Source organism: Deinococcus fonticola (genome assembly GCF_004634215.1).
Classification (GTDB): Bacteria; Deinococcota; Deinococci; order Deinococcales; family Deinococcaceae; genus Deinococcus; species Deinococcus fonticola.
In genome coordinates this window covers 1-54,182 of sequence record NZ_SMMH01000025.1, presented here as the reverse complement: position 1 = coordinate 54,182, position 54,182 = coordinate 1, and the positions used below count along the sequence as shown (strand labels likewise).

Here is a 54,182-nt window from a genome sequence, read left to right as displayed (position 1 = left end):
CAATCAGACCATCAACCCAGTCCTGGCCGATGAATTCACGGTCGCCATAGAGGGTGAAGATGTCCTGGCAATGCAGAATCTCGAGTGCGTCCTCAAGAATGAGCAGCCGGGTCGCCGCGTTGCTGTTGCCACTGTGGTCAAGGAACTCAAACAAGAGGGGAATGGCGACGCCTCGCCAGATGACGGCGAGAACGAGAATATTGACGTCTTGACCGCCCAACTTCCAGTTGGTGCGGTCAATGATGAATTCGCGCTGCTTGGGGTCAGGGAGAAGCTGGAGGAGAAAGCGGGCCACGTCTGCTGGACACAGGGGATGCTGGTCGAAGAAGCGTTCAAGGCGTCGGATGACAGAGTCTGTTTTGGCATCGCCTGGGAAGCGCTCTGCGAGCGCTGCGTGACGCACATCCTTGGCCTTGATCAGGGCAAAAACGACGAGCGAGAGAAGCTCGACCTGGCTCTTCCGGTACTCAGGAAAGTGGCAGGCGAAATTCAGACTGAGAGCAACGAGTTCAGCGTTTGGCGCGCTCTATAGGGCACCAGATAGGGTGTCCATTGCAAGTGGGAAGCTGAAAACTCGGTTTTCAGCTTCCCGCACAGCGCTTCTCGAAACTGTCGGGTACTGAGGGGCAGATGACACCATCTTTCCAAAACGCCATCGCAAAGCTGGTCATCAGCACCTCCTATGCACCTAGCTCAATCCCAGAAGAAATTTAGCTGATGGCAGATTTAATTTCATTATCGTAAAGGGGTACGACGTTCTCTGCTCAAGCCCCCGCTTTGGCTCCCTTTTGGGGGCGGCGGGGGCTTGGGCCGAACGGCAACTTGTACCGGGTGGACTGGAGTGACCTGCGCGTGTCTGTTATGTTAGGAGCGGAATGGCGACGGTTCAGGAGTTACGCGAGCGACTGCGGCGGCCTCTCGCGGCTGAACTGGCCGGAGGGTGCCAGAACCGCGTGGTGGCGGGCGGCGTGGAGAAGCTGCTGGCCTCGGCGCTGGCCAACCCCTTCCCGAAAGTGCGTGAACGCCTGAGCGGGTACGCCGACTGGAACGAAACCGAACGCGCCGGGGCGTTGCAAGACGCCCTGAAGCTGCTGGGGGACACGGAAAAGCCCAAAGCGGCGGCCTCGCGTGCCGCGCGCCCCGCGCCGCCTGCCGCCGCCCCCGGTGAACGCCTCGCGCCGGACACGCCGGTGGCGCAGCTGGACACCGGGCCGGGCGGCCCGCGCAAACTGAGCAGCCTGGGCCTGCACAACCTGCGCGACGTGCTGCACGCCTACCCGCACCGTCACGAGGACAGACGTGCCCTGCCTGACCTGGCGAACGTGGAGGAGGGGCAGAAGGTCACGGTGGAGGGCGTGGTGGTGAACAAGCACCGCCGCACGCCTAAACCGAACATGCTGATCATCGAGATCACGCTGGAAACGCCGTCGGGCGGGCGGGTGAAAGCCAGCTGGTTCAACCAGCCGTGGGTGGAGCGGCAACTGCGCGAGGGCGCACGGCTGATCCTGACCGGGCGGGTGAAGAAGTTCGGGAACCGCGTGCAGTTGAGCGTGGAGCACATCGAGAAGATGGAGGTCGCGCAGGACAGCCTCAGCACCGGGCGGATCGTGGGCGTGTACGACAGCAAGGACGGCATCAGCCAGGAGTTTCTGCGCAAGGCGGCCTTCAAGGCGCTTCAGGCCGTGCCGCTCGACGATTACCTGCCGGCCCACTGGCGCCAGAAGTACGCGGTGACCGACCTGGCCGACGCGCTGTGGGGCATTCACTTTCCCCGCGACGAGGAACACCTGTCGCGCGCCAACCAGCGCCTGCGCTTCGACGAGTACCTGTTTCTGGAGCTGCGGATGTTGCTTCAGGGCGAGGACGCGGTATTGCAGGGCAAACGCTTTCAGGCGACGGGCGACGACATCGGCAAATTTGAAGCGGCCCTGCCCTTCCGCTTCACCAACGCCCAGCGGCGCGTGCTGCTGGAAATCACCGACGACATGCGCAGTGACCGGCAAATGGCGCGGCTGGTGCAGGGTGACGTGGGCAGCGGCAAGACGGCGGTGGCGGCCTGCGCCCTGTATCTGGCGGTGCGCGACGGGTATCAGGGCGCGCTGATGGCCCCGACGGAAATCCTGGCGCGGCAGCACTTCAAGAACCTCGAAGGTTACCTGGGCCAGCTGGACGTGCGCGTGGGCCTCCTCATCGGCGCCATGACGCCCCGGCAGAAACTGGAGATGCAGACCCGCATTGCCGAGGGGGACGTGGACGTGGTGGTGGGCACCCAGGCGCTGATTCAGGAGAACGTGCAGTGGGGCAACCTGGGCCTGGCGGTGGTGGACGAGGAGCACCGCTTCGGCGTGCAGCAACGCCGCAAGCTGCTGCAAAGCCGCCCGGACGTGCTGGTCATGTCGGCCACGCCCATTCCGCGCAGCCTGGCGCTGACCGCTTACGGCGACCTGGAACTGAGCATCATCGACGAGTTGCCGCCGGGGCGCACGCCCATCGAGACGAAGCTGATTCAGGACAATTACCGCACCCAGGCCTACGGCTTCGTGATGAAGCAGATCCGCGAGGGAAGGCAGGCTTACGTGGTCACCAGCCTCATCGAGGAAAACGAGAACCTGGAGTTGCTGGCCGCCACACAACTGGCCGACGACCTCAAAACCATCCTGCCCGAGGCGCGAATCGACCTGCTACACGGCAAGATGGCGGCCGCCGAGAAGGATTATGTGATGGAACGCTTCCGGCGCAGGGAATTCGACATTCTGGTGTCCACCACGGTTATCGAGGTGGGCGTGGACGTACCGAACGCCACCGTGATGGTCATCGAGAACGCCGAACGCTTCGGGCTGGCGCAGTTGCACCAGTTGCGCGGGCGGGTCGGGCGTGGCAGCGCCCAGAGCTACTGCGTCCTGATCGCCGGGGAACACAGCCAGAAAACCCGCAAGCGCCTGAAGATCATCGAGGGCAGCACCGACGGGTTCGTGATTGCCGAGGCCGACCTGAAACTGCGCGGCCCCGGCGAACTGCGCGGCACGCGGCAAAGCGGGATTCCCGATCTGCGGCTGGCCGACCTGGCGAACGACACGGGCATCATCGAGCAGGCGCGGGAACTGGCGAAACACATCCTGGCGCACGACCCGAAACTGGAGCACCCCCGTCTGCAATACCTGCGTTCAGAACTGCAAAACCGCAGCCAGAGCGTGGCGTTCAGGGAAGTGATCTGAATGGCAGAACAGGTCGTTTACGTCGATGTGGATGAAACACTGGTACGGAACTCTGGTCGCTCCCGCATTCCTATTCCGGCTGTCATTGCTTACGTCCGCCAGTTGTTCGGGAACGGCGCGGAGTTGTTCTGCCGGAGTTCCGGCGGGGCCGCTTACGCCCGCGAAAGTGCGCGTGAAGTGGGGTTGGAACACTGTTTCACCGCGTTCCTGCCAAAACCGCACGTGATGATTGACGACCAGCCCGTCAGTAATTGGCGCAGGCTTGTTTACGTCCATCCAAACGGTGTCGGGAATTCCGAACACTGAATCAAAAATCTTCCCGGCACACCTGGGCGCACCGGGAAGGCATTCCGCTCAGTGGTCTTACACTTGCCCGATGGCGCGGCGCACGGCAAAGCGCACGCGGCCCAGGCTGGCAACCTCGTCGAAGGCCACCAGCATGATCTGGTCACGGACGTTCACGGGGGTCAGCAGCATGGGGCCACGGTCGAGGTCGAGCAGCAGGTCGTTCCAGGTGCTGGCCCCCATGGCGCTTTTCAGGCTGCCCAGCATGGCGCGGGCGGTGCTCACGACTTCCACGTCGGCGCTGCCTTCACCGACATGCAGGACGACCTGTCCGGCGTTGTCGACCAGGGAGGCGTAGCGCACGCCGCGAACTTCAAGGAGGCTGTCGATCATGCTTCACCGGCGGGCAGGTCGACGATTTCCAGGGCGAGGCGGGCCAGGGCCTGCTGGGCGGGGCGCGTGTCGATGCCGCGCTGAATGGCGCTGCCCAGTACGTAATCGCCACTGGCCATGGCGACGATTTCCATGCGTTCACTCGTGAAGGCCAGGCGGGTGACGCGGCCCGCGCCCATGCGGTCGCTCACGCGGGCGATGCTGGTGCGCAGGCTGGCCAGCTCGGCGGCCAGGGCTTCGCTGCCCTCCCCGATGCATTCGATGGTCAGGCCGTCCTCACCGACCAGCACGGCTGCCACGAGGCCAGGCACCTGACGAAGGGAATCGAGTTTCACAGGAAACCTCCCAGGTTGCGGGCGGCTTCGCGCATGTACAGGCGGGCCTGGCCCAGGTTGCTGCGTCCGTCCAGGGCGACCAGCAGGAAGAATTCGTCGTTGATGGGTTGCAGGTACACGCTGAGCTGTTCGCCGCGCACATAGAATTCACGGGTTTTTCCGCCGTTCACCGTTTGGGTATACACGCTGTTGGCTGCCCGCAGCAGTCCCGCGTGCTCGGCAACGAGCAGGTTCAGGTCGGTGGCGGTGGGGGTGTAGCCTTCCACGAGCAGGCCGTCGAGGCCACCGATGGCGGCGCCCCAGGCTCCATCGACATCGGTTACGAGTTTGGTGAGGTTTGCCAGCATGTCGGCATTATGATAAAGCCCTTTCGTCACATGGTTCTGACGGATTGACGAGGTGAGCGTTCAGGGCGTTTCAGGGGCACGGATGAGCCACACCGCCCTGAAGTCGTGCGGCCAGTGCCGCCTGCTCCTCCCGGCTGAAGCCGTGGGCTTCGAGGTACTTCCCTGCGCCTTCCCATTCGCTGTCGAGGTACGCGAGGGGGCGCCGCATGTCGTCCGGACAGCAGGGCTGGAAGGGTTCTAGTTTTGCCCACTGTGCAGGCGTCTTTCGCGCTTGCATGGCGGCGAAGAAGTCCACGAGTTCCGGGCCGGTAAGAACGTGATCGGTGGCGACCTCTTCCCTGCTTTTTCCAGCCAGTTCCAGGCACAGCGCCACGATCAGTCCGGTGCGGTCTTTTCCGGCGTGACAGTGAACGAGGACGGGGCCGGACGGGGCATCCAGAATTGCACCGAGGATGGTGACGATCTGGTTGGCGGCATGTTGAAGAATAGCTACCGCGTAGTCACCGTTATCTTTTGCCTCTGCGCTGGCCGTGTTCAGGGCGCGGTTGCGGTATGGGAAGAGCGAGAGGTTGAGGTACTCGGCGCGCCCCAGAAATGGAGGCGGGTCAAGCTGCCGTTCTGCACGGGTTCGGAGATCGATGATTCGCGTGATGCCCAAATTCAGTAATTCGGTCTGTTCCTGCTGGCTGAGGGAACTGAGGTTGCCACTGCGGTACAGGCCGGGCAGGGGCTGGCGGAAGTTCATGGCCTGATGTGGACGCTGGGTCATGGAGATCCGATTTTGATGGTCTGCGCGTCCTTTTTTTGCAGGCTGAGTTGCTGTTCTGGCCGTAAAAATCGGGTACAATAGGTGACGTTGAGGGAGCCATATCTATTACGTTAATAACAGAATGTGCTAGAATGGTTCCATTCCCGGACGATAACCGGGCCTCTATCAAAAAGTGCCGCACTCGGTGAGACCTCTCCGCCGAAGGCGGCCCGAATGGAGCCACATGACTGGAATTCAACCTGTAGACATTACCAGCGAAGTCAAGTCCAACTTTATCAACTACGCCATGAACGTGATCGTCGACCGCGCCCTGCCAGATGTGCGCGACGGCATGAAACCCGTGCAGCGGCGAATCATGTACGCCATGCTGCAAGAAGGGCTGGTCAGCAACCACAAGCACGCCAAGTCCGCCTCGGTGGTCGGCGAGGTCATGAAGAAGTACCACCCGCACGGCGACAGCGCCATCTACGACGCCATGGTGCGCCTGGGGCAGTGGTGGAACCTGCGTTACACCCTGGTCGACCCGCAGGGCAACTTCGGTTCGATGGACGGCGATATGGCCGCCGCCATGCGTTACACCGAAGCCCGCATGACCAAGGTGGCCGAGGAAATCCTGGCCGACCTGGAAAAAGAAACCGTCGACCTGAAACCCAACTACGACGAGACGACAGTGGAACCCACGGTGCTGCCCTCGGCGGTGCCGAACCTGCTGATCAACGGCGCATCGGGCATCGCGGTGGGCATGGCGACGAACATCCCGCCGCACAACCTCACCGAAATCTGCAACGGCCTGCTGGCGCTGATCGACAAGCCGAATATCACGCTCGACGAGATGATGACGCACGTGAAGGGGCCGGACTTCCCCACCGGCGGCCGCATCAGCGCCCAGGGCATCCGCGAAGCCTACGCCACCGGGCACGCCGGGCTGAAGATTCGTGGTAAGGCCCGCATCGAGGAAAGCAAGAACGGCCGCACCCAGATCATCATCAGCGAGATTCCGTATCAGCTCAACAAGACGAACCTGCTTCAGACCATCAGCCAGATGTACAAAGCCGGGAAAATCCCCGATATTTCCGCCCTGCGCGACGAGTCCGACCGCAAGGAGCCGGTGCGCATCGTCATTGAACTCAAGCGCAGCGCCGCCGGCATGGGCACGCTGGTGCTGAACCAGCTCTACAAGTACACGCAACTCCAGAGCACGTACACGGTCATCAACCTCAGCATCGTGAACGGCGAACCGCGCGTGCTGCCGCTGATCGACACCATGGGGTACTTCCTGAAGCACCGTCAGGAAGTGGTGACGCGCCGCACCCAGTACGACCTGAAGAAAGCGCAGGCCCGCGCCCACATCCTGGAAGGTCTGCTGAAAGCCCTTGACCATATCGACGCGGTCATTGAACTGATCCGTGCCAGCAAGACCGCTGCCGAGGCCCGTGACGGCCTGATGGTGCGCTTCGAGCTGTCCGAGGAGCAGGCCCAGGCCATTCTGGACATGCGTCTGCAACGCCTGGTGGGCCTGGAGCGCGAGCGTCTGCAAGGCGAGTACGACGAACTTCAGAAGACGATTGCTTTCCTGCAAAGCATCCTGGGCGACCAGGGCATCCTGTGGCGCGAGATCAAGAAGGAAATCCGTGACATCCGTGACCGTTACGGCGACGAGCGCCGCAGCATCATCACCGTGCTGGAAGAGGACATCAACAAGGAAGACCTGATCGCCGTCGAGGACATGGTCATTACCATGACGAAAGCCGGGTACCTGAAGCGCACCAACCTGGACGCCTACCGCGCCCAGAGCCGCGGCGGACGCGGCAGCAGTGGCGGCAAACTCCGCGAGGAAGACGCGAACACCAACGTGTTCGTGGGCAGCACGCACGATTACCTGCTGATCTTCACCGATCAGGGACGCGTGTTCCGCGAGAAAATTTACGACCTGCCCGAAGCAGGCCGCGACGCCAAGGGCACGCACATCCGCAACCTGCTACCCGGGTTGCGCGAGGAGGAAAACATTGCCAGTGTCCTGAGCGTGAAGGACTTCAGCCAGCCCGGTTACTTCCTGTTTGCCACCGAGAGCGGCATGGTGAAAAAGACCCTGATCACCGAGTACGGCAACATCACGGCGGCGGGATTGATCGCCATCAACCTGCAGGACAACGACGAACTGATCGGTGTACGCATCGCTCAGGACGGCGACGACGTGGTGCTGGCGACCCATAACGGCAAGGCCATGCGCTTCAAGGCCGAGGAAGTCCGCGCCACCGGCCGAGCCACCCAGGGCGTGATCGGCATTCGCCTGCGCGAGAACGAGCAGGACGCGGTGGTCAGCATGGCCCTGGTGCCTGGAGGCGACGAGAACAGCGAACTGCTGGTCGTGAGCGAGTGCGGCCTGGGCAAGCGCACGCCCGTAAGCGATTACCCCGCCAAGGGGCGCGGCGGCATGGGCGTCATCACGCTGGACGTGACCGACAAGACCGGCAAGCTGGTGGCCCTGACCCGCGTGGCCGGCGGCGAGGAACTGATGGTGCTGACTGAGAAGGGCACCGTGATTCGCACCCGCGTGGAGGAAGTCCGCGTGACTGGCCGCAACGCGCAGGGCGTGAAGATCATCAATGTCGGGAACGGTGACAGCGTCATCAGCGCCTTCCCTATCCGCAAGGAAGAAGAACTTTAACCCGACCTGACAACCTTTCGCGCCTGCCCTGGAAACTTATTTTCTTCGGGGCAGGCGCTTTTCTCTTTCCTATTGCATTGACCAAAAAGAGGTGTGCTTGCTGGGCGAGTGAATGAAGGCGAGCAGGGCGATTGGCCTACAGGCGCCTTGCTCAAGGCCGGTACTTAAGGCCTTTTCTGTTCGACCAGGGGGGCGGGGGTCGTCCACGGCCCGCTGCTGGACACGCTGGGAGCGGCGATGATGGTGTTTTTCGTGGTGATGACAGGCGCGGTGCCGGAGCGGGCCGCCATGACGACCGGGACGCCGGAGTCGGTGCCGCCCATGATGGCCGCGACGTAACCGCGCGTTTCCCGGAAGGGCGGAATGCCGCGGTACTTCGTGACGTTGCCCGGCCCGGCGTTGTAGGCGGCCAGAGCCAGCGGCCAGGAGTTGAAGGTGGTGAACTGCTGATTCAGGTAGCGGGCGGCGCCCCGGATGCTGTCCACAGGGTTCCAGGGGTTGACCTTCAATAGCCGGGCGGTGCCGGGCATCATCTGCGCCAGGCCCATCGCGCCCACACGGCTGCGGGCACCCGGGCAGAACTGACTTTCTTTCTTGATCAGGTTGTACAGCAGGTTCTGCGGCATACCATAGCGGACTTCCTCGGCGCGGATGGCCTCGATCCAGTTGGCTTGGGGAACGCAGCCTGCGGAGGCATATCCGCTGGCAAGCACGGCAAAGATAAAGAGAGGCTTCATAGCTGACTCACGGATTCTGCCACGCTTCAGGCCCTTGTACGCCTCTTAATGAAGCCCTTGACCGTCCGGTCAGTGAGGAGAAGGAAAATTTTTGCTGCTTCAGAAGACCTCCACACTTTTCTGAGGCGAAACAGTCAGGTGAGGAAAATGGCAGTTTGAGGTGTGTTTCTCATTGCCGGAAGGGATGTCATTACGGATTAAAGAAAAAGCCTTACCTGTGTTGAATGAACAGTCTCCTGAGCACCAAGAGGGCAGCGGCATCTCTGAGCATTTCCGTGTTAAATCGCCGTCTAGGACTCTATTTTTCCCAACCCTAAGCAACCAACACTGGCATTCTGACCGCAGGTTCATTTAGTGACCTAAAGCTCTGTTAAACAAACAAAATTGTTTACAAAAATGTGATTGTAGGTTACACTGTAACCAGCGTTAGGAATGGCGCTCGCAGCACTCCCCACCACATCTATCCACAACAAACGCCTAAGGAGGCGACCACAATGACCCAGATTCAACCCCAGACCAGCACCCGTACCTTTGTAGACACTGTGACCTACCGTCCCGGTGCCGTGATTCTGTACCCCGGAAAAAGCGATATGCTGTACCGCGTTTCCAGTGGCCTGGTGCGCGTCCATACCATGGACGACGACGGCAATGGCCTGACCCTGCGCTACGTGAAGCCCGGCGAATACTTCGGCGAGGAAGCCCTGGCCGGCGTGAACCGCGCCTACTTTGCTGAGGCCGTTACCGACAGCAGCATCGACGTGATCAACCCCGCCCTGATGAGCGCTGAGGACAACCTGGTCGTGACCACCCACCTGGTGCGCACGCTGGAACGCGCTTACGAAAGCATCTACCGCCTGGTCGGCAAGCGCCTGCGTGCCCGCATTGCCGGTGAGCTGCTGGAACTCCGGGAAACCGCGCTGGCCACCCAACTCGACAGCGGCGAAACCATGATCTACGCCACGCACGACGAACTGGCCGCCGCCGTGGGCAGCGTGCGCGAAACCGTCACCAAGGTCGTCGGCGAACTCACCCGCGAAGGCGTGATTACCGCCGGGTACGGCAAGATCACCCTCAAGAAAGAAGACGCGCTCAAAGAAATTGCCGCTTCCTGATCCACAACTGGACTCAGCCGCTCCCCTCCAAGGGAGCGGTTTTCAGTTGCTTTGCAGGAGCCAGCGGAACAGGCCGGCCCAGCAGCGGCGAGGTGGCCCAGTCATCCGAACAGCGGGGACAACAGCAAGGGGGCAAACTCGCTACACTGCCTGCCATGACCCTTCCGTATACCCCCGAACGGCCCCTGCGCGTGGCCGTGATCGGCAGCGGCCCCAGCGGTATCTACACGGCCGAGTCCCTACTAAAACAGACCAACCTGCCCGTATCGGTGGATGTGTACGACCGCCTGCCCACCCCCTACGGCCTGGTGCGCTACGGCGTGGCCCCGGACCACCTGACCATCAAAAGCGTGACCAAGGGCTTCGAGAAGACCCTCGGCGACCCGCGCGTGCGGTTCCTGGGCAACGTCGAGTTCGGCAGGGACATCACCCTGGCCGAACTCAAGGCGCATTACGACGCGGTGGTGTATACCGTGGGGGCCAGCAGTGACCGCCGCCTGGGCATCCCCGGCGAAGACCTGAAAGGCAGCCTGAGCGCCACCGAATTCGTCGCCTGGTACAACGGTCACCCGGACGCCGCCACGCGCGACCTGCTGCTGAACGCCACCGGGGTGGCCGTGGTGGGCGTGGGGAATGTGGCGCTGGACGTGGCGCGTATCCTGGTCAAGACCACCCGGGAACTGCACGAGTCCGACATCGCCCCGCACGCCCTGCCGGTGCTGGAGAAAAGTGACGTGAAGGACGTGTGGATTCTGGGCCGCCGTGGCCCGGCGCAGGCGGCCTTTACCACCAAGGAACTGCGCGAGTTCGGCGAACTGGAAGTCACGGAACCCATCGTGAACCCCGACGAGATCGCCCTGACGGAAGCCGAGGAAACGGCCATCACCGACAACGTGAAGAAGAAGAACGTGGAGGTGCTGCGCGACTTCGCGGCCCGCACGCCGGAAGGCAAGGACAGGCGCGTTCACCTGCGTTTCCTGGTCTCCCCTGTGGAAATCCTGAGTGACGGTCAGGGCAACGTGGCGGGCCTGAAAGTCGAGAAGAACCGCCTGGACGAAAACGGGAACGCCGTGGGCACGGGCGTGTACGAGACGCTGCCGGTGCAGCTGGTGCTGCGTTCGGTGGGTTACCGGGGCGTGGCGCTGCCGGACGTGCCTTTCGACGAGAAACGCGGCGTGATTCCCAACGACGAAGGGCGGGTGCAGGGCCGCGGCGGCGAGTACACCGCCGGGTGGATCAAACGCGGCCCGAGTGGCGTGGTCGGCACCAACCGCAAGTGCGCCGCCGACACCGTGGCCCTGCTGCTGGCAGACGCCGGCAGCGGCCACCTGCCCGCCGCGCCGAACGCCAGCCCCGCCGACGTGGACGCCTTGCTGAGCGGCAAGGGCGTGGACGTGTACTCGTTTGCGGACTGGCAGGCGCTGGACGCTCAGGAACTCGCGCAGGGGCAGGCCGCCGGACGCCCACGCCACAAGATCGTTCACCGTGAGGAGATGCTCAAACACCGCAAGGCCTGAAGTTCCTGCGGTTCGCTGGCCCGTTTGCGTTCTTGCAGGCGGGCCGGCTGTTTTACCCTGCGGAATGAATCCGTTCGTCATCCCCTGAAGCAGCGGGCTTACGAGGAGTATCACGCCCGCTACGAGAGCAATCCATGTCCAGAACACTTTTTTTGCTTCTTCTTCCAGTCGGGTTGAGCAATTATGCCAACTGTTCAACCGGAATTTATGTAAGCAAAAAACCCCCGGCGTTCACCGGGGGCTTGAAATCTGTAGACGCTCAGGCGCTGACGCTGGCGCGGGGTTCCAGGGCGTAGAAGGCGACCACGGCCACCAGTGCCCCCACCCAGCCGGGCGCACTGCCCAGTTGCAGGTCGAAGGTGCGGCCCAGTACGGTGCTGCCCAGTTGCCCGGTCAGGTGTTCGCCCTGCTGCTGCGCCACGATGTTCCAGCCCACGATGGGTTCGCCCATGAAGCCGGTCACGCGATCCACGCCGCGCAGCGTGACTTTCTGGCTGCCCACGTTGCCTTTCAGTTCGCCGTCGGCCAGTTCGATGCGCACGCTTTCGCTGCCCACGCTGCCCTGCACGCCCGACTCGGTGATTTCCAGTTCAATGTCCTTGCCGTGCAGCTTACCGCCCGCACGACCCACGATTTTGTCGCCGTCGATGGCGCAGCGGATATCGTACCCGTCCGCTCCACCCAGGCGTCCCTTGATGAGGTCTTCCATGACACAGGAGTATAGCGGAAGGAAAGCAGAAGGCGGACGGCAGGCTGGCGGGAAAAGGAGCGGAGAACCTGAAAAAACAGGGGTGGGAAGTGGTCGACCCTCCTCCCTCAGCGGATCAGGCCGACGCGCTCGAAGTATGCGCGGCGTCTCAGCAGGCGCCCAGACTCTCCCAGTTGAACTTTGCCGACGTTCCAGCGCTCGAACAGAATGCGCAGGGCACCGCCCAGCAGGGCCGAGGCGTACCAGGTGGGCGCGGGGCCAGAGAAGCGCAGGGTGGCTCCGTCCCAGGCCAGGTGAGGGCAGCTTTCGTCGTTGGCGGCCCAGAACATGCCGCCCCCGGAACCTGGGGGGCCGTCTCCCAGATGCTGGGCACGGACGGTGAGGGGCGGTTCACGCACCTGATCGTCCCATTGCGGCGCGGCGAAGGCCCCGGCGTACAGGCCGTACAGGCGCTGCTGAACGTGGTAAAGCTGCGCGCGCAGGCGGGCTTCCTCGCGGCCCGTCAGGCGACCGGGGGGGCCGTCCAGCACGGTCTGAATCTGGGCAAGTTGGTTCTCGAGCGGTACGATTTGCTGCCGGGCGGACGGTTCCGGCGGTGGGGGGGGCGGGTCACTGTCCAGCCGGCGGGCGGGGTCGGTGTACTCGCGGCTGCCCCAGCCCTGTACTTCGCGCAGCCTGGCGTCCTCGATGACCCACAGCCGATTCGCCACCTCGCGGGCGAAACGCCGGTCGTGGGTAACGATGACCACCGCGCCGCCGTAAGCGTGAACGGCGTCCTCCAGCGCTTGCAGGGCTTCCACGTCCAGGTGGTTGGTGGGTTCGTCCAGCAGCAGCAGGTCGGCCCGCAGGCTGCTGACCAGCGCCAGCCCGGCGCGGGCACGTTCGCCGCCCGACAGCATTTCCGGGGTTTTGGGCCAGTCGGCGGCCGTGAAGCCGGCGCGGCCCAGGATGGCGTTCGTCTGCCCACCGAAGCGCCGCTCGAACTGCCCGTGCAGGGTCTCGGCAGGATTCAGGCCGTGCCACGTCTGGTCCAGGCTGGCGACCGTGACGCCGCCCGCCACGCGCAGCACCGGCGGCGGGGTGGTGTCGTCCGGGAAGGTGTCCCCGGCAAGTAAACGCATCAGGGTGGTTTTGCCGGTGCCGTTCGCGCCCATGAGGGCCACCCGGTCTCCCTGGCGCAGGCGGAACGCTGCGTCCTGCAAGACCACCTGCGACCCGTAACTCCGGGTGAGGTGCTCACCCCACGCCACCAGTGGGGCGTGAGCCGTGCCGGCCAGCAGACGCATTCTGATCTGCCGCTCGGGCAGCGGCGCTTCCAGCACGTCCACGCGGCCCACGCGCGTTTTCAGGGCACCCGAGCGCCGTCCACGCCTGTCCAGCCACGCCACGCTGTCTTCCAGCCGCGCCCGTTCCTGCCCGGAGAGCTTCGCGGCTTTCGCCCGCGTGCGGCGCTCCAGTTCGCGCTGCGCCCAGGCGCGGGAATACCCGCCCGCGTACCCGCTGGCCTCGCCGTGCTGGAGCCACACGCTGCGGGTCGCCACCGCATCCAGAAAATCGCGGTCGTGACTGGTCAGGATCACGCCCCCCCGGAAGTCGCGCAGCCAGCTTTCGAGCCATTCACGCATGCGGATGTCCAGGTGGTTGGTGGGTTCGTCCAGCAGCAGAATATCCGGTTCGCGGGCCAGTGCCAGCGCCAGCGCCAGCCGCGTGCGCTCCCCGCCGGACAGCGTGGCGGCCTCACGCTGCTGGAAACGCGTCAGGTCCAGCCGGCCCAGAATGCGCCGCACACGCGAAGGCCAGGCGTACGCCTGCGCCGCCTCCAGGTGGGCGTGCAAATCCGTCCACGCCTGCAACACGTCCGGGTCGCCCAGGTTCGCTTCCAGCCCCAGCAGCCGCGCTTCGGCCTCGCGGTACGGGTGCGCGGCGTGAAGAAGGTCGCGCACCGACACGCCCGCCGGGTGCGCGTGATGCTGCGCCAGCACCGCGGTTCGCAGGCCGTCCGCGTGCCACACAGTGCCCTCGTCGGGGTGACGTTCGCCGCTCAGCAGGCGCAGCAACGTGGTTTTACCTGCACCGTTGCGGCCCAGCAGCGCCACCCTCTCCCCCGCCGCCACACTCATGGACACGCTCGCGAGCACGGCCCGGTCACCGTACACCACGGTCACCTCCTGGGCCGTCACCAGCGTGCTCATCGCCATGAAGAGTAGCGGAAAAGACAGCCAGGAGTATTGGCCAAAGCCTTCACGCCCGGTGCTACCCTGCCGGACATGACGACCCCTTCTCATGACCCTCCTCGTACCCCTATCGACCGCGCGGCCGTTCACGAGAAACTGGGGGTCGAGGCGTACAGCGACCACGAGGTCGACGTGATGTGCACCGTGCTACACGAACTGTATCCCGGGAGAACTCTGGTGGACATTCCCGAAAACGAGTGGCTCAGGGCTTACGGCCTGATGCACCAGCGCAAGAAGACCGGCTGGATGGACGACGCCACCCTGGCCGAGAAATCCCGCGCAAACGACGAAAGGGGTGAATAAGCGTCAGGTCAAGACCGGTCGCGCTCAGCGCCCGGGGAACGCCGCCTAGTATGGGGCCTATGCCCAGCGCACCCCACGAAGCTCGCCTCTTGGACGCCATTTTTCAGCGTCGAACCACCAACGGGCCTTTTAAACCTGACCCCGTGCCGCGCGACGTTCAGCACCTGCTGCTCAGCGCGGCGGGCGCGGCCCCCAGTCACTTCAATTCTCAGCCGTGGCGCTTCGTGCTGATCGAGAATCGCCAGACCATCGAGCAGGTCGCTGAAATTTCCGGGCAGAGCATGAGCGCGCTGATCGAGCAGGGCCTTTTTTTCAACCGCTACAAGAAGTACTTCCGCTTTACCGAGGCCGAGATGGAGACGCGGCGCGACGGCCTTCACCTCGATCACCTGCCCGGCCCGCTGCGCCCCTTCACGCCGCACGTCTTCAGCGACACGGGACTGGCCCTGATGAAGAAACTGGGCGTGCCGGGCAAATTGGGCGAGGACAACCGCAAACTGGTGGCGGGCAGTCCCCTTCTGCTGGCGGTGCTGCTCGACAAAGAAGAGTACCGCCCCGGCGAACTGTCGGGGTTTTACAGTGTGTTCGGCATGGGGGCCGCCATGGAGAACATCTGGCTGGCGGTGGGGCCGCTGGGGCTGGGAATTCAGTTCATCAGTACGCCCATGGAGTTGCCGGAGCAGTGGGAGAAAATGAAGACCCTGCTGCGCGTGCCACCGGACCTGGAACTGATGGCGGTGTACCGCCTGGGGTACGTACCGGACTCCGACAGACGGCCCAGCATCGACTGGTCGAGCCGGCACCGCAAGCACCTGTCGCAGTACGTCTACCGTGAGAACTGCACCGTGCCTGAAGAGACCGTGCCTGAAGAGACCGCGCCTGGGGAAGCGTCTTGATTCCTTTGCAGGCCCACGTCAGGGGCATGGCGCTGGCTTTCCCGGAGTTCACCGTGACGCAGGACATGGCGCTGGAGGTCGCGGCCATGCTGGCCCCGCGCTGGGCCGCCCGGCCATCACTGCGTAACGTGTACCTCAACGCCCGCATCGACCAGCGGCACGTGGTGCTGCCCCCCGAAGCGTACCGCGAACGCCTGAGCGCCGGGCAGAAAGCGGCGCTGTTCAAGCAGCACAGCCGCGAACTGGCGACGCAGGCCAGCCGCGCCGCGCTGACGCGGGCGAAGTTGAGCGCCGATGAGATCGATGCCGTGGTGGTCGTCACCACGTCCGGGTTCGTGACGCCCTCGCTGGCGGTGGCGGTGGCCCTTGACCTGAACCTGAAACCCGAAGCCGCGCAGGTGCCGCTGGTCGGGTACGGCTGCGCGGGCGGGGTGCTGGGCCTGGCCCGCGCCGCCGAACTGGTCAACGCCGGGTACCGCAACGTGTTGCTGGTCAACGTGGAACTCTGCACCCTGAACGCCCTGCACGGCGACGACACGAAAAGCAACGTGGTCGCCATTGCGCTGTTCAGTGACGGAGCGAGCGCCGCGATCATCTCGCGTGACGGCCCCGGCCCCCGTGTCTTGCACCACCACAACACGCTGCTGCACGACACGGAGAACATCATGGGGTGGAACACCACCGACGACGGCCTGCAAGTCATCTTCGACGTAGCCGTGCCCGACGTGGTGCTGGCGCACTTGCCCGGCTCGCTGGAACGCGCCTTCCAGACCTTCGGCGTCACCCGGGACGATATTCAGCATTTTCTGCCGCATCCGGGTGGGGTCAAAGTCCTGAACGCCATCAACGAGGTAATCGCGCCGCACCAGGTGGCGCCGGAATCATGGGAGACGCTGCGCACCAAAGGCAACATGTCCAGCGTGTCGGTGATGGCCGTGCTGCACGACGCGATTGAGAACGGCAAGCACGGCCTGTCCCTGCTGACCGCCATGGGGCCGGGTTTCAACATCGGTCACCTCCTGGTGAAGCTGTGAAGGCCCGCGCTTTCACGCCGCTGCTGGTAGGCGCCCTGGTCACGCAGCGCCTGCTGGAACTGCGGCACGCCCGGCAAAACGAGCGGCTGGCCCGGCAGGCAGGAGCCACCGAACACGGCCGGGGCCATTACCCCGCCATCGTGCTGCTGCACGCGGCCTGGCTGGCCGGGCTGCTGCTGGAAGGCCGGCAGTCCAGCCAGCCCATCAACAAACCCGCGCTGGCCACCGCGCTGGCCCTTCAGGTTTTGCGCTACAAGGTCATGAATGACCTGGGCGTGTACTGGAACACCCGCATCCTGATCTGGCCCGGCGCGAAGCGGGTCGAGAAGGGCACGTACAAGTTCATCAGACACCCGAACTACTGGGTGGTCATGGCTGAACTGTATGTGGTGCCGCAGATCGTGCAGGCGCACAAGACCTCACTGATCGGCGGCACCCTGAACCTGCTGCTGCTCCACTTCATTCGTATTCCGGCCGAGGAAAAGGCGCTGAGAAACTACGACCAGCAGGCTTAAAAATTGCCCATGAAAAAAGCGGCCCCGTCAGGCCGCCTTATTTGCTTCAGTGTTCAGTCGGCTGCTTCTGCGGGGTACACCTCGATAATGCCGGCGGCGCCCATGCCCCCGCCGATGCACATGGTGATCAGCGCCTTGCCACCGCCCCGACGTTGCAGCTCGTAAATGGCGGTGGTCGTCAGCTTCGCGCCGCTGCATCCCAGCGGGTGGCCCAGCGCAATCGCGCCGCCGTTCACGTTCAGCTTCGTTTCGTCCAGGCCCAGTTCGCGCACCACGGCGAGGGACTGCGCGGCAAACGCCTCGTTCAGCTCGATCAGGTCAATGTCGTCCAGCGTCAGTCCGGTCTGCTTCAGGACTTTCGGCACGGCGGCCACCGGGCCGATGCCCATGATTTCCGGCGCGACGCCCGCCACCGCGAAGCCCAGGAATTTCGCCAGGGGTTTCACGCCCAGTTCCTGCGCCTTCTCGCCGCTCATCAGCAGCACGGCCGCTGCGCCGTCGCTGAAGGGGCTGGAGTTGGCGGCACTCACGCTGCCGGTCGCCTTGAAGGCCGGGCGCACCTTCGCCATGTCGTCCAGGTTGGCATCCCGGCGAATGAGTTCGTCCTTATCGAAGCTCAGCGTTTCGGACTTCAGTTTCGTGCCCTTCAGTTTGTCTACACGCACCGGCACCGGCACGATTTCCGCGTCGAACTTGCCGGCGTCCTGCGCCGCCGCCGCCTTCTGGTGGCTTAAGAGCGCAAATTTGTCCTGATCCTCGCGGGTCACGCCGTACTTGGCCGCCACGTTTTCTGCCGTCAGGCCCATGCCGATGTAAGCGCCGGGACGGCTGTCCACCAGTTCCGGGTTGGGGCTAGGGTTATGGCCGCTCATAGGCACGAACGACATGCTTTCCACGCCGCCCGCCAGCATCACGTCCGCCTGCCCGGTCTGAATGGCCGCCGCCGCCATGGCGATGGTCTGGAGGCCACTGGAGCAGAAGCGGTTCACCGTCACGCCGCCCACGCTGTCCGGCATCCCCGCACGCAGCGCCGCCAGACGGGCCACGTTCAGGCCCTGCTCGGCTTCGGGCATGGCGCACCCCAGGTAAACGTCCTCCACCACGTCGGCGCTCACGCCAGCGCGTTTAACAGCTTCATTCAGCACCAGCGCGGCGAGGTCATCGGGGCGAGTATTGGCGAGGGTGCCTTTCACACCACGCCCAACGGGGGTACGAACAGCAGAAACGATAACAGCATCACGCATTTTGGTTACTCCTTGAGAAAGGTCTAAACGTCAAAACGTCTAAACGCGAGAGGTTTAAAATCCAGTACAGCTGAGGGGTCACCCCTCTTGAGGCTTGAGCTTCCTGTTTCATCCCGTTCCTCCCGCTTTCAATCGCCGTTGATTCAGGTCTATGCAGTGGGAATAGTACAGGTCGGGCAGTTTGCCGAATAAGTCGCGGTTCACCGTGCGCGGGCTGAGGGCCACACTGATGATCGTGTGCCGCACGCGCCTCTCTCCCGTGTCATCTGTGCCCAGGTGCTCGTTCCACTCGAACCGCGCCACCTGGCCTACACCGAGGCGCAGGCGTGGAGCGACGTTCGGAATACCCAGGAGGGGCGTGGGAACGAGTTCCACACTTTCCACCGTGTTGCCCGCCGTCACCTGCATTTCGCTCGGCTGGAAACCCGTGAAGGTCTCGAAGGGCTGCACGGTTTCGGCGGCGTGTAGAAAGCCGTCCTCGTCCGTCCAGGTCACGTTCTGCGCCACGGTCACCACGCCCGCAGGCACCAGCGAAAGCAGCAGCGGGTAGCTTTTCGGCAACTCCCGCCGCCGGGCCGTCAAGAGTGCAGACTGACCTTTCCTTCCCCACTCGACCGCAAGGCGCTGGAAAATGACGATGAATTCGCTCACTTCCCTACCTCTGGCAAAACCTTCCTGATGAAGTTCAAGACGGCTTCGTCATACTTCCTGGGGCTGATGTTCCAGCAGCGGATGTGCTTGGCTCCTTCCACGCGGTGGTACTCCACGAGGTCCGGGCGAAGCTGGGCCAGCTGGTCGCTCTGACGAATCGGAATGGTTCTGTCCCGCGTGCCGTGAAACAGCAGCATGGGCAGGGTAAAGCGGGTGGCGGCGGCAAGCTGGTCGACGGTGTCGAAGTTCTGGCCGCTGCGGCGGGTCACGATCAGTTCGGTCAGCCTGGCGACGGGGCCGGCGAGGAACCTGGGCAGGCCGTAGCGTTCGCCCTGGCTGTACATCACGTCCCGCCATTCCAGTGCGGGGCAGTCGAGAATGACGCCTGTAACGGGAATGGGCCAGCGATCCTGTCTCTGCGCGGCGCACAGGGCAATGTTGCCGCCCATGGAAAAGCCGTACAGAATAGCGCGCTTGAACCCGCGTTCCTTGGCCCAGTCCAGCGCGTGCAGCACGTCGTCCGCTTCCTGATCGCCCAGGGTCAGGTAGCCCTTGCCTATGCGCGGCGCGCCGTAAGCGTTGCGGAAGGTCACGAACAGGCTGGCCACGCCGGATTCCATCAGGGTCGGCAGCATCCGCAGGGCCTGCGCCCGTTGCCCCCCGTGACCGTGAATGACGATGGCAATGGCGTCTTTCCCTTCAGCGGCAGCAGCGCCGTGCAGCTGCGGAATGAACCACGCGGGCATGTCCCCCACGTCGGTGGGAACACTGGTGTTCTCGAACTCCACGCCCAGCTGGGAGGGCGTGCCGTTGTAGACGAAGGTGGAGGCCCACGCCACGGAACCGTCCGGAATCCGGCCCCGTTCGCGCAGAATCTCGCGCCGAACCAGTGTTCCCACCACTTTCGCCTCGCCCAGCAGCGCGTGGCCCCGGTTCGGCCTGATAGGCACCATCCCGATGACACCCCGGCTGAGGGTCTCCGGCGAGGCAGGAAGGAACACCGAATTTCCCCGCCGCCCCACCGGAACGAACGTGCCCTTTACCCACCGCGTCTTGGAACGCAGGGCAATTTCCGCCCCCAGGAACGCCCCCCCAATCACGACAGCCACGTACCCCACAGCGGCCCACCTGGCGATTTTTCGCTTGGGCAAGGCATGGAGGCGCTCAAGAATGGAAGGACGTTCTTTCATGGGGTCAATTCTCGCTGAGGCAATTCTGGCTGAGGTCGGTGAGGAAGCTGGCGACTGTTTCGCCTGTGCTCAATTCCGCAAAGGTTTGCCGGTCTTGAGCATGTGGTCTATGCGCTGCTGCGTGCCTTTTTTACCGAGGAGGGTCAGGAAGGCTTCGCGCTCCAGGTCCAGCAGGTGCTGTTCGCTGACCCTGGCGGTGCGGTTGTTGCCGGTGCCGCCGCTGAGCACCTTGCCGAGCTGTTCACTGACGACGAGGTCGTAGTCGGTGATGAAACCGCCTTCGTGCATGCCGTACAGGGCGCTTTTCAGGGCGGCGATGGCAGCGTCGCCCATCACGGGAATGTCCTGGCGCGGGGTGGGCTGCACGTAGTCGGGCGCGAGGGCCAGCACGGTGCGTTTGGCCTCGTCGATGACGTGGTTCCTGTTCATGACGATCAGGTCGTGGTCGCGCAGCAGGCCGAGGTTGCGGGCTTCGAGGGCGCTGGTGCTGACCTTGGCCGTGCCGATAAGTTCAAAGGCGCGTTGTACGGCGGGCAGCAGGGCCGTGCCGATCTGCTGGCCCGGGTGCAGCTGATCCGTGAAGCGCAGCAGCATTTCCTTGGTGCCGCCGCCGCCGGGGATCAGGCCCACGCCGACCTCGACGAGGCCCATGTACAGTTCGGCGCTGGCGACCACCCGGTCGGCGTGCAGGCTGAATTCGCAGCCGCCGCCGAGGGTCATGCCGAAGGGGGCGGCCACGGTGGGGTGGGGGCTGAAGCGCAGGCTGGTGGTGGTCTGCTGGAACTGCCCCACCATGTCATCCAGTTCGTCCCACTCGTCGGCCTGCGCCTGGGCAAGGATCAGCGGGAGGTTGGCGCCCGCGCTGAAGTGCTCGCCCTGGTTGCCGACCACCAGGCCGGCGTAGCCCATGTCCTGCACGAGTTTGTGGGCGTCCTGCACGGCGCGCAGTTGATCTTCGCCCAGGGCGTTCATCTTGGCGTGCCATTCGACCAGCAGCACCCCGTCCCCGAGGTCGAGAATGCTGGCGCCAGGGCGTTTCTTGACGACCTTGCTGGCATCTTTTTTCAGGTCGCTGAGCAGGAAGTACGGCGCCTGGTACGGCGTGGCATCCCCAGCGGGCGTCACCGTTTCGCCCGTGCCATCAGGAGCGGCGTCGTAGAACCTGTCGCGGCCCGTTTCCTTCATTTTGGCCAGCAGGGGCGGCAGGGAGCGCCCTTCAGCTTCCAGGTTGTTAATGACCTGCTGCACCCCGATGGTGTCCATGGTCTCGAACGGCCCCTGTTCCCAGCCGAAGCCCCATTTCAGGGCGTTGTCGATGTCCTGAAGGCGGTTGGACACGTTGCCGGCCATCTTGGCGGCGTACCAGAACCCGTCGTTCATGCTGCCGCGCAGGAACTCGCCTTCCTTCCCTTCGGCGTTGTACAGGGCCTTCACGCGCTCGGCGATGGGCTTGCCTTTCACGGCTTCCACGGCGGCCACCTTCACTTTGCCGGCGTCCTCGTACTCCAGCGTGTCGAGGTTCAGGTTCAGGATCTTGGTCTTGCCTTTCTCGTCCCTGGTCTTCTTGTAAAAGCCGCTGCCGGTCTTGTCGCCCAGCAGGCCCTTTTGCGTGATGCCCAGGAAGCGGTCGGTGAGGGTAAAGTCCTCGTCTTCGGGCGTGGCTTTACCCAGGTCTTCGGCGACTTTCCCGATGATGTCCAGCCCCGAAAGGTCAGCCGTGCGGAAGGTGGCCGACGAAGCGCGTCCCAGCGCCGGGCCGGTCAGTTGATCCACCTCGGCGGGCGTCAGGCCGTGCTTGTCCATGTGCTGCATGGCACGGACGATGCCGTACACGCCGATGCGGTTCGCCACGAACCCCGGCACGTCATTGGCGATGACCACGCCTTTGCCCAGGGTGTGCTCCGCGAACTCGCTGATGTCCTTCAGCACCTGCGGGTCAGTTTTGGGCGTCGGAATGATTTCCAGCAGGTGCAGGTAACGCGGCGGGTTGAAGAAGTGGGCGCCCACGAAGCGTTTCTGGAAGTCCTCGCTGCGCCCTTCGACCTGCAGGTGCATCGGAATGCCGCTGCTGTTGCTGGAGATGATGGCGGTTTTCTTGGCGACCTTCTCGACGCGTTCCCACAGGTCTTTTTTCGCGTCCAGCTTCTCGATGATGGCTTCCAGCACCCAGTCGCAGTCCTTCAGTTTCTTCAGGTCGTCTTCCAGGTTGCCCACTTCAATGAGCCCCGCGCGATCTTTGTCCATGAACGCGGCGGGGCGGGCCTTCAGGGCGCGTTCAAGGCCGGCCTTCGCCAGAAAATTCCGGTCTGGTTTATCTGCGCTCGGTTTATCTGGCAGCACGATGTCGAGCAGCAGCACGGGGATGCCGGCGTTCGCCAGCTGGGCGGCAATGGCGGCTCCCATCACTCCCGCGCCGATTACGGCAGCTTTCTTGATCTTCATGTGACCTCCTTGTGGCCTACAGGTGGCTTGGGCACCACTGATTATGGTCTTTCGCCTGGTGCTTGGGAAAGGAAAACTTCCGAACCCGTGTCGGAAAGCCGGGAAAAGGCGGTCTGAGCGCGTGCTGCGGAAGTTGATCCCCCACGTCGTGGGGCAAAATATTGAACTCGGTTCAAGTTTAAGGGATCAGGGGTGTAAAGTCCACCGCCTTTTTACAAAGCATTTCTTTACCGCCGGTGCAGCATCTTTACCGTCCAGAGGCGCCGTCCAGACGGTACGCTGCTGACATGCCCATTGTCTTCATTCACGGTGTAGCGGTGCGGCGCGAGGGTGATCCCGGCTGGGAGCAGGTGGCGCACGCCACGCGGGGTGTCGACTGGCAGAACATTCACGGGTTCCTGCGCGAGCACGTCGCGCCTGTTCTGAACCCGGCACACCCCGGGGACGTGCCTATCAGTGAACTCTACTGGGGTGATCTGGGCGCGTCGTACGGGCTTGGCGGGCGCTCGCTGGCGTCGGGCCAGGCGGCAGCTGGGCAGGCAGCGGGTACAGACCACAGCAACAGCGAACTGAACTGGGCGCCGGAGGCGCTTGGGGAGCGGCTGGAGGAAGATTTCTGCCGGGCTTTCCCCACTTCGCTGTGGCCGGAGGTGATGGCGGCGGCGTGGAGCGTGGCGCGGGACACCAACCTGCTGGACATCGCCCGTTCCCTGGCGCCGGAGCGGCAACTGGCATTTCTGCGGGCGGCGGTGGAAAGCCGGCTGGATCTCCCGCGTCAGGACCTGCGGGAGATGCTGGAGGCCCCGCGTCTGCCGCGCCGGTTGGTGCTGGAACGCCGCAGGAACCTGAAACTGACGTTCTCCACGGTGCGGCGGCCCATCGAAGATTTCGTGCCGCTGTTTCTGGGCGACGTGCTGAGTTACCTGGGCGGGCGCGGGCTGCCTGCACAACCGGGCGTGGTGATGCGCCGCGTCCTGGGCGGGTTGAAGGCGGCGCGGCTGGACAGTGACCCGGCGGAACCGCTGGTGGTGTTGACGCACAGCATGGGCGGGCAACTCCTGTACGACGCCCTCACCAGTTTCCTGCCGGCCGATCCGGACGCGCCGGGGGTCAGGGTGGATTTCTGGTGCGCGTGCGGGTCGCAGGTGGGCCTTTTCCGCGAGCTGGGGCAGTTTCTGGAGCGCGGGCCGCTGCCCACCCCGGCCCTGCTGAATTCCCCGCACCTGGGGTACTTCTGGAACGTGTGGAGCTTCAGCGATTTCCTGAGTTTCCGGGCCGAGGGCATCATTCAGGGCGCCCACGATACGGCCTTTCCTTTTCTGGGGAACGTGCGTTCGGATCACCTGTCTTACCTGACGCACGCAAATTTTTACCGGGCACTGGCGGCGAAGGTCAAGATTCACACCGAAGTTTCTTCACGCAGCACACGGCCTCCATCCCTAGACTTCCGGCATGACGAAACGTGACTACGCCAAACCCAGCGACGCCGAGCTGCGCGAGAAACTCACGCCCATGCAGTACCAGGTGACGCAGCACGAGGGCACGGAGCGCGCCTTTAGCGGCGAGTACTGGGACACCACCGACGACGGCCTTTACGTGGACATCGTGTCCGGCGAACCGCTGTTCTCCAGCCGTGACAAGTACGACGCCGGGTGCGGCTGGCCCAGCTTCACGCGCCCGCTGAAGGACGTGCAGCTCACCGAGAACACCGATTACAAGATCGGGTATGCCCGCACCGAAGTCCGTTCCGGCGGCGCCGACTCGCACCTGGGCCACGTGTTCCCGGACGGCCCGCGCGAGCACGGCGGGCTGCGCTACTGCATCAACTCGGCGTCGTTGCGCTTTGTTCCCAGAGATCAACTGGAAGCCGAAGGCTACGGCGAGTACGCGGCCTTATTTCAGTAAATTTCCTCTGACGTTCTCGAAAAAGTCGGGCAGCAGTGGCTTCTTCCACTGCCCAGTCCTCACTTCCCCCTGACCCTGTGACGTTCACCTGTCCTGATGACTTGCGTTGAACTGTAATGGGCTTCCAGGCGTCGTTTAACTTCGGGCGTCTAGACTTCATTTGTGCGTCGGACTTCTCCGTGGTTACCTGTGCTGTTGACTCTGGCCCTGGCAGCTTACCTGCTGCCCGACTGGCGGGGGAGCACGGTAACTGTGCCCGACACAGCGACTGCGCCTGATTTGACCGCGCCCGCTTCACCTCCCAGCACGGCACAGCCGGGAGGGTCTCCGCCCGCAGCGGCGCAGTCTAATAAACCAGCGCTGCCCAACGAACTGCCGCCCGAAACACTGGCGCTGTTCAAGCAGTCGCGCCCGGCCACCGTGCAGGTGAAATCGCTGAACCCGGCCAGCAACACAGGAGGCCTCGGCACCGGCTTTTTCATCAATGACGCGGGGGATGTCCTGACGGCGTACCACGTGGTCAGTGACGGGCAGCTCTTTGAGGTCTCCACGCTGGAGGGCCGTTCCTTGCAGGCCCGCGTCAAGGCGTTCGATGCCGCGCGCGACGTAGCCCTGCTGGAAGTGCGCGGCAAAGGGCCTTTTCCCTTTCTGAAGCTGACCACCCGCGCGCCGCGCGTGGGCGAGACGGTGCTGGCCATCGGCAACAGCAACGGCGATTACCTGCAACCGCGCCGGGGGCAACTGCTGGCCCTGGGGGTCGCGGCCGGCCGGGCCGACTTTCCGCAGGGAACGCTGGAAATGACGGCGCCGCTGGAACCAGGTGACAGTGGCGGCCCCATCATCGACGGCAACGGTCAGGCAATCGGCGTGGTGAGTTACATCCGCCAGAACCTGAACGGCACCACCCGCAGCAGTTACGCCGTGCCCGTGGTGGAAGGCAATGACCTGATCCAGGCCCTGCGGGCGGGCGAGAAGCGTGATACGCCGGTGGTGGGCCTGGTGCTCGACCCGACGCACAGCGGTCAGACCGAGCCGCCCGGCGCGGTGGTACTGCGCGTCGCCCGCAACAGCCCTGGCGAACGCGCCGGGCTGCGCGGCTGCCTGGCCGATGAGAGCGGCGAGCTCACCCGGTTGGGCGACGTGGTGATCAGCGTACAGGGCGTCAGCACCCCCGACGCCAACGCTTTCATTCAGCAGGTGCAGCGTTACAGGATCGGGCAGACCATCTCTCTGAAATACCTGCGGGGCGGGCAACAGCGCGAGACGACCCTGACCCTGGCCGCCAAACGCCAGGTGACCGACCTGAACAATGACTCAATACAGAGTCCGTGCGACTCACGCTGAACAAAGGGCTGCGGCGCAGAATGGGGGGATGTCAAGAGCTTTCGTCAAGGAAGAGGCCGGCGAACGCTGGACGCCCCCAGCCCAGGCGCGCGAGTACCGCATCGTGATCGATGGTGAGGTCGTGCGCGAAACCGACGACCTGCTGGACGCCCTCAGCTGGATGGGGAAAAGGCCCGCAACCGGCTTTGAACTGCGTTCCCGTGAGGGCCATTTGCTGGCCGTGGCCTGAGCAAGAGTCCGCACCTCAGTGGATGAGCAGCGTAAAGGGAGAACCAGTGGAGGAAAAACCGTCCCAATCATGGGGTAAGCCTCCTATGATCTTCCGGGGAAATTACCTATCAAATTGGGTTGCTTATCAGGCCGGGGCTTCAGCGCGACTGCCTTGGATGAATAGGCCGATCTTGACCGACGGCATAGAGCCTAGAAGACCATAGGAAAGTAGGCAAATATCCTTCCCAAGGCTCGCAGTCAGAGAATGTCTTCAGCGCTCTAAGACGAAACTGAAACAATCCCGGCTGCTTATTCTTGCCGCTTAACACAGCGTTTTCAGACTCCTGAGACGCTTGCTCGGCGTTCCCGGTGATGATCTCAGCGCAGGGCCGCACTCCTGCTCAGACCTCGCCGGGCCAGCGCGACCCCTCGCGCTCCCAGGCGGCCTCAATCTGGGTCAGGACATCGAGGGGCAGCGGGCCTTCCTCCACGACGCGGACGTTGCTCTCCAGATTGTCGATGCTGGCCGTCCCCACGATGGCGCTGTGAACGTTCGGGTGAAAGGCCGTGAAGCGCAGGGCCAGCGAAGTCCAGTCCAGGCCGGCCTGTTCCCGAATCCCGTTCAGTTCGAGGTGTTGCAGGCGTTCCCAGTACGTTTCGGCGTACTGCCCGGCCGGACGTTCCCTGAATTGCCAGGCCGCGTTCAGGATGGGCCGCTTGGCGATGACGCCCAGGCCGCGTTCGCGGGCGTCCGGCAGCACCCTGTGGGCGCTCCACTGATCCGCCAGGTTGACGCTGGTCTCGATGCTCCCGAAACGCCCGGAGTCCACCGCCCAGGCCAGCGCCTCGTTCTCACCGCTGTATGCGGCCACGCGAATCAGGCCGGCCTGGCGGGCATCGTCCAGGGCCGCCAGCAGGTCGTCACGGCGCAGCACCTCCAGCGGGCAGGAGTGCAGGTGAAAAACGTCGATCCAGTCCACCCGCATCCGGGTGAGTGCCTGCTCGATGCCGCGCCGGATGGCCGGCGGCGTCCAGTCCTCGGCCCCCTGTGCGCCGTACCCGCCCTTGCTGCTCAGGATGAAGTCGTGGCGGCGGTACGACAGGTGCCGCCCGATGCGTTCCTCACTGAGGCCGTACCCGCGCGCCGTGTCCACCAGGGTGATGCCCCGGTCAATGGCGCGGTTCAGCAGCGTGCCCGCCTGGTCTTCCGACAGGTGCTGCGCGCCCACCTGCCCCGCCCCGAACCCCAGGACGCTGACTTTCAAGCCCGTGTTGCCGAAGTCCCGCTGCTGCATATGCGGTTCATTTTGCCACGTGCCGGAAAGCGGACGGTTCAGACAGATCGAAAAAAGAGAGGATGAATCATCTGCTCTCTTTCAAAGTCGTCTCAGGCTGCTTTTACTTCAGTTCACCTTGCAGGAACGTCATGAGGCCCCGGATATGCTCGCGGTCGAAACGGAAGTCCACCCCGGCCGCGCGGTATAGATCGGGCACGGGCGAGGCGTTTCCGAGGCGCATGGCCTCCTTGTAGCAGGTCAGGGCCTGGGCGGGATTCTCGCGCGAGTTGCGCCAGATGCCCACGGCGGCCAGGTAACACATGGCGTACTCGATGTAGTAGTAAGGCGCCTGGAAAATGTGATAGTACTGCCAGCCTTTGGCGCGGATGCTTTCGTCCAGCCCATCCCAGTTCAAGAAGGGGTGGAAGGTCTGGTCCAGCTCCAGCCATTTCGCGTCCAGATCGGCAATGGTCAGGTGTTCGGGCGCGGAGGCGTACAGCCAGTGCTGAAAAGCGTCCATCTGCGCCGCCCAGGGCAGGAATACCACGACACCCTCCAGTTGCTTCTGGCGGTAACGGGCCAGCTCGCTCTCGTTGAACACGTGTCCCAGGTGATCGAGGGTCAGGAATTCCATGGCCATGCTAGGAATTTCCACGAACTCGATGGGACTCCAGCGGTTCCACACCAGCGGCTGGTGGTCGCCGCTGTAAAACCCGTGGAAGGCGTGCCCAACTTCGTGGAACAGCACGCGAACATCCTCGGCGGTGCCGACCACGTTCATCAACACGAAGGGTTCGTTCTTGACCGGGAAGTACTGACAGTAAGCGTGGGTCATCTTGCCAGGGCGGGACTCCAGGTCGAGCAGACCATTTTCGCGCATGTGGGTAAACCGGGCGGCCAGGTCGGCGTCCAGGCCCTGGTAGGCCTTGAGCGCCAGTTCCTCCAGTTCATGTCCGGTCGTGAAGGGCTTCAGGCTCTCGCGCCCCTGCGGATCCAGGAGGTTGTTGCGGTTGTAATCCCAGGGGCGCACGCTGTCCAGACCAAGTTGACCGGCGATGTCCTTCACGATCCGGCTGGCGAGGGGAACCACCTCGTCCCGCACCGCTTCATGAAAGGCCACGCAGTCGGCGGGCGTGTAATCCACGCGGTGCAGTTCCTTCCAGCGGTAAGCGCGGTAATCCGGTTCATCGGCGTTGCGGGCCAGCTGGCGGCGCGTCTGGATCAGGTCGAGCATCACCGCGTCCAGCTCGGGGGCCACCGCCCGGTTGCTTTCGGCCAGTGCCCGCCACGCCACTTCCCGCACGGCACGGTTCGGGCTGTCCAGGCGCTGTTTGGCCTGCGGGATGGTCAGTTCCTCGCCGTCCAGACTGACTTTCTGGTTCCCGGTAATGACGCTGTGGCGGTTCTTCTGCTGCTCGTGCGTGACGCCCAGGGCCACGTTCGCCTCGCGGAACAGGGCGGCGGCCTCCCTGAAGCGGCGGTAACCCAGCGCAAAATCAGGCGCGGGCGTATACCCCGGCACCGCCAGGAGTTTTTCCGTGAGGGCCTGACCCATGCGGGCCGAGGGCGGCATCACTTCCGCCACGAACGTCTGAAAGCGCGACTGGATGGCCTCATCATCGGTGTGCAGGTCGGCGTGCGTGGAGAGCTTGGAGGCCGCCTCGCCGAGTTCGGCGTCCAGCGCACTCTAGCGGCCCAGCCACGTCGGAACCCCTGCGGCGTTCAGTTCCTCGTCCAGCAGCGCCTGGTAACGGGGCGCGTAGGTTTCCCAGTCCGACGCAGCGGCAGGAACGTGTAATTGATTCTCGACAGCTTCGGACGATTTGAGTGGTGCAGTCACCCGGCGAGTTTACGCTGTTCCACGGCGCAGGAAGCTAATTAGCCGGAGCGTTCCGCGCGAACTCCGGTCAACTTCTTCAACGGCGTCAGCCAGTTTCCTGATCGCGCACGACCATGACCGCGAAGCGGTAGACCGCCGCCTGCTCGTCCGGAGCCTGCTCGAATTCCTGAGTCATCGCAATCAACTGCCGTTTGAATTCGGTGGCCCTGGTGCGTGACACCCGGACCTGCCCAAGCGTGAAGACCACGGGCTCCTGGCCTTCCCAGAGGTCTTGCGCGGCCCCATTCACGTCCCCGAGGCTGAGGTTGCCGTCCGACAGCCAGAACCCCTGCTGTTCGCTGCGGCGCTGCCTGAACACCTGCAGGATTTCGCGCACCAGCTTCTCTATGCGGGGTTGAACCTGCGCGTTCACGAAGGCTTCCAGTGACTCGGCACTCGTCGACTCTAAGGGAATGAACCAGTGGGGCGGTACGCGGTACACCTTCACGGGTGGGCCGCTGCGGCGACGTTCCGCGGCCACTTCGGCCACCCCGGCTTTCAGGAGTTTCCCCATGAGGTAATGGGTACGCTGAACGTTCATGCCGAGGGCAACGGCCGCCTCGGTCACCGTGCGCGGTTCACGCATCAGCAGGTTCAGCAGGGGCCGCAACTCCACCGCGAGCAGCAGTTTGGCCTGTGGGGCCGTGGCGACGTGAGCGGTAGACACGCCGTTCAGGTTAGCCGCTCATGGCATAGGGTGGGAATGACTTTGCAGGATGCACTGACAGGCACAGCTCCAATTTCGGGGTGGTTTTTCAAGTCGTTGCCCAACCACACTACCAGCGTGTCGATGCCGCTCAAAGTTGCTCTTGGCAGTGGGGCGCTGCTGGGGTTGTTCCTGACTGCGTGTGTGCGGGAACAGCTGTTCAGGCCTTGTCCTTTCGGGTTGCCGAGGGGTGCCGTTCGGGCCTGCGGCAAAATCCAGGTGTCAAAGCAGTATGCCCAGCCGCAAGGGGCCACCCTCCCGCTGGCCTTCGCGGTTTTACCGGGCCGTTCAAAGTCAGCGGTGGCGACCGTCGTGATTCCGGGCGGGCCGGGGGGCCGGACAGGCGGGTGGCCGCGCCGCCTGGAAAAGCTTTTCAGGGAAAGCGGCAGGCGGCCGCTGCACGACCTCATTTTCTACGATCAACGGGGCGTCGGGGAAAGCCGCGAGGGGCCGCAGACCACGTGCCACATTCGCCTGTTGACCGCCGAGTTGGCCCCGCAGGAATTCGAGGGGCAGGTGCGGGACTGCCTGAACGCCATGAAAGCCAACGGAAACGCCCCCGCGACCCTGAACACGCGCAGCAATGCGGAGGACATCGTCTCGCTGGCGCGTGCCCTGGGGTATCAGCAGGTCAACCTGTACGGCCTGAGCTACGGCACGCGCACCGCTCAGGAAGTCGTGAAGCGCCACCCGGAGTTTGTGCGGAGTCTGGTGCTCGACGGTGTGGTCGACCCCGCCGTGAACCCGTTCGTCACGCAGCCGCAGCACTTCCAGAAGACCTTGAGCAGCTTCGGACAGGTCTGTGCAGCGGCCGGCCACTGCCCCGACGGTGACTACCCCACCCGAATTCAGCAGGCGGCGAACGAACTGGGCGCCCTGAACCTGACTTTTCCCGGTGAGGTGCTCGGGGTTCAGCGACCCTTGCCCCTGAAGGGCAGCGTGCTGCTCTCGGCCCTCTGGGACACCGGCTATTCACCGCGAGACATGCAGGCCATAGACGAAATGCTGCGCAGCGGGCCAGCGAAAGACCGCACAACACTCGACTCTCTCGTGAAAAGCGCTGCGAACGAAGGCGGCAATACCGTCGATCCGGGTGTGTACGCCGCCGTGAGCTGCCAGGATACCCGGCTTCCCGAGCAGGGAATTCAGTCCGGGCTGCTGCCTGTTTTTCAACACCGGGCAGCAGCCACCGTGGCCATGTACAGGCTGTGCCGTGACCTCGGGCTGGGCGCTCCGGCAGACGCTCAGGCGCCTATCCGGGCCAAGGTGCCCACCCTGCTGTTGTCGGGCCGTTACGACTCGGTGACGCCACCCGAAACGGCGCAGGCGGTCGCAGCCCGCTTCTCTCCCTCGACCCACGTGATTTTTGAGCAGGGTGGGCACATGAATGGCAAAAGCGAGTGCGGCCTACAGCTGCTCCTCGGTTTCCTCGATGACCCGTCCAGGCCGCCAGAAACGCAGTGCGCGGCCCGCCCTTATTCCTTTCAATGAAGGTGGTGCAAAGATGTCGAATCCACGCTGGTCAATCCGGTCTTTCGTCCTGCTGGCTGCCCTGAGCACCGCACTCCTGCTGAGCGCATGGGCCAGGCCACCCCAGCAGCTGGCCCAGCAGCAGTTGGACGTGGAGCGCGGTCTGCGGCCCGCCCCGCGCTCATGGTGGAAGCCCAGCCAGCAGGCGAAGCTGTCCTTGACGGACAGAATGGCCTTCTACCACGTGCCGGGAGTCAGCCTGGCCGTCATAGACGGGGGACGCGTCGCGTGGGCCAGGGGGTACGGTTTCCTGCACGCCGGCAATGACGCCCGAGTGAGCACCGAGACGCTGTTTCAGGCGGCGTCCATCAGCAAGGCCGTGACCGCCACCGCCGCCATGACCTTCGTGCAGGATGGCCGACTTTCGCTCGACAGGCCCGTCAACGACACCCTGCGCTCCTGGAAAGTCCCGGCAGCTTCGCCCGACCTGTCCGCTGACGTTACCCTGCGGCAACTGCTGTCTCACACGGCCGGGATTGGCGTTCCCGGTTACCTCGGCTATCCGGCAGGTCAGCCTGTTCCCACGCTCCTTGACGTTCTGCGGGGCGCGGCGCCGGCGACCTCCCCGGCCGTCAGGGTCGAACACCCCGCCGGACGCGCCTACGCCTACTCGGGCGGTGGCTACGAGGTGCTGCAACTCCTTTTGCAGGAAACGGGCGGCGAACCCTTCCCGAACCTGATGCAGCGCCGACTGTTGCAACCGCTGGGCATGACGCACAGTACGTTCACGTCCCCCCTGCCGGAGGCCTGGCGTCAGCGAGCCGCCGAGGCGCACAGCGCCGCCGGCCAGCCACTGCCGGGCCGCTGGCACACCTACCCGGAACTGGCCGCAGCGGGCCTGTGGTCCACGCCCAGTGATCTGGCCCGCTGGCTGCTGGCCCTCTCCGGCTCGGCCAACGCGGCGAACAATGCGCTGCTGAACCAGGCGACCATGCGTGAAATGCTGACCGACCACACGCCCGGCCTGGCCCGCTGGTACTCCGGCCACGCCTATGGCCTGGGCCTGAAGTTGCGCGGGCGTGGACAGGCGTTTTCCTTCGGTCACACCGGTATCAATCAGGGCTACCGGGCCGTGGCTGTCATATATCCCCGCACCGGACAGGGCGCCGTGGTCATGACCAACGGCGAGAACGGTGAGGCCCTGACGCAGGAGATCCTGCGCAGTGTCGCCGCGGCCTACCACTGGCCAGATGAGCCGCCTGGGCGCGGAGCGGAGCTGATCTGGTTGCCGGTCGCGTCGCTGGTGCTGCTCGGCCTGCGGCGCGCGTACTCGCCGAGGAAAAGAGGCCGCCACAGCCTGAAGTCCTCTTCCGGTTGAACGGCGCGGCTCTTCGCCACTCTTCAGGAACCGACTGGCAGCGCCAGGCTTTCCCGCCTTCCTGCATGGCAGGATTTTTCTGGTAAACTCTTCGTTTGGGTGCCCCCGTGAAGGCGGCCCCGCACGCTCAAGCGTCGTGCGGTGGCCCGACTGAAAGCTGATAGACGGCGTGTAGGTTGGCGCGTGGAAGGCAAACTTTTTCCCACATCAACGCTAAGGAGCAGTCATGTCCTACATCAGCATGAAGCAGTTGCTGGAAGCCGGAGTGCACTTCGGTCACGAAACGAAACGCTGGAACCCCAAGTTCAAGCGCTTCATCTTCGCCGAGCGTAACGGCATTTTCATCATCGACCTCCAGAAGACCCTGAAGCAGGTGGACCGCAGCTTCGACTACATCAAGGATCTGGCCGAGCGTGGCGGCACCATCCTGTTCGTCGGCACCAAGAAGCAGGCGCAGGAGATCGTGGAACTCGAAGCCCGCCGCACCGGCATGCCCTACGTGACCAGCCGCTGGCTGGGCGGAATGCTCACCAACTTCAAGACCATTCGTGGCCGCGTGGATCGCCTGAATGAGCTCGATGACCTGTTCGAGACCGGCCGCATCAACGACCGTCCCAAGGCCGAGCGCATCGAGCTGGGCTCCGAGCGCGAGCGCCTCCTGCGCTTCGTGGGCGGCATCCGCAAGATGAACCGCCTGCCCGACGCTATTTTCGTGGTCGACCCCACCAAGGAAGTCATCGCGGTGCAGGAAGCCAACAAGCTGGGCATCCCCGTGATTGCCCTGGCCGACACCGACAGCGATCCCGATGTCATCGACTACATCGTGCCGGGCAACGACGACGCCATTCGCAGCATCCAGCTGATCACGCACCGCATCGGTGATCTGCTGGTCGAGGCGCGTGGCGGCCAGGAAGAAGTCAGTAGCCAGGCTGCCGAGCAGGGCGAAGCCGATGAAGAGGGTGTCCAGGCCGAAACCGCCGATGTGACCAGCACGCAGGGCCGCAGCTAAGCGAAAAGTCGCGTAACTCGGTGGGGCGTGTCAGCGGGAAGCAGTTGGCCGCCCCACTTGCCGGAAATCAGGGAAACACAATCAGGGAAACACTTCACCACACTGGAGGAAACGAACATGATGGAATCGATCAAGAAACTGCGCGAAATGACTGGCGCGGGCATGATGGACGTGAAAAAGGCCCTGGCCGACGCCGAGGGCAACGAGGAAAAGGCCGTGGCGCTGCTGCGTGAACGCGGCATCGCCAAGGCCGTGAAGAAAGGCGACCGCGAAGCCAAGGAAGGCATCGTGCGTTTCGCGGTGGACGGCAACCGCGGCGCCATCGTGGAAGTGAACAGCGAGACGGACTTCGTGGCCCGCAACAGCGACTTCCAGGCCCTGGTCGAGAAGCTGGCGCAGGCCGCGCTGAGCGCCAAGACCAGCGATCTGGAGACCTTCAAGGACTTCAGCTTCGAGGGCGAGAAGGTGGGCGAGCTGGTGGCCGCCGCCGCCGGCAAGATCGGTGAGAACATCGTGCTCAGCCGCGTGGAGTACGTGGAAGGCCACCAGCTGGCCGGCTACATTCACAGCAACGGCAAGATTGGCGTGCTGGTCGACCTGGAAGGGGGCGACGAGGCCAAGGCGAAGGACGTGGCGCTGCACGTGGCTGCCGAGCGTCCCCAGTTCCTGACCCGTGACGAAGTGGAAACGGGCGACATCGACAAGGAACGCGAAATCCTGACCAACAAGGCCCTGGCCGAAGGCAAACCGCAGCAGATCGTCGAGAAGATCGTGGAAGGTCAGATCGGCAAGTTCTACCAGGAGCGCGTGCTGCCCGAACAGACCTTCGTGAAGGACAACAGCCTGACCGTCAGCAAGTACCTGGGCGACGCCAAGGTCAAGAAGTTCGTCCGCTTCGAAGTCGGCGCGTAATACCACAGGCGGCGTCAAGGCCGCCTTTTTTACGGGCCTGCATTTCCCTTTCCCACCCGGTGGCCCGCGCTGCCGGGAATTTTTATTGGGTGTCGGTTGTGGAATGGATCATGCCCATAACCCACACCACACCGCCTGAGGTGAAACATGTTCAAACGAGTGCTGCTGAAACTGTCGGGGGAATTCCTGGCGAACGAGAACGGGTTCGGCATTAACCCGGAAACCACTGCGCAACTGGCCCGGCGTATCGTGCGGGCGCTGGACGGTTCGGACGTGGAACTGGCAGTGGTGATCGGCGGCGGGAACCTGTGGCGCGGCGCTCGCAACGGGCAGGGCATGGACGCGGCCACAGCGGACTACATCGGCATGCTGGGCACCGTCATGAACGCCATGGCCCTGCAGGACGCCATGGAAACCGCCGGGAAACCCACCCGCGTGATGACCGCCATTCAGATGGCCGCGGTGGCCGAGCCGTACATTCGCCGGCGCGCCATGCGCCACCTGGAAAAAGGCCGCGTGGTCATCCTGGGGGGCGGCAACGGCGCGCCGTTTTTCACCACTGACACCACCAGCACCCTGCGCGCCCTGGAACTCGGGGCCGACGTGGTATTGATGGCGAAGAACAAGGTGGACGGCGTGTACGACAGCGACCCGCGCAAGAATCCGGACGCCAGGCTGATCAAGGACATCACTCACCTGCAAGTCGTGGAGCAGCGCCTGGAAGTCATGGACGCCACCGCCCTGACCCTGTGCATGGACAAGAACCTGCCGATCGTGGTGTTCGACATCTTCCAGGAAGGCAACCTGGAACGCCTGTTCCGGGGCGAGCGCGTGGGGACGCTGATCAAGAGCTAGGAGTGGGCAGCGGCGAGTGGGGGCAAAGGCAAGGGCCCCGACCCCTGCCCGGTTTTTCCACTGTCCCCGTCCCCTTACTTCCTACGGCTGAGCGCGCCACACGCTAGAATGCCCCCGATTCCCTTTTAAGGAGGCCCGTCATGGCCGATATGAAACACATTCAGAGTGATGCCCGCGCGAAGATGGGCAAAGCGATCGAGTCCCTGGAAAGTAACCTGGGCGTGCTGCGCACCGGGCGCGCCAACCCCGGCATCCTGAAAAAGATCGTGGTGGACTACTACGGCAGCACCATGCCCATCGATCAGGTGGCCAGCATCACCACGCCGGACGCCCGCACGCTGGTGATCACGCCGTGGGACCGAGGGGCGCTGAACCCCATCGAGAAGGCCATCCGCGACAGCGACCTGGGCCTGAACCCCAACAACAAGGGCGACACCATCTTCATCAGCGTGCCCATGCTGACCGAGGAACGCCGCAAGGAAATGGTGAAGAACGCCAAGAACTACGCCGAGGACGCCCGCGTGGCCGTGCGCAACCTGCGTAAGCACGCGCTGGACGAGGTCAAGAAGATCGAGGGCATCGGCGAGGACGACGTGAAACGCGGCGAAGCGGACGTGCAGAAGATCACCGACGAGTTCATTGCCAAGGTCGACGCCGTGCTGCAAAAGAAGGAGCAGGAAATCCTAGGGTGACGGCCGCGCCTGATCATGGACTGTGGATCGTGGCACGTGGGCAAAAACCACGCTCTACGATCCGCGCTCTATGTTCTGCCCGGACTGGCGAAGCCCTGCCAGGCCGCCTCACGAATCCGCCGCAGAGGGCCGCATGGAAACCCTGAGCACCCGCGTGCTGACCAGTGTGGTGGGGTTCACGCTGCTGAGCCTGATCGTGTGGATCGGCTGGCCGGCCCTGCTGCCTACGCTGGTGGTCGTGTCGGTGATGTGCCTGTGGGAATACATCCGCATGCTGGACAGCAACGACATCGATGTGCGGCGCATCAGTCTGGGGGTGTTCGCCGCGGCCATTATCCTGGCGAGTTTGCCGCAGTGGCCACAGGCGCCGTGGCTAGGCGGGTCGTGGCGCGAGGTGGTGCTGACCATCGCGGTGGGCAGCGTGCTGGTGCTGGAGGTCATCCGCCCCGGCGAGCGGCCGCTGGAGCGTGTGGTGTACAGCGTCTTCGGACTGCTCTACATTCCGTGGCTGCTGGGGTACTTCCTGATGCTGCGCTACACGCCGGACGCCGACGCGGGCCTGCTGTACTTCGCGCTGCCGCTGCTGGCGACCTTCGCGGCGGACATCGGCGGGTTTTTTGCCGGGCATTACTTCGGGAAACGCAAACTGGCGCCAGAAGTCAGCCCCGGCAAAACCGTCGAGGGGGCCATCGGTGGCCTGGCCTTCAGTTTCATCACGGTGCTGATCATGACCCAGCTGGCCCGCATCTGGTCACCGCTGGACGCCTTCCTGTACAGCCTGCTGGTCGCCAGCGCCAGCCAGCTGGGCGACCTCTCGGAAAGCCTGATCAAACGCGCCCTGAGAACGAAGGATAGCGGCACCAGCCTCCCTGGCCACGGCGGCTTTCTGGACCGTATCGACAGCCTGCTGTTCGCCGTGCCGGCCACCTACCTGTTTCTGAACATCAGTATGTTTCAACGGTAAGCCCCAGCATGGGGAGGGGAAGCGACGGCAAACGCCAACGCTTCCCCTTTTTTCTGGCTCTTCAGAAAAACCGGCTGGCGTCGCGCAGGATCACGAACAGCATCAGCATCATCACGAACGCGAACCCAGCGAAGTTGATGGCGTTTTCCTGCGCAAAACTGAGGGGGCTGCCCTTGATGGCCCCGATCAGGGTCAGCAGGATGCGCCCGCCGTCCAGGCCGGGAATGGGAATCAGGTTGAAGAAGGCCAGCGAGAGGTTGAGCATGATGGCGATTTCCACGAGCGCCCAGGGGCCGAGGGCGGCGGCGCGGCTCACGATCTCGGCGGTGCCGATGGGGCCGCTGACCCCCTGATCCTGGCTCAGGTCGAGGGTCAGGAAGCGCTTGAAGAGATTGCCGAAGGCGCTGAGAACTTGCGGAACGGCCTGGACCGTGTTGCTGACCGACGCGCCGAAGGCCTGCGCCGCGCCGACTTTCTGCACATCGGGGCTGTAGCGAATGCCCAGCAGTTGCTTCTTGCCGCCCACGCTGGGCGTCCAGTCGAACACGACCTGCACCGGGCCAGGAACTCCGCTTCTCTGAAGCGTGAAGGTGTGCGGGCCGTTTTTCTTCAGGATTTCCGGCACGCTCTGCCAGCCGGGCAGCTGCTTGCCGTTCACGGTGATGAGCTGGGGGATGTCCTGCCCGTCGATGGCGGTGATCACGTCACCTTTTTTCAGGCCGATGTTCTGCGCGGTAGAATTCGCCACGACCTCCTCTATGCGCACGCGGTCCGGCACCGGCAGGCCCTGGTTGGTGAACAGCAGGGTCATCAGGCCCAGCGCCAGCGCCAGGTTCATGACGGGCCCGGCGAGAATCACGGCGATCTTGCCGAGGCTGGGCAGGCCCGCATAGCCGCTGGTGGGAGCCTGCATCTGGCCGTCCGCGCCCGGCACGGGGGCCATGCCGTCGATTTCCACGTACCCGCCCAGCGGTAGGGCGCTGACGCGCCACTCGGTGCCTTTCCACCGGCGGCTCAGCAGCACCGGCCCCATACCCACGCTGAAGGACTTCACCGGCACGCCCTGCCAGCGGGCCAGCGCATAGTGCGCCAGCTCGTGCAGGAAGGTGGCGATCCCGAGGATGATGACCGTCCACAGCAGGCCCGTGGGCGTGAGGACGGCGGCGAGACTCTGGAAGAAATTCATAGCGTGACTTTTCCTTTCGTGTCGACCCACTGGCCAGCGGCGGCTCTGGCCCAGCGGTCCGTGTCGTGCAGGCTATCCCAGGTCAGGGTGCCGGCGGGGGTGCTGTCCAGCACGCTTTCGAGCAGGCGGGGAATGTCGGTGAAGCCGATGCGGTGATTCAGGAAGGCGTCCACCGCCACCTCGTCGGCGGCGTTCAGGGCGACCGGGGCCAGGCCGCCCGTCTCCCCGGCGCGGTAGGCCAGTGCCAGGCAAGGAAAGCGCTTCAGGTCAGGCTCCAGCAGTTCCCAGGTGCCGCGCATGGGCCAGGCCAGGTGGTTCTGTACCTGCGGGCCACGTTTAGCGCCGCGCACGTCGCCGGGGCGCTGCATGCCGCTGGGGGCCGCGTCGACCGCGTAAGCGATGGGCAGGCGCATGTCGGTGGGGCCGAACTGAGCTTTCAGGCTGCCGTCCCGGAAGCGTACCGCCGCGTGAAGGACGCTCTGCGGGTGAATGACCACGCCCACCTGACCCATCGGCAGGCCGTACAGGCTGGCGCACTCCATCACCTCCAGCCCCTTGTTGAAGAGAGTCGCGCTGTCGATGGTGATTTTCGGCCCCATGCTCCACGACGGGTGCTTCAGCGCCTGCGCGGGCGTCACGCCGCTCAGGTCGGCCGGGCCGCTGCGGAAGGGGCCGCCGGACGCGGTCAGGATCACCTCGGCCACGTCCCCCATGTCCTCGCCGGTCAGGCATTGGTACACGCCGGTATGTTCGGAGTCGATGGGCACCACCCGCCCGCCCCCAAGCGCAGCCGCCTCCCAGATCAGGTGCGCGGCCGTCACCATGGCCTCCTTGGTGGCCAGTGCCACCGCCTGACCGTGTTCCAGCGCCACGCGGGTGGGGGCCAGCCCCAGAAGACCGCTCATGGCATTGACCACCACGTCGGCGGGGAAGGCCGCCACCTCACCCGGGTCAGCCAGCACCTTCAGCTGCGGCCAGCGTTCCCGGGCCTGCGCGTAGACCATGCCGTCCACGCTGACCTGTTCAGGCCGGAACTCACGAATCTGCGCGTCCAGCAGGTCAAGGTTTTTCCCGGCGGCCAGCGCACACACCGTCCAGCCGCGCTCACGCGCCACGTCCAGTGTCTGCGTGCCGATGCTGCCCGTCGAACCGAGTACCGAAAGCTTCATTGCCGCCCAGCATAGGGCGCCGCGGCCGGTCGGGTCAGGGCCAAGCTTACAAGTCGAGCTGACCAGTGCAGTTTAGATGACAAGTGCAGTTCAGGTCAGCGTTCTGCTTGCCCCGTATGCGGCATGATAGAGGCGTCATGCGTTCCCCGGCCCTTTCCTTTCTGCTGCTTGGCCTGACGCTGAGCGCGTGCGCGCCCTTGCAGCAGCTTCCGGCCCGTCACGCTGCCCTGAACCTGCAAGGGGCCGCGCCGGACGTGGTGGTGCTCGCCATGTCGGGGCGCTGCACCCAGCCGTGCCGCGCCCCGCGTGACAATTACGATTACCTGACTTCGCGCGGCACGCTGGACGCCGTGGCCGACGCCATCGAGCAGGCCGGGTTCACGGTGCAGGTGGCCGGCTACGCGGACAACGCCGCCGCCGCTTTCCAGCCGCTGAAGGTCGTGCAGCCGCAGCGCGGTTATCAGGCCCTGGCGAACGACTTCGCGGTCATGAAAAGCCGCTGGCTGAGCAGCGCCCGCCCGCCGCGCGTGGTGCTGCTGGGGCACTCTCACGGTTCGACCTGGCTGCACCACCTGGTGCGCAACCACCGCGACGTGGCCTTCGCGCTGCAAATCGACCTGGACAGCAACTGCGCGTCGTGGATTCTGGATCACGGGCCGGGCCTGCGTGAGGTGAGCGCGAAGCTGCCGGACGAGTTTCCGGCCATCGGGGCGTGCGACCTGCTCAGCGTGGGCGACCCGCCCCGGCGCCGGCGCGTGCGCGGCAAGGACATCGTGTGGCCCAACGTGGCCTTTAACCTGGAGGTGCAGAGTAAGCGCCTGCCCGCCCGCACCAGCGACAGCGGCGGCTTCTGGCTCAACTACACCTTCGAGATTGCCCCGAACACCCGCCCGGACGGCAGCGGCGCGGCCATTGACCGCTTCATCTCGACCCGCGAGGACCACAGCGCCATTGCCTACCCGAACAGCGACGCCATGCAGTGGGTCTTGACGCGCACCCGCGATCTGGCGCGCATCTGGAAGGGCGAGGAGCAGCGCAGCCGGGGAAACTGATGCAGTGGGACGAGCGTTTTCATGTGCCGGTAAATCAGCGTGCCGCCGGCGTGGTCATCCTGAACGAGCAGCGTGAGCTTTTGCTGGTGCGTGAAAAAGGTTCAGCGGGGCAGCAGAAAGCCGGGTTGTGGCACATTCCCTCCGGTACGGTGGAGGACGGCGAGAATCCGCAGGACGCCGCCATTCGTGAGGCCTTCGAGGAAACGGGCCTGCGCGTTCAGCTCATAAAATTTCTGGGCGCGTACCTGGGCCGCTTCCCGGACGGCGCGCTGATTCTGCGGCACGTGTGGCTGGCCCAGCCGCCACCGGGGCAGGCCCTCTCTCCTGCTTTCACGCACGAGATTGCCGAGGCGCGGTACATCGGAAAGACGGAATTTGACGCCCTGTACGACGCAGGGCTGGTTCGCATGTACCACACGAAACTGATGTACGAGGACGCGCTCCGGGCCGCAGGGAGAGAATAGAAGCCCGTCCCTCTCCCCTACTGCCCGCCGATCAGGGTGAGGCCAATCAGCGTTGGATTCGCCGCTTTCCCCTCACTGATCAGGGTGATGCTTCGGATGGTCACGCCGGGTTTAGGGTTGACCCACTCGAAAATGGGCACGTTCACGTCCAGGCCGTCTTTCGTCTGACCGACCCAGCCGGGGGCCATGACCATGCTGGGGTTCACGGTGTCCGTCCATGCGCGGATGTGCCGCCCATACTCGAGGGGCTGCGTGACCTTGCTGCCGTCAGCGTAGGTGACCTCGTAGCGCCCGATGTTCTCGCGGTTCAGGGCGGGCAGCGCCGAGGCCCAGCCCGTGGTGTGCAGGAAGGCCACAGCGTCGGCGCGGCGATTCACATCGAGTGTGATGCTGGCGGGCAAGTCACTGACGGCCGCCCGCGCGCCCCTGGTCATGACCGCGCCGGAGACGTTGAAGGTGTAAGCGCCGATTTTCTGCAGGCCCGTTTTCAGGTGGCTGAGGTCGACGTCCGGCCCTTTCTGAAGCCAGCCCTTGCTGTCGGAATCGGTCAGGGAACGGTTGGCGGCGGCTTTCAGGTCGGCGGTAAAGCCGGGAGCAGAGGCAAAGGCGGTGGGCTGGTAGAGGTCGCGGTACAGACCCTCGGCGTTCGGCACGGCCCGGGCGGCGGGGTTCCAGAAGGCATTGGCGGCGCGCACGTAGGCCACGCCCTGGTCGGCCTGGCCGTCCCACACGCTGGGGTTGCCGAAGTAACCGTTCCAGCGGGTCTGGATCATGCCGTCGATGCCGGCTTTCGCGGCGGCCTGGGCCTGCCCTTCGGCGCTGCCGACCTCGTTCCAGCTCGCCCCCAGGGTGCGGAACCCGGCGGCCTTGATCTGCGCCAGCATAGGAAAGTCGGTGCCGGGGTCATAATTCCAGTACGCCACCTGAATGTCCTTGGGAAGCGCGGCGGGAACCGTGCCGACCACCGTGTCCGCGAAGGCCGAGTCGTGCCACATCATGGTGCCGGCCCCCAGCGTCTTCAGGTAATCGCGCAGTTTCACGGTGTCGTCCGTGATGAGTTTCGGATAGCCCACCGCCTTGCCGTTCTCGCGGGCGGGGAAACGGTCGCGGCTGCGCACCTCGTCGTGCCCGATATGGACGGTCTTGGCACCGAAGGTCTCCACGGCTTCCTTCAACACCGGGAACACCACGCGGCTGTACGTTTCGGGGTTGAGGGTGTCGTAAGCGTAAGGTTCCTTGCTGTCCGGGTCTTGCACCAGGTCGCGGTTTTTGCCGCCGTAGAACATCCAGGCGGCATGACCCGGCGTTTCGATCAGGGGAATGGGTTCCAGGCCGTAAGTGCGACTCAACTCGGCCACGCGCTTCGCCTCGGCCTTCGTCGCGCCGCCGGGGTGCGCCCAGCCGCCCGCTTTCGCCACGTCCCACTGCACGTAATTGCTCATGATCAACACGCTGTTGTACTTCAGGCCCGCCAGCAGCGGAATCAGTTTGTCGTTCACGTCCTTGCTGTACTGGTCGAGGTAAAGCATGGCTATGCGTTGTTTGAGGACGGGCGCATCAGTTATCTTTGCAAACCTGAGGCCCTGCGGGGTCAGCAGTTGCCGCAGGGTCTGCGTGCCGTAGTACGCCCCCTTCGCATCGGCCCCGACCACGTAAGCGCCCGTGCTGTCCACCAGCAGCGCGTACCCTTCCGCGCCGGACGCCGTGAGGCCCGCCGTCCTGATCTTGGCGGCCAGTTCGGCATTCTCCACCGTGCCGATCACGATTTTCCCGGTGCTGGACGTGCCCAGTTCAGCATTCAGGCGGGTGTTCCAGTCGGCTTTCAGGTCACGGGCGGCCCAGGTCAACTCCGGGGCGCTGCCTAATACGCGCACGCTCAGGCCCGTCAGGGGCAGGATACCGGTGGGATAGGTCGCCTGTTTCGGTTGCGGCACCACCACCGGAAAGGGCGTCTGGGCGCGGGCCTGCGGGGTCGCCTGGAACGTCACGGGTGCCGCCCCCGCCACGCACAGCAGGGCCGCACCCAGGAAAAGCATTTTGTTCATGACGTTCATCCTGCCCGAAAGGTCTGATGCCCGGATGATAAAGAGTGGAGGGCAGAGGGTCTTCCCCCTGCCCTCCAGGCCCGCCGTTCCAGGTTAGAGGCTGGCGTTCCAGGCTTTCACGATGTCGTCCAGCGCGGCTTTGGCGCTCTTCTGCCCGGCCATCGCAGCTTCCACGTTGTCTTTGAAGACCTTGTTGAGTTTGCTGGCGTCGGGGTAGATCAGGGTCAGGTCTTTGGCTTTCTTCAGTTCGGTGCTGGCGACCAGGCGGCCCTGGCTCACGGCGTCACTGCCGCCCTGCTTGAAGAACTTGTCGGTGCTGGCCTTCACGGTGCTGGGGAAGGTGGTTTTCGTGACCTTGCTGAAGGCCAGCTGGTTGGCGTCGTTGGTCAGGAACAGCGCCAGCTTCTGCGCCATGGCTTTGTCCTTCACGCCCTTGGGCACACTGAAGCCCATCAGGCCGGTGTGAATGACGTTGCCGGCCAGGTGCAGGGGGTAGGGCGCGACTTTCGTGGCGCCGAACACGTCCTTGTTGTCGTTCTGCACGCGCAGGATGAACTGCGGGCCGGTAATCAGCATGCCCAGTTTGCCGGAGGAGTACAGTTCGGTGGCCGCCGTGAAGCCCCGGCGCATGGTGTCCTCGGGGATGTACTTGTTCTTGTACAGGTCGACGTACTGCTGCAGGAGTTTCACGTGTTCGGGGCTGTTGAACACCGCCTTACCCCCCTTGAGGATGGGCAGGCCCGCCTCCTGGAACACGTATATCATCTTGATGCCGTCGATGTTCGGCACGAAGCCGTACAGGCCGGTCTTGTCCTTGATCTGCTTGGCCGCCGCCATCATGGTCTGAATGGTCTTGGGCGGGTTGTTCGGGTCGAGACCGGCCTTCTTGAAGATGTCGGTGTTGTACGCCACCACTTTCGGTGACCAGTACCACGGCAGGCCCACCTGCTTGCTCGCCACATTGAACGTGCTCAGGGTATTGCCGAAGTACAGCTTCTTCTGCGCGTCGGTCAGCGTGAGGGGTTCCAGCGCGCCCTGCTCGCTGAGCTTCACGGCCATCTCGGTGTTGATGTTCACGGCGGCGGGCGGGCGGCCGGCAGCCACGGCGGCCAGCAGCTTCTGCTCGATGGCTGCTGCGGGAACGTCTACCCAGTTCAGGTCGACAGTGGGGTTTTCCTTCTCGAACTGCGCCACCAGGCGGTTCATCTCATCGTTGAAGAGGGGCGCGAGGCTAATGGTCCAGAACTCCATCTGGGTTTTCTGGGCGCTGGCGGTGGAAACGGCAACGAGGGCAGCGGTGAGCAGGATTTTCTTCATGGGTTCTCCCTTCATAACACAGGTCTGTCATCACACAGGCGTGGGCGGTGAGCCACAGTCTGCGCGGTCATCCTGACGGAAACGTGAGCCAGCAAGGCCATTCTGAGAACAGGCCCTTCCAACCGACTAGCATTCCCATATGGCAAGTGGACTGAGAAACAAATTGACCGGTCAAATCGGAGAGTTTCTCGTGTGCGCCGAACTCGGGCGGGGACTCGATCTGGTCGCCACTCCTTTCGCGGGAAACGTTCTCCAGTTTGATCTTCTTGTGGCAGACGAGGGATGCCGCTCCATTCCCATTCAGGTGAAGACCTCACGGAGTGAGCAGTGGCCGTCGCGCGCCGACCTGTGGATCAAGCTTTCCGTGGAGAACGGCAAACAGATCGATCACGGCGACCAGTTCCTGCATCAGCCGGATTTGATCTACGTCTTCGTGGCTCTGGGTGAACAACCGTCAGGAGTCGAGATTCCCGCACAGGCCGATCAATTTTTATCCTCACGCAGCGGCAACTTCAACAGATTCTCGCCGCCAAGTACCGGGCGTACATGGAGAAGCGGCTCATCCCCTGGCATCGTCCACGTCAGCCCGCTTCGTTTGATTGCCGCCTGGATGCGGAAGACCTGACCGCCTTCGAAAACCGCTGGGAACTCATCCAGCAACAGTGAGAAGGTGTCAGCCCCTGTGCGCCCCTTGCTCCGTAACCCTTCTTTGCTGTATTCTGGCCTTTAGTGTCTCGTGCTTGGTAGAGCCGGGGCTCGGGTGGCTTTCCCGGACATGGGCATTTCTTCTCCCCGTCGAAGTGGGCCGTGTCGACCGCCAAAATCCCCTATTTTACGGAGTTTCAAGGTGAAAACCTACATCCCCAAAAACGACGAGCAAAACTGGGTCGTGGTGGACGCCGCCGGCGTGCCGCTGGGCCGCCTCGCCACCCTGATCGCCAGCCGCATTCGCGGGAAGCACCGCCCCGACTTCACACCCAACATCATCCAGGGTGATTACGTGGTTGTCCTGAACGCCGCGCAGGTTGTCCTGACCGGCAACAAGCTGGACGGCAAGGTGTATACCCGTTACACCGGCTACCAGGGCGGCCTGAAGAAGGAAACCGCCCGCGAAGCCCTGAAGAAGCACCCCGAGCGCGTCATCGAGCACGCGGTGTTCGGCATGCTGCCCAAGGGCCGCCAGGGCCGCGCCATGCACGGCCACCTGAAAGTCTACGCCGGTGGCACCCACCCGCACGCCAGTCAGAAGCCCCAGACCGTGGAGGTCAAGTAAGCATGGCCGTACAGCAACCTGAACAGTTTTATGGCACGGGCCGCCGCAAGGCCGCCGTGGCCCGCGTGTTCCTGCGCCCTGGCGAAGGCAAGATCCTCGTCAACGGCAAGGAATTCCAGACCTACTTCCGTGGCATGCTGCGCGCCGTGCACGCCCTGCAGGCCTTCCGTGAAACCGGCACCGCCGGCCGCTACGACGCCCTGATCACTGTGACGGGCGGCGGCCCCAGCGGCCAGGCCGACGCGATTAAGCTCGGCATTGCCCGCGCCCTGCTGAAAGTCAACCCCGACTTCCGCCAGCAGATGAAGCCCAAGGGCCTGCTGACCCGTGACCCCCGCGAAGTCGAGCGCAAGAAGTACGGCCTCAAGAAGGCCCGCCGCGCTCCTCAGTTCAGCAAGCGCTAAGCCACATTTCCTTACTTCGCCCCCGCCTGCTGGTGGGGGTTTTTCCATTATCGAGGGTAGCCGTTATTCAGAATTTTTTTGAGTGAGAGCTGTTGTCAAGCTCCCGCCCCGCGTCTCTCTTCTGCCCAACTGCTGCTGATTCTTTGGAATGTGGTGGAATCACGGATGAGTGCCCTCGACTGACCTGTCGAGGGCGGCTGTACCGCCCCGATAAAGGTGAAGCCCAGGGTCACCTGCTCAACCCTGGACTTCTCGGTGGCCGTGTCAAGCGGTCTTATCAATCCGCTGGAACAGCCAGCAGGTCCGGGTTGGTGGCCTCGTCGGGCAGCTGTTCACGTACGGTACGCATGCAGGAGTGAATGATGCCCAGCGCGGCGCTCATGGTCAGCATGCTGGAAAAACCGTAGGAGACCAGCGGCAGCGGCACGCCCGTCACCGGAAAGATCCCGGCGGCCACCAGCAGGTTCACGAAGGCCTGCCCCACGATCATGTACATGCACCCGGTCGCCAGGATGCTCGCGCCGTGCACTTCCGGCGTCATGGGCCGGATGCGGGCGGCCAGTTGCCCCACCTGAAGGCTACTTTGCACGATGAGCCAGTACGCGAACAGCAGCATCATGACGCCCAGCAGGCCGGTCGTGAAGCCGATCGCCGCCACCACCATGTCGGTGTGGGCCGCGAAGTACTGGTAACGCAGGCCGTCCGGCCCGTGGCCCCACCAGCCGCCGAAGGTCAGGTCGCGGTGCGCCAGGCCGATCTGATCCAGGCCGGGTTGCGGCACATCGCCGCGCGTGGCGTGCCCGGTCCAGCGTTCCATGATGTACGGGTGCGTTTCCAGGTAACGGCCGATAACAGGCAGAGACAACAGGCCCAGCGCCAGCATGAACCCGGCGATATTGCTGATACGCACGCCCGCTGCGAACATCAGCACGATGCCCAGGCTGAAGGTCAGGACGCTGGTGCCCAGGTCCGGCTCCAGGATGATCAGGGCTGTCGTGACGACGATCATGGCGGTGGCGCTCAGGAGTTTGTTCTGCACACCCCGGCGCGAGAAGAAAGACGCCAGTTGCAGGATCAGCCCCAGTTTCGCCAGTTCCGACGGCTGAAATTTCAGTGGCCCCAGCGGCAGCCAGCGACGTGTGCCGGAACTCTCGGCGGTGCCCACGCCGATGAAGAGCACCAGCAGCAGCAGCACCAGCGTGACCAGCCAGAAGCTGAGACCGTGCTTCATGAACGTCCTGGGGTGCATCCGGGCGACGATAAAGGTCGCAGCAAGCGCCAGCAGGGCTTTCAAGCCGTGATCCATGATCAGGTCAGGCCGCGCCGCCGCCACACCCATCAGGCCCAGCAGCAGCAGCAGCACCTGCGCGATCAACAGTTGAATACTCACGGGGTTTCTCCGGCCAGAGCCTGCGCCGCCCGCTGGAAACTCTGCCCACGGGCCTTGTAGTCCTTGAACAGGTCGAAACTGGTGCCGATGGGGGCCAGCAGCACCGTACCGCGCCCGTCCAGCGCCGCGAACCCGGCGCGCGTGGCGTTTAGGATGATCTCGTCCGGGTCTGTTCCCGTGACCGTTTCAAACGGAAAGCCCAGCCGCTCGGCGAAGTCTGGGCCGTCCTCCCCGAAGGCGATGACGCGGGTCACGCGGCCCTGCGCGGCCTCGATCAGCGGGCGCAGTTCGGCTCCCTTGTCGCGCCCGCCCACCAGCCAGGCGATCGGGGGCATGGCCCGGCGCAGGGCCGCCTCGACCGCCAGGGTACGGGTGGCGATGCTGTCGTCGATGAACTTCACTTCCCCGATCCGGGCCACCGTTTCAAAGCGGCCCGCCACCGGCTGCGCGCTCAGCAGACCTTGACGTAAAAGTGCCGTGTCCAGCGGCAACTTGAGGTAACGCAGCATGGCCTCGGTGGCCAGCACGGCGGCGGCGGCGTTCGCTGGATGGACGCCCTCGGGCAATTCACTGACGCTCAGCACTTCCCGGCCGTCACTCAGAACCAGGCGTTCCGGTGTGAAGGGCCACACCGTTGCCCCCGTAGGCACCTGTAATCCTGCCGGCACGACCAGCACGTCGTCCGGCTGCTGCCCCGCCGTGATGTTCAGTTTGGCGGCGTGGTAAGCCTCCACACTGCCGTGGCGATCCAGGTGATCCACGCCCAGGTTGGTGATGACCGCTACCGGCAAGCGCAGGCCCGGCACCCGCTCCAGCTGGAAACTCGACAGTTCCACCACCGCCACCTGCGCCCTGTCCACCACGTCCAGCAGCGGCGGATCGATGTTGCCGCCCTCCAGGGCCCCCACGCCGGACGCCCGCAGCAGGTGCGCGACCAGTACGGTGGTACCCCCTTTCCCCGCCGTTCCCGTGATGCCCACCATCGGCAGCGCAGGCCGCCGACGCGCCGCCAGCACCACCTCGCCGATGACTTCAGCTCCCTGCGCCTGTAAGGCCAGCAGGTCAGGATGGTCGATGGGGACGCCCGGCGCCGCGACCACCACGTCGTACGACCCTGCGGCGTCACCCGGCTGGAATCCCAGCTCCTGCATCAGCCCCAGGTCGTCCTGACCGGGGTTCATATCCACCCAGTCGGCCTGCAGCCCTTCTCTCGCCAGAAAGCGGGCCACACCCCGACCACTGCGGCCCAGACCGTAAATCAACCACTTTTGCCCCTGTCCCACGCTCACGACCCCCACAGTACCGAAAAAAGACCCCGGCCGTGCCAGAACCAGCCTCACCGATCATGTCTACCCCCTTGTTAATCGCGGCCTGCTCTGGTAAGCTGCCTGCCGCTGAGGGGGCATAGCTCAGCGGGAGAGCATCCGCTTTGCAAGCGGAGGGTCTAGGGTTCGAATCCCTATGCCTCCACCACCAGACGACAAAAACCCGGTTCTCAGGAGCCGGGTTTCGTCGTTTGAAGGGCAGCTTCAGCTGTGACCGGGATCGCTGTCGTCGGTGGGGCGGCCATGGTCGCCGGTGCCGTCTTGCGGCGTCTGCCTGTCCGACACGGGGGTTTCGGGCCTGGTCTGGCCCTCTTTGCGCTCGGGGGCTGGTTTCTGTTCGGTGTTGCGCGGGTCCGCGTTGGTCTTTTCGGTCATGGCGTCCCTCCTTTGAATGGTTCACGTTAGGCGCCTGGGCTCCCCAGGGCATCTGACCGAGATGAACACTGTTTCACCAACGCAAAAAACGCAAAAGCCGCCCCGATGCGCGGGGCGGCCTGAGCGTGCAGCGGCTCTTAAGCGTCGGGGTTGGGCATGCTGTCGGTCACAGCCTGATCGACGCCGCTCTCGAAACGTTTGAAGTTCTCGCGGAACATGCGCGCCAGCTTCCGGGCCGTTTCGTCGTAGGCGTCCTTGTCGGCCCAGGCGTCGCGGGGGTTCAGCACTTCACTGGGAACGCCGGACACCTGGGTGGGAATGTCGAGGTGGAAAAACGGGTCGCGTTTGAATTCCACGTCGTCCAGCTCGCCACTCAGCGCGGCATTAATCAGCGCGCGGGTGTGCTTGATGCTCATGCGGTGGCCCTCGCCGTACTTGCCGCCGGTCCAGCCAGTGTTGACCAGCCAGACCTTCGCGCCGCTTTCCTTCACTTTTTGGGCCAGCAGGCGGGCATACTCGCCGGGGTGGCGGGGCATGAACGGTGCGCCGAAGCAGGTCGAGAAGGTGGGGGTGGGTTCAGTGACGCCCTGCTCGGTGCCGGGAATCTTGGCGGTGAAGCCGGAGATGAACTGGTACATCATCTGCTCGGGCGTCAGGCGCGAGAGGGGCGGCAGGACGCCGAACGCGTCGGCGGTCAGGAACACCACGTTCTTGGGGATGCCGCCCACGCTGCCGGGTTGAATGTTGGCGATCTGGTCGATGGGGTAGGCGCTGCGGGTGTTCTCGGTGAGGCTGCCGTCGTTCAGGTCGGGGGTGCCGCTGGCGTCCAGCACCACGTTCTCCAGCACCGTGCCGTAGTTGCGGGTGGTCTGGTAGATGGCGGGTTCGGCCTCGGCATTCAGGTTGATGACCTTGGCGTAACAGCCGCCCTCGAAGTTGAACACGCCGGTGTCGGTCCAGCCGTGCTCGTCATCGCCGATCAGCTTGCGGCTGGGGTCGGCGGACAGGGTGGTCTTGCCGGTGCCCGAGAGGCCGAAGAACAGCGCCACGTCGCCGTCTTCGCCGACGTTCGCGGAGCAGTGCATGGGCATCACGCCCTTGGCCGGCAGCAGGTAATTCAGCACGCCGAAAATCCCTTTCTTGTTCTCGCCGGCGTACTGGGTGCCGCCCGCGATGATCATTTTCTTCCCGAAGTTCACCAGGATGAAGGTGTCGGTGCGCGTGCCGTCCACCGCCGGGTCAGCCTTGAAGCTGGGGATGTTCAGCACCGTCCACTCGGCCTGAAAGTTCTTCCGTTCTTCCGCGCTGGGCCGCACGAACATGTTGTGAATAAAGAGCGAGTGGTACGCCATTTCGGTGATCATCTGGCAGGCGATGCGGTGCGCCGGGTCGGTGCCGGCGAAGACCTGCTGCACGAACAGTTCCTTGCCCTCAGCGTACTTCAGCATCTTTTCCAGCAGGTTGTCGAACACGGAAGCGGCGATGGGCACGTTGAAGCCTTCCCACCACACGTTCTCTTTCGTTTCGGCGTCCTCGACGATGAAACGGTCTTTGGGGCTGCGCCCGGTCTTGTTGGTGCGCACGGTCAGCGGGCCTGTGGCGGCCTTGACGCCTTCACCCAGGCGGATGGCGTCGTTGTACAGCTCATCCACACCGGGGTTCAGGTGAATGTGGGCGTTCTTGATGGTCAGGCCGTCGTTCAGGGTGAAGTCCTGAGCCGGGATCGAGTCCGGGGTGGTCATGGTTGCTCCTCCAGTGCAGTGAATCACGGTGCCATGAATCACGAGTTGTCTAACACCCGTTAGCTTGCCTGTTGAAGCCCTTCCAAATCAACCTCGGCCCCCCAGCCCAGGGCGTTACCTCTCGGGAAACAACCGATACCCGGCGGGTAAAAGCCTGCCTTAGCCTTCCAGCGCGTACGGAAACAGCAGTGTGGCCAGGATGACCGTCCCCAGATCGAAGGCCAGCAGGAAGGTGAGCCAGGTGCCGACCTCACCGGACCAGCCGGACTGAAGCAGCAAGGTGGTGGACTTGATGCAGGCGATGACCACCGGCACCAGGATCGGGAAGGCGAGCGCCGGCAGCAGGGCCTCTCTGGCGCGCAGGTTCACGGTGATGCTGCCGTAGAAGGTCGTGCCTGCCGCGAAACCAATGACCCCGAGGAGCGTGGTGACGATGAGCCACAGCCAGGGCACCGCTCTCCCCGTTTCCGCCGCGCCGAACAGGATCAGGCCCAGCGGCAGAACCAGCGCGGCCACCGCCAGCAAGGGCAACAGCACGCCCAGCAACTTGCCCAGGTAAATCCCGCCGTGCGGGCCTGGATAAAGCGTGAGCTGCTCCATGGCGCCGGCTTCCTGCTCCTGCGCGAAGGCCCGCTGGGCTCCCACTGCCGCCGCCAGCGCCAGCGCCGTCCACACCGCCCCCGCGCCTGTGGCGGCCGTCTGGGCGGCGCTGCGCCCCTCGTTGCCGCCCAGCGCCAGACCCAGCACCAGCAGCACCAGCGCCGCAAAAAACGCCGTCGCCATGAGGGTATCGCGCGTCCGGCCGGTCACGCGCCAGTCCTTCAGGGCAAGCGTCAGGGCGGTCTTCATGGCGCGCCTCCCTTCATGCCTCCACCAGTTTTCCCGCGCCCAGCCGCAGCGTGCGGGGGGCCAGGCGTCGGGCCAGGTCCGGTTCGTGCGCGGCGACAATCAGGGTGACCTGCCGGTTCTGCCGCAGTTCCCCCAGGAGTTCCAGCACCAGTTCCCGTCCGGCGTCGTCGAGGTTGGCGAAGGGTTCGTCCACCAGGGTCAGGGGCCGCGCCAGCAGGAAAGCGCGGGCCAGCGCCAGACGCTTACGCATGCCGGCGGACAGGTAACGCACGCGGCGTTCGGCGGCGTGCGTGAGGTTCACGCGCTCCAGCACGCCTGCCACGTCGCCCGTCTGGGCGTGCATTTGCAGGGCAAACGCCAGATTCTCCTCGCAGGTCAAATCCGGGTACAGCGCGCCGTCCACCGGCATCAGGTGAATGAATTCCCGCACCGAGCGCGAGTCTTTCAGGTCAAAGCCCATCACGCGCCCGGCCCCGCGCGTCGGGCCGAACACGGTCGCCAGCAAGCGCAGCAGCGTCGTTTTACCGGCTCCATTTTCTCCCAGCAGCGTGACCCCCTCCCCCACCGCCACGTCCAGATCGACGCCGCGCAGGATGACCTCACGGCCCAGGCGCAGCCACACGTCACGCAGTTGAAGGGCATACGGCTGAGCGCCAGGGGTGTCCTGCGGCGCTGTGTTCTGCGGCGCGGTCAAACCCTGAGCCATGCCGGCATCACGTCGTAGAAGAAAGAGGCGAGGCGCGTGAACTGCCCGGTAAGCATCATCACGCCGATGATGACCAGGATCACCCCGCCGATCTTCTCGAATACACCCGCGTAGCGGTTCAGGCGGCGCAGGTGAAGCCTGTCCCACAGCAGCGCAGCCAGGATGAAGGGCACGGCCAGGCCGAGGGTGTACGCGAGCAGCAGCGTGACGCCGGTGCCTAGGCTGGCGCTGCTGGCGGCAAGGCCCAGGATGCTGCCCAGCGCCGGGCCCAGGCAGGGACTCCAGCCGAAGGCGAAGGCGGCCCCCAGGGCGACGGGGCCGTACCCACCGGCGTCGGCGAGGTGGCGGGTGTCGCGCATCAGGAACGGCAGGCGAATGACGCCCAGCATAACAAACCCGAAGAAGGTGATGAGCACGGCGGCGACCTGCCCCAGCAGCACCTTGTGCGGGGCGAGCAGCGAGCCGAGGCTGCTGGCGGTGGCGCCCAGGGCAATAAACACGATCCCGAAGCCCGCGATGAACCCCAGGGCACGGGTCATGGGGGCTCTGGCGCCGCCGATGACGCCCAGGTAACTGGGCACCAGTGGCAGAACGCAGGGACTCAGGAAGGAGAGGAGGCCCGCCAGAAACGCCACGGTAAGCGTCGGGGCAGCGATGTTATTCACGTCGTCAGCATAGCGACTGCGGCCCAGGAGGGCTGTCCCGCTTCCCTTCGGGGCGCAGCCCGGCAGGTACACTGGAAAGCATGACTCGTCCTAAACGAACTGGCTCCCGCCCCGGCACGGCGAAAAAGAGCGACGCGGGAGGCAAGCCCGCCGGGATTTCGCGCGGGCGTCCACCCAAGAAAAACACCGCCAGGGGCCGCGACGGCACCACGCGCGACACCACCAAAGTGGCCCGTGAACCCGGCAACCTCGGCCGCGAGGAGCCGCGCAGCTCCGGTTCTTCCGAGGGGCGGCGCTACGGTGTCGCCGGCTCGGGGAGCACGCACAGCCGCACCGGTGGGCGCACGGCGCGCGGCCCCGCCCAAGAAAGCACGGGCCGGGCTGCGCCCCCCAGAGTGACGAAAGCGAAAAAGCCCCTTCCCGAACTCAAGCGCGTGCAGCTCAAGGCCCCCGCGCCGGACACCGAATTCAGGGACCGGGACGGCGTGAAGATGACCTTCCCGGACAGCAACCTGCGCCGCGTGGCCGCTCAGATTCTGACGGAGAAGCGCAAGGCGTGGCGTTACCGCCCTTTCAGTTTTCCGCTGTTCACCGACAAGGGCCACGAGCAAGCGTTCCACTTCGATTTCTACGTTTACGACGCCGAGGACAGTGTGATCAAGCTCATTCTGGTGACGCCGCACGAGTCGCGCGAGGTGTGGGACCGGGTGGGGCGGTTCAAACGTCAGTACCCCATGTACGCGTACGAGCTGTGGACGCCCGAGAAACTGGAACAACTGAGCGGGCCACGCGGTCGTCTGGGGTTCTGAATCGTCTGGGCTTCTCAAGCCGAAAAGTCTGAAGGTCAGGGGCGAGGTGCCGTGCACCTCGCCCCTTTTTTGACTTACCGCCCCTCTTGGGTAGAACCACAGGACAGCGTGGAGCTGAATCATGCGGCTTCAACAAACGGTTCGATCCTATAGCGGAGCAGTTCCGCGACCGTCCAGGCGTGATCCGTCACACCTGCGGCCATCCCCGGCGTTC

General features: G+C 64.4%; 51 protein-coding genes, 1 tRNA gene and 1 pseudogene. 28 read left to right on the top strand and 25 right to left on the bottom strand.

All coding sequences use genetic code 11. The features are described 5' to 3' along the window. From E5Z01_RS19585 to E5Z01_RS14060, 3 genes are all read left to right on the top strand, one after another. A partial coding sequence (locus tag E5Z01_RS19585; RefSeq protein ID WP_167757933.1) for a hypothetical protein occupies positions 1–532 on the top strand: 532 nt, incomplete at its 5' end. A 343-nt stretch (positions 533–875) separates the two neighbouring features. Next, the gene (recG, locus tag E5Z01_RS14065) at positions 876–3,215 is read left to right on the top strand and encodes an ATP-dependent DNA helicase RecG (protein WP_135229935.1); all 2,340 of its coding nucleotides are present in this window, start codon (positions 876–878) and stop codon (positions 3,213–3,215) included. After that, on the top strand, positions 3,216–3,521 hold the full coding sequence (locus E5Z01_RS14060; protein WP_135229934.1) for a hydrolase: 306 nt from the start codon (positions 3,216–3,218) through the stop codon (positions 3,519–3,521). Positions 3,522–3,578: 57 nt separating this feature from the next. On the opposite strand, the gene E5Z01_RS14055 is transcribed toward E5Z01_RS14060, so the two are convergent. The 4 genes from E5Z01_RS14055 to E5Z01_RS14040 all read right to left on the bottom strand — a co-directional run bounded on the left by E5Z01_RS14055 (position 3,579) and on the right by E5Z01_RS14040 (position 5,344). Next, positions 3,579–3,893 carry a roadblock/LC7 domain-containing protein gene (locus tag E5Z01_RS14055; RefSeq protein ID WP_135229933.1) on the bottom strand — a complete coding sequence of 105 codons (315 nt, stop codon included), beginning with the start codon at positions 3,891–3,893 and terminating at the stop codon, positions 3,579–3,581. Then, positions 3,890–4,228: a roadblock/LC7 domain-containing protein gene (locus tag E5Z01_RS14050; protein ID WP_119762359.1), complete on the bottom strand. Its 339-nt coding sequence runs from the start codon at positions 4,226–4,228 to the stop codon at positions 3,890–3,892. The genes E5Z01_RS14055 and E5Z01_RS14050 overlap by 4 nt, the downstream gene beginning before the upstream one ends. Continuing rightward, positions 4,225–4,575 carry a roadblock/LC7 domain-containing protein gene (locus E5Z01_RS14045; RefSeq protein WP_119762361.1) on the bottom strand — a complete coding sequence of 117 codons (351 nt, stop codon included), beginning with the start codon at positions 4,573–4,575 and terminating at the stop codon, positions 4,225–4,227. Before E5Z01_RS14045 ends, E5Z01_RS14050 begins: the two co-directional genes overlap by 4 nt. A 70-nt stretch (positions 4,576–4,645) precedes the next feature. Further along, complete coding sequence (locus E5Z01_RS14040) at positions 4,646–5,344, bottom strand: tyrosine-protein phosphatase (RefSeq protein ID WP_135229932.1); 699 nt, start codon at positions 5,342–5,344, stop codon at positions 4,646–4,648. Positions 5,345–5,567: 223 nt separating this feature from the next. On the opposite strand from E5Z01_RS14040, the gene gyrA reads away from it, so the two are divergent. After that, positions 5,568–8,012, top strand: a complete 2,445-nt coding sequence (gene gyrA / locus E5Z01_RS14035) for a DNA gyrase subunit A (RefSeq protein ID WP_135229931.1) — start codon at positions 5,568–5,570, stop codon at positions 8,010–8,012. A gap of 164 nt (positions 8,013–8,176) precedes the next feature. On the opposite strand, the gene E5Z01_RS14030 is transcribed toward gyrA, so the two are convergent. Next, positions 8,177–8,749: a lytic transglycosylase domain-containing protein gene (locus E5Z01_RS14030; protein WP_135229930.1), complete on the bottom strand. Its 573-nt coding sequence runs from the start codon at positions 8,747–8,749 to the stop codon at positions 8,177–8,179. Positions 8,750–9,243: 494 nt separating this feature from the next. On the opposite strand from E5Z01_RS14030, the gene E5Z01_RS14025 reads away from it, so the two are divergent. Then, positions 9,244–9,861 (top strand): helix-turn-helix domain-containing protein, encoded by a 618-nt coding sequence (locus tag E5Z01_RS14025; RefSeq protein WP_167757932.1) that lies wholly within the window; start codon positions 9,244–9,246, stop codon positions 9,859–9,861. Between the two features lie 155 nt (positions 9,862–10,016). Then, on the top strand, positions 10,017–11,378 hold the full coding sequence (locus E5Z01_RS14020; protein WP_135229940.1) for an FAD-dependent oxidoreductase: 1,362 nt from the start codon (positions 10,017–10,019) through the stop codon (positions 11,376–11,378). Between the two features lie 259 nt (positions 11,379–11,637). Here E5Z01_RS14020 and E5Z01_RS14015 read toward each other — a convergent pair whose 3' ends face one another. Both E5Z01_RS14015 and E5Z01_RS14010 read right to left on the bottom strand, forming a co-directional pair. Beyond that, positions 11,638–12,087 (bottom strand): hypothetical protein, encoded by a 450-nt coding sequence (locus tag E5Z01_RS14015; RefSeq protein ID WP_135229929.1) that lies wholly within the window; start codon positions 12,085–12,087, stop codon positions 11,638–11,640. A 107-nt stretch (positions 12,088–12,194) separates the two neighbouring features. Continuing rightward, positions 12,195–14,279, bottom strand: coding sequence for an ABC-F family ATP-binding cassette domain-containing protein (locus E5Z01_RS14010; protein ID WP_135229928.1), 2,085 nt, complete (start codon positions 14,277–14,279; stop codon positions 12,195–12,197). A gap of 75 nt (positions 14,280–14,354) precedes the next feature. On the opposite strand from E5Z01_RS14010, the gene E5Z01_RS14005 reads away from it, so the two are divergent. From E5Z01_RS14005 to E5Z01_RS13990, 4 genes are read left to right on the top strand one after another with little or no spacing between them, the layout of a single operon-like run. Continuing rightward, on the top strand, positions 14,355–14,624 hold the full coding sequence (locus tag E5Z01_RS14005) for a hypothetical protein (protein WP_135229927.1): 270 nt from the start codon (positions 14,355–14,357) through the stop codon (positions 14,622–14,624). A 59-nt stretch (positions 14,625–14,683) separates the two neighbouring features. Further along, entirely contained in the window at positions 14,684–15,520 is an 837-nt protein-coding gene (locus E5Z01_RS14000; protein ID WP_135229926.1) for a nitroreductase family protein, read from the top strand. Further along, positions 15,517–16,554: a type III polyketide synthase gene (locus tag E5Z01_RS13995; RefSeq protein WP_135229925.1), complete on the top strand. Its 1,038-nt coding sequence runs from the start codon at positions 15,517–15,519 to the stop codon at positions 16,552–16,554. The genes E5Z01_RS14000 and E5Z01_RS13995 overlap by 4 nt, the downstream gene beginning before the upstream one ends. Then, positions 16,551–17,069 carry an isoprenylcysteine carboxyl methyltransferase family protein gene (locus E5Z01_RS13990; RefSeq protein ID WP_135229924.1) on the top strand — a complete coding sequence of 173 codons (519 nt, stop codon included), beginning with the start codon at positions 16,551–16,553 and terminating at the stop codon, positions 17,067–17,069. The genes E5Z01_RS13995 and E5Z01_RS13990 overlap by 4 nt, the downstream gene beginning before the upstream one ends. A 53-nt stretch (positions 17,070–17,122) precedes the next feature. On the opposite strand, the gene E5Z01_RS13985 is transcribed toward E5Z01_RS13990, so the two are convergent. The 4 genes from E5Z01_RS13985 to E5Z01_RS13970 all read right to left on the bottom strand — a co-directional run bounded on the left by E5Z01_RS13985 (position 17,123) and on the right by E5Z01_RS13970 (position 22,596). Next, positions 17,123–18,313, bottom strand: a complete 1,191-nt coding sequence (locus E5Z01_RS13985; RefSeq protein ID WP_135229923.1) for a thiolase family protein — start codon at positions 18,311–18,313, stop codon at positions 17,123–17,125. A gap of 108 nt (positions 18,314–18,421) precedes the next feature. Continuing rightward, positions 18,422–18,964: a hypothetical protein gene (locus E5Z01_RS13980; protein WP_135229922.1), complete on the bottom strand. Its 543-nt coding sequence runs from the start codon at positions 18,962–18,964 to the stop codon at positions 18,422–18,424. Further along, a complete protein-coding gene (locus E5Z01_RS13975; RefSeq protein WP_135229921.1) occupies positions 18,961–20,154 on the bottom strand; it encodes an alpha/beta hydrolase in 1,194 nt (397 codons plus the stop codon). The genes E5Z01_RS13980 and E5Z01_RS13975 overlap by 4 nt, the downstream gene beginning before the upstream one ends. A 69-nt stretch (positions 20,155–20,223) precedes the next feature. Further along, the gene (locus E5Z01_RS13970; protein ID WP_135229920.1) at positions 20,224–22,596 is read right to left on the bottom strand and encodes a 3-hydroxyacyl-CoA dehydrogenase/enoyl-CoA hydratase family protein; all 2,373 of its coding nucleotides are present in this window, start codon (positions 22,594–22,596) and stop codon (positions 20,224–20,226) included. 287 nt (positions 22,597–22,883) lie between these two features. Here E5Z01_RS13970 and E5Z01_RS19580 point away from each other — a divergent pair, with 287 nt between their 5' ends. From E5Z01_RS19580 to E5Z01_RS13950, 4 genes are all read left to right on the top strand, one after another. Beyond that, the gene (locus E5Z01_RS19580) at positions 22,884–24,062 is read left to right on the top strand and encodes a hypothetical protein (protein ID WP_167757931.1); all 1,179 of its coding nucleotides are present in this window, start codon (positions 22,884–22,886) and stop codon (positions 24,060–24,062) included. Continuing rightward, positions 24,049–24,501, top strand: coding sequence for a peptide-methionine (R)-S-oxide reductase MsrB (gene msrB, locus E5Z01_RS13960; protein WP_135229919.1), 453 nt, complete (start codon positions 24,049–24,051; stop codon positions 24,499–24,501). The genes E5Z01_RS19580 and msrB overlap by 14 nt, the downstream gene beginning before the upstream one ends. Positions 24,502–24,663: 162 nt before the next feature. After that, entirely contained in the window at positions 24,664–25,845 is a 1,182-nt protein-coding gene (locus E5Z01_RS13955) for a S1C family serine protease (RefSeq protein WP_135229918.1), read from the top strand. 28 nt (positions 25,846–25,873) lie between these two features. Then, positions 25,874–26,074 (top strand): hypothetical protein, encoded by a 201-nt coding sequence (locus E5Z01_RS13950; RefSeq protein WP_135229917.1) that lies wholly within the window; start codon positions 25,874–25,876, stop codon positions 26,072–26,074. A gap of 382 nt (positions 26,075–26,456) precedes the next feature. Here E5Z01_RS13950 and E5Z01_RS13945 read toward each other — a convergent pair whose 3' ends face one another. The 3 genes and pseudogenes from E5Z01_RS13945 to E5Z01_RS13935 all read right to left on the bottom strand — a co-directional run bounded on the left by E5Z01_RS13945 (position 26,457) and on the right by E5Z01_RS13935 (position 29,878). Further along, complete coding sequence (locus E5Z01_RS13945) at positions 26,457–27,350, bottom strand: aldo/keto reductase (RefSeq protein ID WP_135229916.1); 894 nt, start codon at positions 27,348–27,350, stop codon at positions 26,457–26,459. A 103-nt stretch (positions 27,351–27,453) separates the two neighbouring features. Beyond that, positions 27,454–29,172, bottom strand: a pseudogene (locus E5Z01_RS13940) (M3 family oligoendopeptidase). 85 nt (positions 29,173–29,257) lie between these two features. Next, the gene (locus tag E5Z01_RS13935; RefSeq protein ID WP_167757930.1) at positions 29,258–29,878 is read right to left on the bottom strand and encodes a helix-turn-helix domain-containing protein; all 621 of its coding nucleotides are present in this window, start codon (positions 29,876–29,878) and stop codon (positions 29,258–29,260) included. A gap of 123 nt (positions 29,879–30,001) precedes the next feature. On the opposite strand from E5Z01_RS13935, the gene E5Z01_RS13930 reads away from it, so the two are divergent. The 7 genes from E5Z01_RS13930 (at position 30,002) to E5Z01_RS13900 (ending at position 37,197) form a co-directional block, all read left to right on the top strand. Beyond that, positions 30,002–31,408, top strand: coding sequence for an alpha/beta hydrolase (locus tag E5Z01_RS13930; protein ID WP_240738443.1), 1,407 nt, complete (start codon positions 30,002–30,004; stop codon positions 31,406–31,408). A gap of 13 nt (positions 31,409–31,421) precedes the next feature. Continuing rightward, positions 31,422–32,765 (top strand): serine hydrolase domain-containing protein, encoded by a 1,344-nt coding sequence (locus tag E5Z01_RS13925; RefSeq protein ID WP_167757928.1) that lies wholly within the window; start codon positions 31,422–31,424, stop codon positions 32,763–32,765. Between the two features lie 226 nt (positions 32,766–32,991). Further along, positions 32,992–33,774 (top strand): 30S ribosomal protein S2, encoded by a 783-nt coding sequence (gene rpsB / locus E5Z01_RS13920; RefSeq protein WP_135229912.1) that lies wholly within the window; start codon positions 32,992–32,994, stop codon positions 33,772–33,774. A 117-nt stretch (positions 33,775–33,891) separates the two neighbouring features. Continuing rightward, entirely contained in the window at positions 33,892–34,686 is a 795-nt protein-coding gene (gene tsf, locus E5Z01_RS13915; RefSeq protein ID WP_135229911.1) for a translation elongation factor Ts, read from the top strand. 147 nt (positions 34,687–34,833) lie between these two features. Then, complete coding sequence (gene pyrH, locus E5Z01_RS13910) at positions 34,834–35,541, top strand: UMP kinase (protein WP_135229910.1); 708 nt, start codon at positions 34,834–34,836, stop codon at positions 35,539–35,541. A gap of 140 nt (positions 35,542–35,681) precedes the next feature. Then, positions 35,682–36,233 carry a ribosome recycling factor gene (gene frr / locus E5Z01_RS13905; protein ID WP_135229909.1) on the top strand — a complete coding sequence of 184 codons (552 nt, stop codon included), beginning with the start codon at positions 35,682–35,684 and terminating at the stop codon, positions 36,231–36,233. A 133-nt stretch (positions 36,234–36,366) separates the two neighbouring features. Beyond that, complete coding sequence (locus tag E5Z01_RS13900; RefSeq protein WP_135229908.1) at positions 36,367–37,197, top strand: phosphatidate cytidylyltransferase; 831 nt, start codon at positions 36,367–36,369, stop codon at positions 37,195–37,197. Positions 37,198–37,258: 61 nt separating this feature from the next. Here E5Z01_RS13900 and E5Z01_RS13895 read toward each other — a convergent pair whose 3' ends face one another. Next, a complete protein-coding gene (locus tag E5Z01_RS13895) occupies positions 37,259–38,383 on the bottom strand; it encodes a M50 family metallopeptidase (protein ID WP_135229907.1) in 1,125 nt (374 codons plus the stop codon). Continuing rightward, positions 38,380–39,552, bottom strand: a complete 1,173-nt coding sequence (gene dxr, locus E5Z01_RS13890; protein ID WP_135229906.1) for a 1-deoxy-D-xylulose-5-phosphate reductoisomerase — start codon at positions 39,550–39,552, stop codon at positions 38,380–38,382. The genes E5Z01_RS13895 and dxr overlap by 4 nt, the downstream gene beginning before the upstream one ends. A gap of 137 nt (positions 39,553–39,689) precedes the next feature. Between dxr and E5Z01_RS13885 the strand changes: the two genes are divergently transcribed. Together E5Z01_RS13885 and E5Z01_RS13880 are read left to right on the top strand one after the other, a co-directional pair. After that, complete coding sequence (locus tag E5Z01_RS13885; protein ID WP_135229905.1) at positions 39,690–40,604, top strand: hypothetical protein; 915 nt, start codon at positions 39,690–39,692, stop codon at positions 40,602–40,604. Next, complete coding sequence (locus E5Z01_RS13880) at positions 40,604–41,068, top strand: Nudix hydrolase (RefSeq protein ID WP_135229904.1); 465 nt, start codon at positions 40,604–40,606, stop codon at positions 41,066–41,068. Before E5Z01_RS13885 ends, E5Z01_RS13880 begins: the two co-directional genes overlap by 1 nt. A gap of 17 nt (positions 41,069–41,085) precedes the next feature. Here E5Z01_RS13880 and E5Z01_RS13875 read toward each other — a convergent pair whose 3' ends face one another. After that, on the bottom strand, positions 41,086–43,113 hold the full coding sequence (locus E5Z01_RS13875) for a glycoside hydrolase family 20 zincin-like fold domain-containing protein (RefSeq protein WP_240738441.1): 2,028 nt from the start codon (positions 43,111–43,113) through the stop codon (positions 41,086–41,088). A 93-nt stretch (positions 43,114–43,206) separates the two neighbouring features. Continuing rightward, positions 43,207–44,430 (bottom strand): ABC transporter substrate-binding protein, encoded by a 1,224-nt coding sequence (locus E5Z01_RS13870; protein WP_135229903.1) that lies wholly within the window; start codon positions 44,428–44,430, stop codon positions 43,207–43,209. Positions 44,431–44,569: 139 nt separating this feature from the next. Here E5Z01_RS13870 and E5Z01_RS13865 point away from each other — a divergent pair, with 139 nt between their 5' ends. From E5Z01_RS13865 to rpsI, 3 genes are all read left to right on the top strand, one after another. Next, a complete protein-coding gene (locus tag E5Z01_RS13865) occupies positions 44,570–45,055 on the top strand; it encodes a PDDEXK-like family protein (protein WP_135229902.1) in 486 nt (161 codons plus the stop codon). 222 nt (positions 45,056–45,277) lie between these two features. Then, positions 45,278–45,703, top strand: coding sequence for a 50S ribosomal protein L13 (rplM, locus tag E5Z01_RS13860; protein ID WP_119762429.1), 426 nt, complete (start codon positions 45,278–45,280; stop codon positions 45,701–45,703). Positions 45,704–45,705: 2 nt separating this feature from the next. Further along, positions 45,706–46,107 (top strand): 30S ribosomal protein S9, encoded by a 402-nt coding sequence (rpsI, locus tag E5Z01_RS13855; protein ID WP_119762431.1) that lies wholly within the window; start codon positions 45,706–45,708, stop codon positions 46,105–46,107. A gap of 277 nt (positions 46,108–46,384) precedes the next feature. Here rpsI and E5Z01_RS13850 read toward each other — a convergent pair whose 3' ends face one another. Further along, entirely contained in the window at positions 46,385–47,497 is a 1,113-nt protein-coding gene (locus E5Z01_RS13850; RefSeq protein WP_135229901.1) for an FtsW/RodA/SpoVE family cell cycle protein, read from the bottom strand. Further along, complete coding sequence (gene murD / locus E5Z01_RS13845; protein WP_135229937.1) at positions 47,494–48,780, bottom strand: UDP-N-acetylmuramoyl-L-alanine--D-glutamate ligase; 1,287 nt, start codon at positions 48,778–48,780, stop codon at positions 47,494–47,496. The genes E5Z01_RS13850 and murD overlap by 4 nt, the downstream gene beginning before the upstream one ends. A gap of 115 nt (positions 48,781–48,895) precedes the next feature. Between murD and E5Z01_RS13840 the strand changes: the two genes are divergently transcribed. Continuing rightward, a tRNA-Ala gene (locus E5Z01_RS13840) sits at positions 48,896–48,970 on the top strand. Positions 48,971–49,026: 56 nt separating this feature from the next. Here E5Z01_RS13840 and E5Z01_RS19575 read toward each other — a convergent pair. The 5 genes from E5Z01_RS19575 to E5Z01_RS13820 all read right to left on the bottom strand — a co-directional run bounded on the left by E5Z01_RS19575 (position 49,027) and on the right by E5Z01_RS13820 (position 53,159). Beyond that, on the bottom strand, positions 49,027–49,197 hold the full coding sequence (locus tag E5Z01_RS19575; RefSeq protein ID WP_167757927.1) for a hypothetical protein: 171 nt from the start codon (positions 49,195–49,197) through the stop codon (positions 49,027–49,029). 137 nt (positions 49,198–49,334) lie between these two features. Beyond that, positions 49,335–50,939, bottom strand: coding sequence for a phosphoenolpyruvate carboxykinase (ATP) (pckA, locus tag E5Z01_RS13835; protein WP_135229900.1), 1,605 nt, complete (start codon positions 50,937–50,939; stop codon positions 49,335–49,337). A gap of 159 nt (positions 50,940–51,098) precedes the next feature. Beyond that, entirely contained in the window at positions 51,099–51,788 is a 690-nt protein-coding gene (locus tag E5Z01_RS13830; RefSeq protein ID WP_135229899.1) for a heme exporter protein CcmB, read from the bottom strand. 13 nt (positions 51,789–51,801) lie between these two features. Then, positions 51,802–52,494 (bottom strand): ABC transporter ATP-binding protein, encoded by a 693-nt coding sequence (locus E5Z01_RS13825; RefSeq protein WP_135229898.1) that lies wholly within the window; start codon positions 52,492–52,494, stop codon positions 51,802–51,804. Continuing rightward, a complete protein-coding gene (locus E5Z01_RS13820; protein ID WP_135229897.1) occupies positions 52,479–53,159 on the bottom strand; it encodes a cytochrome c biogenesis CcdA family protein in 681 nt (226 codons plus the stop codon). The genes E5Z01_RS13825 and E5Z01_RS13820 overlap by 16 nt, the downstream gene beginning before the upstream one ends. A gap of 80 nt (positions 53,160–53,239) precedes the next feature. On the opposite strand from E5Z01_RS13820, the gene E5Z01_RS13815 reads away from it, so the two are divergent. Beyond that, positions 53,240–53,968: a hypothetical protein gene (locus E5Z01_RS13815; RefSeq protein WP_240738439.1), complete on the top strand. Its 729-nt coding sequence runs from the start codon at positions 53,240–53,242 to the stop codon at positions 53,966–53,968. The last annotated feature ends 214 nt before the right edge of the window (positions 53,969–54,182 follow it).

What these genes read in the sequence shown, in the direction of transcription:
- recG (WP_135229935.1), top strand. Translation starts at nt 876, where the DNA reads ATGGCGACGGTTCAGGAGTTACGCGAGCGACTGCGGCGGCCTCTCGCG.
- E5Z01_RS14060 (WP_135229934.1), top strand. Translation starts at nt 3,216, where the DNA reads ATGGCAGAACAGGTCGTTTACGTCGATGTGGATGAAACACTGGTACGG.
- E5Z01_RS14055 (WP_135229933.1), bottom strand. Translation starts at nt 3,893, where the DNA reads ATGATCGACAGCCTCCTTGAAGTTCGCGGCGTGCGCTACGCCTCCCTG.
- E5Z01_RS14045 (WP_119762361.1), bottom strand. Translation starts at nt 4,575, where the DNA reads ATGCTGGCAAACCTCACCAAACTCGTAACCGATGTCGATGGAGCCTGG.
- E5Z01_RS14040 (WP_135229932.1), bottom strand. Translation starts at nt 5,344, where the DNA reads ATGACCCAGCGTCCACATCAGGCCATGAACTTCCGCCAGCCCCTGCCC.
- gyrA (WP_135229931.1), top strand. Translation starts at nt 5,568, where the DNA reads ATGACTGGAATTCAACCTGTAGACATTACCAGCGAAGTCAAGTCCAAC.
- E5Z01_RS14030 (WP_135229930.1), bottom strand. Translation starts at nt 8,749, where the DNA reads ATGAAGCCTCTCTTTATCTTTGCCGTGCTTGCCAGCGGATATGCCTCC.
- E5Z01_RS14025 (WP_167757932.1), top strand. Translation starts at nt 9,244, where the DNA reads ATGACCCAGATTCAACCCCAGACCAGCACCCGTACCTTTGTAGACACT.
- E5Z01_RS14020 (WP_135229940.1), top strand. Translation starts at nt 10,017, where the DNA reads ATGACCCTTCCGTATACCCCCGAACGGCCCCTGCGCGTGGCCGTGATC.
- E5Z01_RS14015 (WP_135229929.1), bottom strand. Translation starts at nt 12,087, where the DNA reads ATGGAAGACCTCATCAAGGGACGCCTGGGTGGAGCGGACGGGTACGAT.
- E5Z01_RS14010 (WP_135229928.1), bottom strand. Translation starts at nt 14,279, where the DNA reads ATGAGCACGCTGGTGACGGCCCAGGAGGTGACCGTGGTGTACGGTGAC.
- E5Z01_RS14005 (WP_135229927.1), top strand. Translation starts at nt 14,355, where the DNA reads ATGACGACCCCTTCTCATGACCCTCCTCGTACCCCTATCGACCGCGCG.
- E5Z01_RS14000 (WP_135229926.1), top strand. Translation starts at nt 14,684, where the DNA reads ATGCCCAGCGCACCCCACGAAGCTCGCCTCTTGGACGCCATTTTTCAG.
- E5Z01_RS13985 (WP_135229923.1), bottom strand. Translation starts at nt 18,313, where the DNA reads ATGCGTGATGCTGTTATCGTTTCTGCTGTTCGTACCCCCGTTGGGCGT.
- E5Z01_RS13975 (WP_135229921.1), bottom strand. Translation starts at nt 20,154, where the DNA reads ATGAAAGAACGTCCTTCCATTCTTGAGCGCCTCCATGCCTTGCCCAAG.
- E5Z01_RS13970 (WP_135229920.1), bottom strand. Translation starts at nt 22,596, where the DNA reads ATGAAGATCAAGAAAGCTGCCGTAATCGGCGCGGGAGTGATGGGAGCC.
- E5Z01_RS19580 (WP_167757931.1), top strand. Translation starts at nt 22,884, where the DNA reads ATGCCCATTGTCTTCATTCACGGTGTAGCGGTGCGGCGCGAGGGTGAT.
- msrB (WP_135229919.1), top strand. Translation starts at nt 24,049, where the DNA reads ATGACGAAACGTGACTACGCCAAACCCAGCGACGCCGAGCTGCGCGAG.
- E5Z01_RS13950 (WP_135229917.1), top strand. Translation starts at nt 25,874, where the DNA reads ATGTCAAGAGCTTTCGTCAAGGAAGAGGCCGGCGAACGCTGGACGCCC.
- E5Z01_RS13945 (WP_135229916.1), bottom strand. Translation starts at nt 27,350, where the DNA reads ATGCAGCAGCGGGACTTCGGCAACACGGGCTTGAAAGTCAGCGTCCTG.
- E5Z01_RS13930 (WP_240738443.1), top strand. Translation starts at nt 30,002, where the DNA reads ATGCCGCTCAAAGTTGCTCTTGGCAGTGGGGCGCTGCTGGGGTTGTTC.
- E5Z01_RS13925 (WP_167757928.1), top strand. Translation starts at nt 31,422, where the DNA reads ATGTCGAATCCACGCTGGTCAATCCGGTCTTTCGTCCTGCTGGCTGCC.
- rpsB (WP_135229912.1), top strand. Translation starts at nt 32,992, where the DNA reads ATGTCCTACATCAGCATGAAGCAGTTGCTGGAAGCCGGAGTGCACTTC.
- tsf (WP_135229911.1), top strand. Translation starts at nt 33,892, where the DNA reads ATGATGGAATCGATCAAGAAACTGCGCGAAATGACTGGCGCGGGCATG.
- pyrH (WP_135229910.1), top strand. Translation starts at nt 34,834, where the DNA reads ATGTTCAAACGAGTGCTGCTGAAACTGTCGGGGGAATTCCTGGCGAAC.
- frr (WP_135229909.1), top strand. Translation starts at nt 35,682, where the DNA reads ATGGCCGATATGAAACACATTCAGAGTGATGCCCGCGCGAAGATGGGC.
- E5Z01_RS13900 (WP_135229908.1), top strand. Translation starts at nt 36,367, where the DNA reads ATGGAAACCCTGAGCACCCGCGTGCTGACCAGTGTGGTGGGGTTCACG.
- E5Z01_RS13895 (WP_135229907.1), bottom strand. Translation starts at nt 38,383, where the DNA reads ATGAATTTCTTCCAGAGTCTCGCCGCCGTCCTCACGCCCACGGGCCTG.
- dxr (WP_135229906.1), bottom strand. Translation starts at nt 39,552, where the DNA reads ATGAAGCTTTCGGTACTCGGTTCGACGGGCAGCATCGGCACGCAGACA.
- E5Z01_RS13885 (WP_135229905.1), top strand. Translation starts at nt 39,690, where the DNA reads ATGCGTTCCCCGGCCCTTTCCTTTCTGCTGCTTGGCCTGACGCTGAGC.
- E5Z01_RS13880 (WP_135229904.1), top strand. Translation starts at nt 40,604, where the DNA reads ATGCAGTGGGACGAGCGTTTTCATGTGCCGGTAAATCAGCGTGCCGCC.
- E5Z01_RS13875 (WP_240738441.1), bottom strand. Translation starts at nt 43,113, where the DNA reads ATGAACAAAATGCTTTTCCTGGGTGCGGCCCTGCTGTGCGTGGCGGGG.
- E5Z01_RS13870 (WP_135229903.1), bottom strand. Translation starts at nt 44,430, where the DNA reads ATGAAGAAAATCCTGCTCACCGCTGCCCTCGTTGCCGTTTCCACCGCC.
- E5Z01_RS13865 (WP_135229902.1), top strand. Translation starts at nt 44,570, where the DNA reads ATGGCAAGTGGACTGAGAAACAAATTGACCGGTCAAATCGGAGAGTTT.
- rpsI (WP_119762431.1), top strand. Translation starts at nt 45,706, where the DNA reads ATGGCCGTACAGCAACCTGAACAGTTTTATGGCACGGGCCGCCGCAAG.
- E5Z01_RS19575 (WP_167757927.1), bottom strand. Translation starts at nt 49,197, where the DNA reads ATGACCGAAAAGACCAACGCGGACCCGCGCAACACCGAACAGAAACCA.
- pckA (WP_135229900.1), bottom strand. Translation starts at nt 50,939, where the DNA reads ATGACCACCCCGGACTCGATCCCGGCTCAGGACTTCACCCTGAACGAC.
- E5Z01_RS13830 (WP_135229899.1), bottom strand. Translation starts at nt 51,788, where the DNA reads ATGAAGACCGCCCTGACGCTTGCCCTGAAGGACTGGCGCGTGACCGGC.
- E5Z01_RS13825 (WP_135229898.1), bottom strand. Translation starts at nt 52,494, where the DNA reads ATGGCTCAGGGTTTGACCGCGCCGCAGAACACAGCGCCGCAGGACACC.
- E5Z01_RS13815 (WP_240738439.1), top strand. Translation starts at nt 53,240, where the DNA reads ATGACTCGTCCTAAACGAACTGGCTCCCGCCCCGGCACGGCGAAAAAG.